Annotated in this window: 49 protein-coding genes (1 of these 49 running past the window's edge); 27 read left to right on the top strand and 22 right to left on the bottom strand. The window is 54.6% G+C overall.

The window, feature by feature from the left end:
* The 8 genes in view from AC2FJF_RS12035 to AC2FJF_RS12000 are tightly spaced (at most 60 nt apart) and all read right to left on the bottom strand, a layout consistent with a single transcriptional unit that may run on beyond the window.
* Positions 1-846: the 5' portion of an aminotransferase gene (locus AC2FJF_RS12035; RefSeq protein WP_496725615.1), read on the bottom strand. It extends 516 nt beyond the left edge of the window; only the first 846 of its 1362 coding nucleotides appear in the window; it begins with the start codon at positions 844-846; its stop codon lies beyond the left edge, outside the window.
* Positions 839-2401, bottom strand: a complete 1563-nt coding sequence (locus AC2FJF_RS12030; protein ID WP_496725614.1) for a trimethylamine methyltransferase family protein — start codon at positions 2399-2401, stop codon at positions 839-841. Before AC2FJF_RS12030 ends, AC2FJF_RS12035 begins: the two co-directional genes overlap by 8 nt.
* On the bottom strand, positions 2394-3626 hold the full coding sequence (locus tag AC2FJF_RS12025) for an aromatic ring-hydroxylating oxygenase subunit alpha (protein ID WP_496725613.1): 1233 nt from the start codon (positions 3624-3626) through the stop codon (positions 2394-2396). The genes AC2FJF_RS12030 and AC2FJF_RS12025 overlap by 8 nt, the downstream gene beginning before the upstream one ends.
* On the bottom strand, positions 3626-5686 hold the full coding sequence (locus tag AC2FJF_RS12020) for an oxidoreductase (protein WP_496725612.1): 2061 nt from the start codon (positions 5684-5686) through the stop codon (positions 3626-3628). Before AC2FJF_RS12020 ends, AC2FJF_RS12025 begins: the two co-directional genes overlap by 1 nt.
* A 60-nt stretch (positions 5687-5746) precedes the next feature.
* Positions 5747-6808, bottom strand: coding sequence for an extracellular solute-binding protein (locus AC2FJF_RS12015; protein WP_109310916.1), 1062 nt, complete (start codon positions 6806-6808; stop codon positions 5747-5749).
* Positions 6809-6825: 17 nt separating this feature from the next.
* Positions 6826-7923, bottom strand: a complete 1098-nt coding sequence (locus AC2FJF_RS12010; protein WP_496725611.1) for an ABC transporter ATP-binding protein — start codon at positions 7921-7923, stop codon at positions 6826-6828.
* Positions 7920-8708 carry an ABC transporter permease gene (locus tag AC2FJF_RS12005; RefSeq protein ID WP_109310914.1) on the bottom strand — a complete coding sequence of 263 codons (789 nt, stop codon included), beginning with the start codon at positions 8706-8708 and terminating at the stop codon, positions 7920-7922. Before AC2FJF_RS12005 ends, AC2FJF_RS12010 begins: the two co-directional genes overlap by 4 nt.
* A complete protein-coding gene (locus AC2FJF_RS12000) occupies positions 8705-9574 on the bottom strand; it encodes an ABC transporter permease (protein WP_496702811.1) in 870 nt (289 codons plus the stop codon). Before AC2FJF_RS12000 ends, AC2FJF_RS12005 begins: the two co-directional genes overlap by 4 nt.
* Before the next feature lie 109 nt (positions 9575-9683).
* Here AC2FJF_RS12000 and AC2FJF_RS11995 point away from each other — a divergent pair, with 109 nt between their 5' ends.
* The gene (locus AC2FJF_RS11995; protein WP_496725610.1) at positions 9684-10337 is read left to right on the top strand and encodes a TetR family transcriptional regulator C-terminal domain-containing protein; all 654 of its coding nucleotides are present in this window, start codon (positions 9684-9686) and stop codon (positions 10335-10337) included.
* 662 nt (positions 10338-10999) lie between these two features.
* On the opposite strand, the gene AC2FJF_RS11990 is transcribed toward AC2FJF_RS11995, so the two are convergent.
* On the bottom strand, positions 11000-11761 hold the full coding sequence (locus AC2FJF_RS11990; RefSeq protein WP_496725609.1) for a helix-turn-helix transcriptional regulator: 762 nt from the start codon (positions 11759-11761) through the stop codon (positions 11000-11002).
* Between the two features lie 129 nt (positions 11762-11890).
* Between AC2FJF_RS11990 and AC2FJF_RS11985 the strand changes: the two genes are divergently transcribed.
* The 17 genes from AC2FJF_RS11985 (at position 11891) to AC2FJF_RS11905 (ending at position 32778) form a co-directional block, all read left to right on the top strand.
* On the top strand, positions 11891-13867 hold the full coding sequence (locus AC2FJF_RS11985) for a CocE/NonD family hydrolase (protein ID WP_496725608.1): 1977 nt from the start codon (positions 11891-11893) through the stop codon (positions 13865-13867).
* 21 nt (positions 13868-13888) lie between these two features.
* Positions 13889-15454, top strand: a complete 1566-nt coding sequence (locus tag AC2FJF_RS11980; protein WP_496725607.1) for an ABC transporter substrate-binding protein — start codon at positions 13889-13891, stop codon at positions 15452-15454.
* 86 nt (positions 15455-15540) lie between these two features.
* Positions 15541-16479: an ABC transporter permease gene (locus AC2FJF_RS11975; RefSeq protein ID WP_108859860.1), complete on the top strand. Its 939-nt coding sequence runs from the start codon at positions 15541-15543 to the stop codon at positions 16477-16479.
* Positions 16480-16491: 12 nt separating this feature from the next.
* Positions 16492-17349 carry an ABC transporter permease gene (locus tag AC2FJF_RS11970; RefSeq protein WP_496725606.1) on the top strand — a complete coding sequence of 286 codons (858 nt, stop codon included), beginning with the start codon at positions 16492-16494 and terminating at the stop codon, positions 17347-17349.
* Complete coding sequence (locus AC2FJF_RS11965; RefSeq protein WP_496725605.1) at positions 17346-18326, top strand: ABC transporter ATP-binding protein; 981 nt, start codon at positions 17346-17348, stop codon at positions 18324-18326. Before AC2FJF_RS11970 ends, AC2FJF_RS11965 begins: the two co-directional genes overlap by 4 nt.
* A complete protein-coding gene (locus AC2FJF_RS11960; protein WP_496725604.1) occupies positions 18323-19246 on the top strand; it encodes an oligopeptide/dipeptide ABC transporter ATP-binding protein in 924 nt (307 codons plus the stop codon). The genes AC2FJF_RS11965 and AC2FJF_RS11960 overlap by 4 nt, the downstream gene beginning before the upstream one ends.
* Before the next feature lie 11 nt (positions 19247-19257).
* Complete coding sequence (locus AC2FJF_RS11955) at positions 19258-20907, top strand: amidohydrolase (RefSeq protein WP_496725603.1); 1650 nt, start codon at positions 19258-19260, stop codon at positions 20905-20907.
* On the top strand, positions 20904-22421 hold the full coding sequence (locus AC2FJF_RS11950; RefSeq protein ID WP_496725602.1) for a M81 family metallopeptidase: 1518 nt from the start codon (positions 20904-20906) through the stop codon (positions 22419-22421). Before AC2FJF_RS11955 ends, AC2FJF_RS11950 begins: the two co-directional genes overlap by 4 nt.
* A 403-nt stretch (positions 22422-22824) precedes the next feature.
* Entirely contained in the window at positions 22825-23472 is a 648-nt protein-coding gene (locus tag AC2FJF_RS11945; RefSeq protein WP_496725601.1) for a glycine-rich domain-containing protein, read from the top strand.
* A 361-nt stretch (positions 23473-23833) separates the two neighbouring features.
* Complete coding sequence (locus AC2FJF_RS11940; protein WP_496725600.1) at positions 23834-24427, top strand: hypothetical protein; 594 nt, start codon at positions 23834-23836, stop codon at positions 24425-24427.
* 5 nt (positions 24428-24432) lie between these two features.
* A complete protein-coding gene (locus tag AC2FJF_RS11935) occupies positions 24433-24810 on the top strand; it encodes a hypothetical protein (protein WP_496725599.1) in 378 nt (125 codons plus the stop codon).
* Positions 24811-25513: 703 nt separating this feature from the next.
* Positions 25514-26608 (top strand): LacI family DNA-binding transcriptional regulator, encoded by a 1095-nt coding sequence (locus AC2FJF_RS11930; protein WP_496725598.1) that lies wholly within the window; start codon positions 25514-25516, stop codon positions 26606-26608.
* The gene (locus AC2FJF_RS11925) at positions 26605-27960 is read left to right on the top strand and encodes an ABC transporter substrate-binding protein (RefSeq protein ID WP_496725597.1); all 1356 of its coding nucleotides are present in this window, start codon (positions 26605-26607) and stop codon (positions 27958-27960) included. The genes AC2FJF_RS11930 and AC2FJF_RS11925 overlap by 4 nt, the downstream gene beginning before the upstream one ends.
* A gap of 66 nt (positions 27961-28026) precedes the next feature.
* Positions 28027-29262: a carbohydrate ABC transporter permease gene (locus tag AC2FJF_RS11920; protein ID WP_496725596.1), complete on the top strand. Its 1236-nt coding sequence runs from the start codon at positions 28027-28029 to the stop codon at positions 29260-29262.
* Positions 29262-30470, top strand: coding sequence for a carbohydrate ABC transporter permease (locus tag AC2FJF_RS11915; protein WP_496725595.1), 1209 nt, complete (start codon positions 29262-29264; stop codon positions 30468-30470). Before AC2FJF_RS11920 ends, AC2FJF_RS11915 begins: the two co-directional genes overlap by 1 nt.
* Before the next feature lie 5 nt (positions 30471-30475).
* Positions 30476-31723: an MGH1-like glycoside hydrolase domain-containing protein gene (locus AC2FJF_RS11910; RefSeq protein ID WP_496725594.1), complete on the top strand. Its 1248-nt coding sequence runs from the start codon at positions 30476-30478 to the stop codon at positions 31721-31723.
* Positions 31723-32778, top strand: a complete 1056-nt coding sequence (locus AC2FJF_RS11905; protein WP_496725593.1) for an ABC transporter ATP-binding protein — start codon at positions 31723-31725, stop codon at positions 32776-32778. Before AC2FJF_RS11910 ends, AC2FJF_RS11905 begins: the two co-directional genes overlap by 1 nt.
* A gap of 288 nt (positions 32779-33066) precedes the next feature.
* Here the strand turns inward: AC2FJF_RS11905 and AC2FJF_RS11900 are convergent, their stop codons facing one another.
* The 11 genes from AC2FJF_RS11900 to AC2FJF_RS11850 form a co-directional block, all read right to left on the bottom strand.
* Complete coding sequence (locus AC2FJF_RS11900; protein WP_496725592.1) at positions 33067-33528, bottom strand: SDR family oxidoreductase; 462 nt, start codon at positions 33526-33528, stop codon at positions 33067-33069.
* Positions 33529-33658: 130 nt separating this feature from the next.
* Complete coding sequence (locus tag AC2FJF_RS11895) at positions 33659-34813, bottom strand: Gfo/Idh/MocA family protein (RefSeq protein WP_496725591.1); 1155 nt, start codon at positions 34811-34813, stop codon at positions 33659-33661.
* On the bottom strand, positions 34813-35868 hold the full coding sequence (locus AC2FJF_RS11890; RefSeq protein WP_496725590.1) for a sugar phosphate isomerase/epimerase family protein: 1056 nt from the start codon (positions 35866-35868) through the stop codon (positions 34813-34815). The genes AC2FJF_RS11895 and AC2FJF_RS11890 overlap by 1 nt, the downstream gene beginning before the upstream one ends.
* 27 nt (positions 35869-35895) lie before the next feature.
* The gene (locus AC2FJF_RS11885; RefSeq protein WP_496725589.1) at positions 35896-36924 is read right to left on the bottom strand and encodes a LacI family DNA-binding transcriptional regulator; all 1029 of its coding nucleotides are present in this window, start codon (positions 36922-36924) and stop codon (positions 35896-35898) included.
* A 37-nt stretch (positions 36925-36961) separates the two neighbouring features.
* A complete protein-coding gene (locus tag AC2FJF_RS11880; RefSeq protein ID WP_496725588.1) occupies positions 36962-38584 on the bottom strand; it encodes a dihydroxyacetone kinase subunit DhaK in 1623 nt (540 codons plus the stop codon).
* An 11-nt stretch (positions 38585-38595) separates the two neighbouring features.
* On the bottom strand, positions 38596-39588 hold the full coding sequence (locus AC2FJF_RS11875) for an ABC transporter ATP-binding protein (protein ID WP_496725587.1): 993 nt from the start codon (positions 39586-39588) through the stop codon (positions 38596-38598).
* On the bottom strand, positions 39581-40678 hold the full coding sequence (locus AC2FJF_RS11870; RefSeq protein WP_496725586.1) for an ABC transporter ATP-binding protein: 1098 nt from the start codon (positions 40676-40678) through the stop codon (positions 39581-39583). Before AC2FJF_RS11870 ends, AC2FJF_RS11875 begins: the two co-directional genes overlap by 8 nt.
* Before the next feature lie 2 nt (positions 40679-40680).
* The gene (locus AC2FJF_RS11865) at positions 40681-40869 is read right to left on the bottom strand and encodes a hypothetical protein (protein WP_058274732.1); all 189 of its coding nucleotides are present in this window, start codon (positions 40867-40869) and stop codon (positions 40681-40683) included.
* On the bottom strand, positions 40866-41804 hold the full coding sequence (locus tag AC2FJF_RS11860) for a carbohydrate ABC transporter permease (protein ID WP_010442361.1): 939 nt from the start codon (positions 41802-41804) through the stop codon (positions 40866-40868). Before AC2FJF_RS11860 ends, AC2FJF_RS11865 begins: the two co-directional genes overlap by 4 nt.
* The gene (locus tag AC2FJF_RS11855) at positions 41801-42748 is read right to left on the bottom strand and encodes a carbohydrate ABC transporter permease (RefSeq protein ID WP_496725585.1); all 948 of its coding nucleotides are present in this window, start codon (positions 42746-42748) and stop codon (positions 41801-41803) included. Before AC2FJF_RS11855 ends, AC2FJF_RS11860 begins: the two co-directional genes overlap by 4 nt.
* Before the next feature lie 79 nt (positions 42749-42827).
* Positions 42828-44147 (bottom strand): ABC transporter substrate-binding protein, encoded by a 1320-nt coding sequence (locus AC2FJF_RS11850; protein WP_058276126.1) that lies wholly within the window; start codon positions 44145-44147, stop codon positions 42828-42830.
* A gap of 397 nt (positions 44148-44544) precedes the next feature.
* Between AC2FJF_RS11850 and AC2FJF_RS11845 the strand changes: the two genes are divergently transcribed.
* From AC2FJF_RS11845 to AC2FJF_RS11830, 4 genes are all read left to right on the top strand, one after another.
* Positions 44545-45324, top strand: coding sequence for an MOSC domain-containing protein (locus tag AC2FJF_RS11845; protein ID WP_496725584.1), 780 nt, complete (start codon positions 44545-44547; stop codon positions 45322-45324).
* A 231-nt stretch (positions 45325-45555) separates the two neighbouring features.
* Entirely contained in the window at positions 45556-47013 is a 1458-nt protein-coding gene (xylB, locus tag AC2FJF_RS11840; protein WP_496725583.1) for a xylulokinase, read from the top strand.
* Entirely contained in the window at positions 47010-47957 is a 948-nt protein-coding gene (locus AC2FJF_RS11835; RefSeq protein WP_496725582.1) for an aldose epimerase family protein, read from the top strand. Before xylB ends, AC2FJF_RS11835 begins: the two co-directional genes overlap by 4 nt.
* 1 nt (position 47958) lies before the next feature.
* The gene (locus tag AC2FJF_RS11830; protein ID WP_496725581.1) at positions 47959-49260 is read left to right on the top strand and encodes a cytochrome-c peroxidase; all 1302 of its coding nucleotides are present in this window, start codon (positions 47959-47961) and stop codon (positions 49258-49260) included.
* Here AC2FJF_RS11830 and AC2FJF_RS11825 read toward each other — a convergent pair whose 3' ends face one another.
* Together AC2FJF_RS11825 and AC2FJF_RS11820 are read right to left on the bottom strand one after the other, a co-directional pair.
* A complete protein-coding gene (locus AC2FJF_RS11825) occupies positions 49261-50772 on the bottom strand; it encodes a CRTAC1 family protein (protein ID WP_496725580.1) in 1512 nt (503 codons plus the stop codon). It abuts the gene before it with no gap.
* Entirely contained in the window at positions 50762-51979 is a 1218-nt protein-coding gene (locus tag AC2FJF_RS11820; protein WP_496725579.1) for an ROK family protein, read from the bottom strand. Before AC2FJF_RS11820 ends, AC2FJF_RS11825 begins: the two co-directional genes overlap by 11 nt.
* Positions 51980-52130: 151 nt before the next feature.
* On the opposite strand from AC2FJF_RS11820, the gene xylF reads away from it, so the two are divergent.
* The 5 genes from xylF to AC2FJF_RS11795 all read left to right on the top strand — a co-directional run bounded on the left by xylF (position 52131) and on the right by AC2FJF_RS11795 (position 57539).
* Positions 52131-53150, top strand: a complete 1020-nt coding sequence (xylF, locus tag AC2FJF_RS11815; protein WP_496725578.1) for a D-xylose ABC transporter substrate-binding protein — start codon at positions 52131-52133, stop codon at positions 53148-53150.
* Between the two features lie 63 nt (positions 53151-53213).
* Positions 53214-54512, top strand: a complete 1299-nt coding sequence (locus AC2FJF_RS11810; RefSeq protein ID WP_496725577.1) for a sugar ABC transporter permease — start codon at positions 53214-53216, stop codon at positions 54510-54512.
* The gene (locus AC2FJF_RS11805; RefSeq protein ID WP_496725765.1) at positions 54512-55315 is read left to right on the top strand and encodes an ATP-binding cassette domain-containing protein; all 804 of its coding nucleotides are present in this window, start codon (positions 54512-54514) and stop codon (positions 55313-55315) included. Before AC2FJF_RS11810 ends, AC2FJF_RS11805 begins: the two co-directional genes overlap by 1 nt.
* A gap of 8 nt (positions 55316-55323) precedes the next feature.
* Entirely contained in the window at positions 55324-56631 is a 1308-nt protein-coding gene (gene xylA, locus AC2FJF_RS11800; RefSeq protein ID WP_496725576.1) for a xylose isomerase, read from the top strand.
* A gap of 593 nt (positions 56632-57224) precedes the next feature.
* Positions 57225-57539, top strand: a complete 315-nt coding sequence (locus AC2FJF_RS11795) for a hypothetical protein (RefSeq protein WP_496725575.1) — start codon at positions 57225-57227, stop codon at positions 57537-57539.
* Positions 57540-57671 lie beyond the last annotated feature (132 nt).

Below are 57671 nucleotides of genomic sequence, written 5' to 3'. Positions count from 1 at the left end.
ACAGGTGATTATGTCTGGCTGAATGCCAAAAACTGCATCAGACGAAAACCAATGACCCAATCGCCCAAAAGCTGTCACCACTTCGTCCGAGATATATAGAACATCATACTTCCTGCAGATGTTTAGGCAGCCTTCGTGATATCCTTTTGGCGGTACGATCACGCCGCCAGATGCCAGAACAGGTTCGGCGATAAAAGCGGCAACATTTTCTGGACCAAGTGCCACAATGGCGTTTTCAAGATCGGAAACCTTCTCTTTCAGAAAGCTCTCTTCGCTTTGACTAGTTGCACGGTAGAGCGGATTCACGTCAGGCAGGAAATGTGCGAGGTCATCCGCCTTGTCTAGCCAAAGCCTGTCACGCTCTTTTCCACTGACGCTGGCCGCCAGATAAGTGCTTCCGTGATAGGCTTTTTGCCTTGAAATGATCTTCTTTTTCTCGGGCAGACCCAAAAGGTTGTTTCGAAAGTGGACAAAGCGGATGGCCGTATCCACCGCAGTGGAACCGCCAGTGGTAAAAAAGACATTGTTCAAGTCGCCCGGCGCCCGTTTGGCGATTTCGCGTGCGAACCGCGCGGCAGTCGAGTTGGAGTTGTTAAAGGGCGAGAAATAGGCAAGGTTCCGAGCCTGCTCAGCCATGGCCTCGGCCATCTCCTCGCGCCCATAACCGATCTGGGTGCACCACATGCCGCCCGGTCCATCGATCAAGCGTTCGCCTTTTTCGTTCACCACATGGATGCCGCTGGCACCTTCGATAAAAGTGCGGTCGTTTTCGCCCAAAGTTGCCATCCCTTCCCACGGGTGCAGGAAATGGTCGTTGTCCCAGTGCTTGGCGATAGAATTATCCACGGCGGGCCATACTTTCTGCGCTCATCACAATTGGGAACTCTTCGCGCACCTGAGCGTCTGAAGCGCCGAAGTAGTTGGGGAAATGGCTGTCGAGAATGGAATTGGCCTTGTCACGGGCGCGGTCCAATAGATCAGTTTTGCCTTCGTTTTCCCATGTATCTGTACGCTCACGATCCATGAGCCGCGGGTAGACAAATTCGGTGTTCATATAGTTCAGCGTGTGTGGGTTGCCGAGGAAATGACCTGGGTCGATGGCGCATTGGTGGATCACATCCACCGCCATGGTTTCATCTGTGACTTCTATCCCGCGTAATGATCGCAGGATCATACCACCCGCTTCGTCATCGATAACCATGCTTTCAAAACTGCATCCCATCAGGCTGCCGATCATACCGCCAAACTCGCAAAGGCGATTGGCACCGGCATGTGCGGCAAGTGTGAAGGTCAGCGCCTTTTCCAACCCGTATTGCGCGTCGGGTATTTTGGCATCGGTCATGCCTGCGCCAACGGATGTGGGCAGGCCATAGAAATTGCCCATCTGAATGGCCGCTGCCCCGATGAGAGCCTGTTCACCGCTGCCGCCGGTAAACGACCCGCTGCGCAAGTCCGTGATGAAGGGCCAGGCGGCAAAACAGACCGGGCAGCCCGGCGTAATGAGGTTTACAATGGCAACGCAGGCCAGTGTTTCGGCCACGGTTTGAACCAGTGTTCCCGCAAGCGTCGCGGGGGCTGTGGCCCCGGCCTGAGGAGGCACGGCCAGATCGACAGTCAGACCAAGCTTGGCGGTATCAATCAGGATTTCCATGTTTTCCTTACCGATCCGCAGGGGCGAAACCATGGGGCAGCCACCAAAAATGACGCTTGGCTTTTTCATGAAAGCGCCTTCACCACCCTGAGCCAAATCAAACATGCGGATGGCGTGCGGGATATGGCTGCGGTCGCGAAAGGTCAGACAGGCAGGCTTTTGGCTACCTGCGAGCATCGCATATATGGTGTTCATGTCGTGAGCGAAATCATCTGTCACGTCGGTGGCCAACACCGTGTCGCCCAGCATATGAATATTGTCCAAACGGTCAACCAGGCGAGTGAAATCATAAACATCGCGCAGGACCGAAGGGCGATAAGTTTTGGTCTCGGAATCGAAGGTGGTGACGGCGGTGCCAGAGTTGGCGAAATAGACACTCTCTGCCTTGCAATGCATGTCGTCTTTGCCTTCACGCTCTCCGCGGGCATGGACGTAAAATTCCCTGGCAGCACCAGCCAGAATGTCTTCCATCAGGGCACGGGGGAAGCACAGTCGATTGAGGTCATTCATCACCGCGCCCTTGGGCAGCACCAGATCAAGCAGTTCCGGGAAATGGTCGGTGACGCCGGTGTTTTCCAGAACGGTCAGGGCCGCTTGGTGGATGTTCTCCATATCTGATTGGGTCAACGGCTTATAGCGCCCGCCGCTTAAGCCTCCACGCACGGCCTCGTTGCCCGTGGTCGCCTGTTGCACCTTTATGCGCGCGGCGCGCCCACCACCACCGCGACGGCGTGATTTTGCCTCAGCCATTACCGGCCATCCTTTGTTCTGGTTCCGGGCTGATCATGGTGAAATAGAAATCGTAAAAATCCTGGATCGAGGTTTCCATTTCGCCCAAGGGGCCCGGTTGGAAGTATTGAGAATTCACGCCGGACTGGTTGTGGCGAATGATGCGCTCGTCATCCAAAGAGGTGACATGCCAAAGCCAGGTCAGGTCTTCCTTGTCGTAATCCTGGCCTTCTTCGGCGTCAGCGCGAACCAGCCAGACCACCTGAATGTCGGTTTCCTGTAGGCCACGTGGAACAAAGCGGTAACCCACCATGTGATCCGAATAGATCAGGAACCAATTCAATGGACCAATATCAAAGTCAGTTGCGCCACCGTCGAAGCCTTTCAGCGCTCCAAGCAATGGCGCAAGCGCCTCGCCCGATTTGCTGCCGGTTTTGTAACCTTGGTAAAGCGGGTAGCGCCGATAGTACCCGCTGGTGAATGGGGTGGGCGCAGCCTCGCCAACAAGCGCCAATTCATCGGGCGTCAGCCCGACTTCTACAGCCCTTGCATTCAGCGGCTCGACCAAGCCAGCCATGTCTTGTGGCGATTTCAGGCTATGAGAGCGAGAGTATTCTTTGTGTGCTGGTCCGCAGTGGTAGCATTCAAGATAGTTCTCAACCGCCAGTTTCCAATTCGCTGGAACCGGAAATGACGCCGTATGCGCAATTTTCAAGTCGTCTAAACCATAGGGTTCGACCAAAGGCGCAAGTTGGCTGAGGACAGGATCAAGCGATGGCGTGTTTGCATCGGCACAGACAAAAATCAGGCCTTTGAAGACACTCACCTGAACGGGAAATAGCCCGAATTTGGATGGGTCAAAGTGTTCTCCCATGTTGTGGCCCGCACGAAGTTTCCCCGATAGCTCATATGTCCAAGCGTGATACGGGCAAACAAGAACACGGGAGTTGCCGGATTGTTCAGTGCAGACGCGAGATCCCCGATGCCGACAGACGTTCAAATGAGCGCGAACTTCTCCTTCGCGGTCGCGAACAATAATGATGCTCTCCGGGCCATAGTCGAACAGAAAATAGTCTCCGGGGTTTGGGATTTGGCTGACATGCCCGGCCCAAAGCCAGTTACGGTTCCAGACCTGGGCAATGTCATAGTTATAGATGTCTTGCGAGGTATAGAATTCACGCGGCAGCGCGTGGCCGTACTGGTGCGAGGCCATCAAAGCATCTAACTCAAACGGTCGGCTGTTCATCACGTATCCTCCAAATCGATTATCTCGCGGCGAAACCAATCCTTGTCTGCTTCTGCCTTTGGGCGTTCAAAATCGCGTGCCGCGCGGTGGCCTGCGAAGACTGCGTCCACGATCAACCCCGGAGACGCGGCATCGCCAATAAGTTCGAGGGTTTTCAAACCGATCCCGTGCAAGCTGTCATAAAGCGCTGTCTCTCGGTGGCGCTCGGTAACCAGAATTGTCGAGGCACACGGAATATCCGTTTCGCGTCCGGTAAAGGCGCACCCGATGCGCGCCACATCACCTTCTATCGTCGTCAGCACCTGATTGCAGCGAATGTCGACGCCAAGTTCGATCAGGCGGGCCTGAATGCGAGGCTGCTCCAAAGTATTTACGGCGTAAGCAGAGACCAAACTCTCCGGCGTGACAAAGACCACCTGGTATCCTGCAGTCGCCAGCTTTTCGGCGATTACCCCTGCCAGATAAATGTGGTCATCATCATAGATCATCACCGGGCCATCCGGGGGCAAAAGGCCGTTCATAATATCATCAGGCGTCAACACTTTGGCGGTTTGCTCGATCTGAGGCATATGGCGCTGCGTGCTACGGCCCATGCCGTCGGTACGCCAGTGGCTGCCGGTGGCCACAAAGACATGTTCGACGCCAAGCTCTGCCACCTGATCGCCATCAAGCCTGCTGTTGGTGAACAATTGGACATTACCGCGCTGCTTCAGATCATTCAGGCGATAATCGACGACGCGGGACCAAGCCGCGAGGCCGGGAAGTTTGCTTTCCATTGCAACACGTCCACCAAATTCAGCTGAGGCTTCGGCCAAGGTCACCTGATATCCTCGCCTTGCCAACTGCGTAGCGCATTCAAGACCAGCAGGGCCACCGCCAATAACCAAAGTATCCGCGTTGCTCTTTTTCGGCGCGATGATCTCGGGGTGCCAACCACGCCGCCATTCCTCGCCCATGGTCGGGTTTTGGGTGCAACGGATCGGGATGCCCAGATTGTCAGATGAGACGCAGATATTACAGCCGATGCATTCGCGGATTTCGTCAATGCGACCCTCTTCAATCTTTTTGGGAATGAATGGGTCCGCGATGGAAGGTCGCGCCGCTCCGATGAGGTCGACAATTCCCTTTTTGACCATCGACAGCATCATGTCGGGGGACGTCAGGCGACCGACACCAACCACAGGTTTCCGTGTGATCTGTTTGACGTGCGACAGAAACGCGTTCTGATATCCGTCTTCTGGCTGAAAACGGGTTGTCGCACTGTCATTGGACCAGTCGGCTACATTCACATCCCATAGGTCAGGAAGATCGGCCAAAAGCTCGACCACGGCACGGCCTTCTTCTGAAGCCTGCATGCCGTCAGCGCCCACCATCTCATCAATGGCAAAACGGAGCGCCACAGCGCAGCTGTCACCTACAGCTTCGTGGGTATCTTCCAGCAGTTCGCGTGTCAGGCGCACGCGATTTTCAAGCGACCCGCCATATTCATCACTACGCTGGTTCATATGCGGCAGCATGAAATGTTGCGCCAAAGTCATGTTGTGTCCGGCATAGACGTAAATGATGTCAAATCCGGCATCTTTCGCGCGCAGGGCGGCCTCGCGGTGCCAGCGGCGGAACTCGCGAATATCAGCTTTGTCCATGGCCTGCGCCTGCTTGGGATGCGTCGTATCGACAGACATCTCGGAAGGTGCAAGAACCGGAGCCCGGGTCAGCAGGTTCTGCGCATGGTTGCCATTGTGCACCAGCTGGATAGCTGCCAGCGCACCATGCGCATGTACCGCATCCGTCATCAGCCGCAATGCGGGAACATCGCGCCCGTCCCATAGCCGCCCCTCGGCGTAAGGAGACAGGTCTGAGGTTGGGTGAATCTCGGTCTCCTGATTGGAAACCACCGCCCACCCACCTTCGGCTTTCATCCCACGAACGGCGGCATCCGCCCGCGGTCGGACATGCCCCAGCCCGGTGCAATGTGGCACCTGATAAAAGCGATTTCTGGCTGTGACTGGTCCAATCTGAACCGGTTCAAAAAGCAGAGCATATGGGTTCGCGTTCGACATGTTCACGCGTTTTCCTGTATCTGGGATCCGGAGCCGTAAGGCCCCGGAAAAGTGGTTGTGTTAGAAGCCGGCTTTGATCCGTTCAAATTCTGCCAGCATTTTCGCCTCAAGCTCGGGATTCACCGCATCAAAGAACAAACTGCCTTCGAAGAAGCTTTTAGGGTCAGCAAAACCATAGGCTTCGATGTTGGCCTGATCGGCAACTTCGAACGCTTTTGCGTTGGAATGTGGGTAGCCCCAGTTGTCGATGATGTACTGACCGCTGGCAGGGTCAGTGAGCGCGTTCAACAGATCGTAGACCTGATCGACCGGAGTCGTGGAAGACTTCAGATGCACGTAACCGCACGCCCAAGTCGCGATGCCCTTATCGACATCACGCATCATCGCGGCAGGCACTTCGTTCCAGATCAGGTTCAGTTCTGACTGGTTCCAGGCCCAACCCAATTCGATCTCACCGCTGGTCATGGCCTGATCAAATTGACCCGCATCGGACCAGTAAAAGCGCATGTTCGGGTGGATCGAGCGCAGGAAATCAGATGCTTCCTTGAACTGCTCGTCGCTCAGATTGGTATAATCGTCGGCGTTTCCAGTGGCCAGCGCAGCCAGGGCGTACGCAGATGACGCGGCATCCGGGACGGCGATCTTGCCTGCATAGGCCGGGTCCGCCAGCATTTGTAGCGAAATATCATCGCCTGAGATTTTGTCGGTGCGGTAGATAAGGCCCGTGTTCCCCCACTCGAACGGCAACATGTAAAGCTTGCCGTCTAGGACGATGGCGTCGACTTCCTTGATCTCGGGCAGAACATCGGCCCAGTTGGTCAGTTTGCTTTCATCCAGCGGCTGGATCAGGTCGGCTGCGACCCATTTCCGGACCGCGTCAGAACAAGGATGCGCCAGATCAGCCGTGAAACCCGAACTTAGTTTCGTAAAGGCTTCTTCCTGACTTCCGAAATAGGAATAGCTTGGTGCCTCATTCCCGTATTTTTCCATGTAGCTGGCAAAGAACCCGGGATCTTCATATCCCGACCAGTCAAAAACCGTCAGATCGGCGCCACCTGCTATGGCACTTCCCGTACTTATCGCCGTCGCACATGCGAAGGCCGCAATTCCCTGAAGTCTCATTTTATCCTCCCACTATTTTACTTTGTGTCTGTACCTAGATCGATCACGCTTGCCCCCTGAAGCCCCAGCCAAACTGCGTCGCCGCGTTTGAAATCGACCGTGTGGAAATAGTTTGGAACTGAGACCGAGATTGGTTTCTCAGCTCCCGCCACCCGAATGTGGTAGTGAATGTTCTCGCCATAAAAAGCGACGTTGCTGACAGTGCCCTGAACCGTTGATGGATAGTCTTCGGGCTTTTCAGCAGCGATTTCCAATTGTTCCGGGCGAATACCGATGTTCATGTCTTTAGAGCTGGTCGCAACGTTGGGATTTCTCTCAATCTCAATCCGCCCGAAGGCGGCTGCATCGATCGACAACATATTGCCGGATTCGCCCAATAACTGGGCAGGTAGAATGTTCATCTCACCGATGAAACTGGCCACTTGCTGATCACAAGGCCGGGCATAAAGCGTGGTTGGTGTGTCCACCTGCTTGAGCCGTCCATTGAACATCACGCCAATACGATCGGACATGGTCATCGCCTCATATTGGTCATGGGTGACCATCACAAAGGTGATGCCAAGCGATTGCTGCAGGTTGCGCATTTCAAACTGCATCTGTTCGCGCAGCTTCTTGTCGAGTGCTGACAAGGGCTCGTCCAGCAACAATACTTTGGGTCGCATGATCAGCGCGCGGGCAAGCGCCACCCTTTGCCGCTGCCCACCCGACAATTCACTAGCGCCGCGATCCTGAAGACCTCCTAGCTCGACCATTTCCAGGGCTTCGGCTACGCGCTGGTCGATCTCTGCCTTGGGGGCCTTGCCCCGTAATCCATAGGCCACGTTGTTCCCGACGTTCAGGTGCGGGAAGATGGCGTAGCTTTGAAAGACCATGTTTGTTGGGCGGTTGTTGGCAGGCACACCTTCCATATCCTGACCGTCGATCAGCACAGTGCCCTCGGTCGGTTCCTGGAAACCCGCGATCATCCGCAATACCGTAGTCTTGCCGCATCCCGAGGGGCCGAGGAGTGAGAAAAACTCGCCCTCTTTGAGATCGAGATCGATCCCGCTGGCCGCCAGGAATGTGCCATAGCGTTTCTCGACGCCCCTGAGTTCTATGATGTTTCTGTCTGTCATCGGACCTCTGATGCGGATGAGCGGCGGCGGAAGTACTCGGCCAGTACCAAAAGCAGAACCGAGGTGAGCAGCAGGATAGAGCCCAAGGCCAAAACGTTTGGAAGCTTGGCGGGGAAACGGATCTGGCTCCAGATATAGACCGGCAGGGTTGGCTGGTTGCCGGACAGGAAAAAGGCCAGGACGAACTCATCGAAGCTAACCGTAAAAGTGACCAGCATACTGGCTATGATACCGGGGGAAACGACCGGCAGTGTCACGCGGCGGAAGGTTTCGAACACGCCGACGCCCAGATCGTAAGATGCCTCTTCCAGCGACGCGTCGAAGTCATCGAACGCGGACTTCAAGATCGAAACGGAAAATGGCAAGGCGAGGAACGTATGGCCCAGAACAACGGTGAGCAGAGATGGTTTGAGACCGAGAAACAGAAACAGAACCAGCATTGACGAAGCCACGATAATGCCCGGAATAACCAAAGGCAGCATCACCAGTCCTTCAGCTGCACGCTGACCCCGAAAACGATAGCGAACAAAGGCACGAGCAGCAAAAAGCCCCATAGCGGTGGATAGAAGTGCGACGACCGTGCCGACACCCAGCGAATTCCAAAGGGCCTGGATCAACGTATCCTGCTCGCCCAGCTTCCGATACCAGTCCAGCGTCCAGCCCTTGATCGGAAAGGCAACGATTGTACCGCTGTTGAACGAGAACAAGGGCAGGAAAAGGACCGGCAGGTACAGAAAAACCAAATACAGGAAAGCGTAAGCTGTCAGGGTCGAAGGACGTTTCATCTGATCCGCCTCCCAAGCCGGGTGGCGGTAATGACAAAGACAATGGCGACGAAGCCAACCGACAGCATTGCGATCAGTGACAGCGTAGCTCCGAGCGGCCAATTGTTTGCGGCACCAAACTGGACCTGAATAAGATTGGCAATCATCTTCCCGTCCGATCCGCCGACCAGTGCGGGCGTTACGTAGTCGCCGACAGTCGGAATGAAGATGATCAGGCAAGCAGCAATGATCCCCGGGATCGTCAGCGGCAGCGTCACCCGCATGAAGCGTTGCAAAGGGCTGTTGCCGAGGTCTGTGGCGGCCTCCAACAGACTTGGATCGATCTTCTGCAACGAGACATAGATCGGCAGGATCGCAAAAGGGGCCCACGCATGAGCAAGCGTCAGCACGACTGCGAATTCATTATAAAGCAAGAAGTCGAGCGGTTCGTCAATCAGACCAAGCATCAGCAGTGCAGAATTCATCACCCCGTTGAACCCAAGGATGAGTTTCCAGGCAAATACGCGCAGCAGATAGCTGGACCAGAACGGAATGGTGATGAGCAGAAGCCAGATGGTCTTTTTCCGGGCCTTCATCGCGATGAAGTACGCAATGGGATAGGCCAATGCGACAGTGACTACCGTAACTGCTCCGGCAATCCAGATCGACCTTAGCATTAAGTGTCGAACCAGCGGATCAGCAAACGCGTCGCTATAGTTTTTCAACGTCGGTGTCTTGTCGAGCGTTACGTAGGTTTGGGTCCAGAACGAATAGGCAATCAGGATCACCAAAGGCGCCGCCACCAGAAATCCCACGTATGCCGTGGCTGGTGCGCTGAGGGTATAACCCCGGGACGCTTCGCTACGAAAAATCACCCTATCTCCCATCTCGGTACTTACGAGTCGCTAATGGACGATCGTCCATTTAATGTTGCGCCAGAAAGGCCTTTCGTGTCAATCTCCCTGTGAGCGGCCCATATGAGAAGACCCTAAGATAATGGAATCATTGAATAGAGTGACAGATCCTAAAGGAAGAAAGCGTAGTTCGAAGCGCGATCCAGAAGCCAACAGGCAGCTTCTGATCAAGGCGACACTGGATACTATTGCTGATATTGGAGTCACCGATACCTCGGTCAGTCGCATCTGCGAGCGCTCAGGTCTGTCGCGCGGAATGATCCATTTGCATTTCGGGGGGAAGGACAATTTGCTGACCGCTGCGGCCCAGCATTTCAGTACTGAGTATTATGCCGAGATGGACAAAATGACCGATCTGGGCTCGGATGCATCGCCCGAAGACCGAGTGATGGCTGTGATCGAGGCGGATCTGTCCGAAGCTTTGCTCAATCCACGAAGTACGAAAATCTGGCATGCATTCCGAGGCATCGCAAGTTCACACCCAGGTATTGCCCGATACAGCAGCACTCAGGACCCCAAACTTGTCGAGACTTTGCGGCGTGCGTTCTTGGAGATAGCCCAACAAAACGAGCAAGATCCGAACTTGGTGGATGATGCCACCAGCGGAACTCTGGCCTTGCTGGAAGGTATGTGGGTAAATTACCTGACCGATATGCAGATGTTTTCGCGACGACGCTCTGCGGAACTTATTCGAAGGTTTTTAGGCGGGCTTTTCCCAGGCAAATTCATGTTATGAGCCTTGGCGACGCTCAGATTGGACGTAGAGACAAAACCCCTTCTTGGAAAGCCGACAACCGGTACTGGTGATACCCCCAGCTACTAAGCGCCATCCAGCCGAACACGCGACCTATCCATTGCCCAGCAGGGCATTGCAACGCAATGTCCCGAGAGGGATTCAGCCAGAGCCGTCCTTTCATCGGTTGTTTTAGGGGCACTTTCAGCCCCTCTCGTAGCCAAAGCCTTTCAATTGCGTATTCCCAGTCGATTGCCGCTTGGATCCCAATAGTGCTGCCGCCCAATCTTGTAGAGAATTAGCGATGGGGCATGGAACCATCAAAGGCAAAAAGCGTGAAGACCTCCGAACATCGTAGCGGTTTCTGCCTTTGGTGAGAACTTTTCAAGGTTGATAGCTATGAAGCAACAACGAGTCCTGATCCTAGGTTAGTGTTGGCTAAAGCAGTGGAGAAGGTTCATGCCATGGCGTCAACAGGGCCTTCTTGCAAAGCTGGCGCTAAATTATCTCAGGCTTCAAATCCTGGAATCAGAGCGGTAGGAAATGAAGTCGCGTTATCAGGCTGATCGACACATCAGATTTCGCGAACCTTGGATCAAAAATTGCCACCGGAATTGGATGCCGCACCAAAGAAAATGTGCCGCCGCTTGTGTCGCTTCGGCGCTTCAAATCTCGTAAAGGTGCTTCCGGACAGTTGGATCGATCCTATTGCTTTGGGCAGGGTAGATACCGCAGGAGGCAATGGCCTCGCGTGCTGATACGCGCTCGTGCAAGCGCTTCCAGATTGTTTTGGCTGCGTAGGGGTGCGGGTATGGGCGCCAGGCGACGCCCATGGTCATGCCGCGCAGATATTTTAGTTGCTGGCGGTGTGCGGAATACAAAATCGTATTGGCGACGCTGCCTTCGCGCGCCAGCTCATGTTCGGTCACGAATATCCTGTTACCCCGCATCGTCACTAGACCAGAGTAACGCGAAATCTGGTGTGTGCTCTTGTCTGGCGAGGTGGCAATTTCCCGGGATCGAATAGTGAACAGTCCGTCACTTTCCTGAATTCGGATCAGGGAACAAAAAATCTTACCTTCCCAGGACGGCGTGCAGAAATAGGAATGATAGAAGCCTACGTAACGTCGCAGGTTTTTTTGCTGGCCCCGAAAAGGGCCCAGAAACGCGTCCGTAGGTGTATTCCCGGCTTGTGGCAGAGCACGCTTGAGCATTCGTTCGAAACTTGCTGTTTCCGCGAATAGGTCGGCTTCTGTCAGGTCGAAATGACGCGCAATACGGCGCATGTTGTGAGCAGACGGCAGGCTGGCGCCGTTCAGGTAGCGATTGAACTGCTGTCTGTTGACGCCGATATCTCGGCAAATCTGCGAAATGTTCCCATGCTCTGCGCATAATGATCGCAGGTTGGCAGAAAAATTCTCTGACATAGGCAAAACCTTTCGCGTTCTGACGCTATATCACGACAATTCGCGTCAGTTCGCGCAAGATCGCACAATTTGTTTTATCTGCAAATCGGTTTCTTCTTCGGCATCACTTTGCAACAGACAAGCGACCAGATGCCAATTGAACCTATCGAAAACACATGGATCACGCTCGCCGACGGGCGACGGTTGGCTGCGCGCATCTGGTTGCCCGAATCCAGTCCCGCCCCTGCAATTCTGGAATACCTGCCTTACCGCAAACGCGACGGCACCGCGCCAAGAGATGAAACGACACACACCGTATTTGCCGACGCAGGTTATGCCTGCGTCCGGGTCGACATCGCGGGCACCGGGGACAGCGAAGGGCAGTTCGACGACGAATACTCCGAGCAGGAACTGCGCGATGGTGAAGAGGTCTTGGCCTGGATCGCCGCGCAGGATTGGTGCGACGGTCATATCGGGATGATCGGAATATCGTGGGGCGGATTCAACGGCCTGCAACTGGCCTTTCGGCAACCACCTGCTTTGAAGGCCGTTGTCAGCGTCGCCTCGACCGTGGATCGCTATGCGGATGACATCCATTTTATCGGCGGGTGCCTGCTGAGTGACAACATGAACTGGGGCAGCCAGATGTTTGCCTATTTGACCCGCCCCGCTGATCCGGACCTTCGTGCAGACTGGCGAGAGGACTGGCTGGCTCGGCTAAAAACCGTTCCATTCTCTGCCGCAGATTGGCTGCACCATCAAACGCGTGACGCGTTTTGGAAACATGGATCGGTTTGCGAGGATTGGTCTGCGATCCAAACCCCCGTTTTGGCAATCACCGGCTGGGCAGATGCTTATGTCAATGCGCCCCCGGCTTTGGCGGCAAGTCTGACGGTGCCAACCAAAGCCATCATCGGGCCGTGGGAACACCGTTATCCTCACATCTCTAAACTTGATCCTGCAGACTTTCATTCCGAAGTGATCGGCTGGTTTGACCGCTGGCTGAAGGGGCAGGAAAATGGGGCCGAGGACCTGCCCGCGTACCGAACGTACATGCAGGAGCATTTTAATCCGACGGCGCACAACTCTGCCCGGCAAGGTCGTTGGATTGCCGAAACCACCTGGCCGTCGCCGTACGTGTCCGAACAGGTCTGGCATTTGACACTCGGCGGGTTTTCGCAGGAACCGGCGGCAAATACGGTTTCAATAGCCTCGCCCAGTCATGTCGGCGGGGAAGGCGGGTATTTCTGCGCTGGCATGCGGATCGACAATGAACTTGCAGGCGACCAGGCAAGGGATGATGCCCTGTCGGTGTGTTTTGACAGCGCACCGCTGCAAGCCCCGCTGGAACTGCTGGGCCGCGCAAAGCTAAAATTCCGGTTCTCGGTGGATCAACCCGTTGCCCAGCTTGTCGCAAGGCTGTGCGATGTCTCGCCCGAAGGAGTATCGCAGCGCATCAGCTATCGTCCGTTGAACCTGTGCCACTACCGCAGCCACGAAGCGCCCGAAACCCTGCAACCGGGTGAAATCTATGAGGCCGAGATTGCCCTAAATGAGTGCGCGCATCATCTGCGCGAGGGTCACGTGTTGCGACTCGCGCTGACGACGTCGTACTGGCCGATCGTTTGGCCATCGCCCCGTTCGGCCGAGGTGACTTTGCACTTACAGGAATGCGCCCTGCATCTGCCGGTGCGCGGCGTCACGCACGAGGTTCAAGCCTCGGAACCTGGCCCGGCGCAGGATTATCCGGTTCTTGCTGCTGAACAATTGCGTCTGCCATCCGCGCAATCCGAACGCATCATGACTGACAATGGTCGGATCGTTCTGGAGACATATGATGACTATGGCAAAGCGCGCGATCCCTACCATGATCTGACTGTCGGTAGCGACGTGCGCATGCACTACGGCATTCACCCCGATGATCCGGCATCCGCATGTTTCGAGACCGCCTGGAATTTCACCTTCGAACGAGCGGATTGGCAGGTCGCCATCTCAACCGAATGCCGGATGACCTGCGACACGCAAAATTTCTATCTCTACCGCAAACTAAGCGCCACTGAAGGTGCAGATGAAATCGAAGTTTTGACGAAGGAATGGTCCGAAACCATTCCGCGCGGGCTTCTGTGACTTAATCCAAGGGAGGATACTATGAAGATCGAATGGACAAAGGCCAATGTAGGTCGGCGGAGGTTCCTGAAAGGTGCAACGGCGCTTGGGGCCGCTACGGCGCTTCCGATGGGATGGGCGAACCGTGCGCTTGCTGCAGATGACGGCGTGCTGCGGGTGCGAGCCTATGGCGATGCGCAGAACATGGACCCAGCCCATTCTGTTGGTGTCGTTGAAGAAGAGGTTCATGCCTCGATCTACAACAAGCTGATCCAGTACAAACCAGGCGAGGAATGGGGCTGGCAGATGGATGCCGCCACGATGATCGAGCAGGTCGATCCGACGCATATCAAATTCGCGTTGCGTGACGATATCGGGTTCACCAATGGATTTGGCGCCATGACAGCCGAGGACGTCAAGTTCAGCATGGAACGGATCGTGGACGACGCGACCGACAGTCCGAACAAGCCCGATCTGGGGCCATTCAGCCATGTGGATGTGACCGGTGAGCGTGAAGGCACGATTGTACTGAACAAACCGTTCGCACCGATCTGGTCGATCGCCCTTCCGTACATTACCGGCAACATCGTGTCGAAATCCGCGGTCGAAGCCGCCGGTGGCCGGATCGGCGCTGATCCGGTTGCGGAATCCGGTCCTTACCTGCGCGACAGCTGGTCGCCCAAGGAAAAGACTGTTCTTAAGCGCAACCCCGACTGGAAAGGGGACGCGCCCACTTGGGACACCGTCGAGATCTATCCGATCGATGATGAAAACACCGCCGAGATCGCTTTTGAGGCCGGTGAACTGGACGTCACCCGCGTGTCGCTGGGTTCGGTCGAACGGTATCGTGCCGGGGTTCCCAATGGTGGATCGCTGGTCGAGAAACCGTCGCTTTATTATGTCTGGATGGGCATGAACGTTGAGCATCCAAAGCTGCAAAATCAAAAACTGCGGCAGGCGATTCAGCACGCGGTGGATGTCCCCAGCATTCTGGAGGCGGCGTATTTTGGTGCTGCTGAGCCATCAACCGGCATCATCGCACCGGGTCTTGCTGGGCATCGGTCCTCTTCGCTTGTGCCACCCGCGGCAGACTTTGAAAAAGCGGCGCAGTTGCTAGCGGAGTCCGGTGAAACCAACGTCACGCTGACCCTAGACACGTTGAACAAGACGACCTTCACAACAACCGCTCAGATCATTCAGGCGACATTGGCGCAGATCGGGATCACGGTTGAGGTGAACGTTTTGGAATCCGGTGCATTCTGGGCGTCCGGCGACAATGAAAACCTGCAGCTCGTTTTGAACCGTTTTTCGATGACCCCAGATCCGTATTATGCGACGTCGTGGTTCACGCCTGAACAGATCGGAAAATGGAACTGGGAACGCTTTAGCAGCCCGGAATTCAACGAAATTCACGAAACTGCGGCTGCGGAAACGGATATCGCAAAGCGGGCGGAAATGTATCAGCGCGCGCAGGATCTAATGGAAGAAAGCGGCGCCTATCGCTTCATCACCCATGAGGCAACGCCGGTTATTCACAGCGCTCGCGTCATTCCCGCATTGCGGCCAGATGGCCTGTCGTTGCTTCGCTATTTCGGCAAGGCGACCTGACCTCCCCAGGTCGACCGGGTACGGCGGGCGCATAACGCTCGCCGTGCCAAATTGAACGCCATCAAGCCACAAGGAGCCAGTTGGCCATGCTAAGTTTTGCAACCCGTCGCTTCGGGCTGTCGCTGCTTATCCTGTTCGTGGCGGTCACCGTCATGTTCCTGATGATCCGCGCCGTGCCTGGCGATCCGGTCCAGATCATGCTGGGCCCGCGTGCCACGCCCGAACTTCAGGCCCAACTCACAGCGGCGCTGGGGCTTGATCAACCGATCTGGAAACAGCTTTTGATCTTTTACGGAAACCTTTTGCAGGGTGACCTTGGAACCGATGTTTTCTCGGGCCGTTCCGTGACCGATATCGTGTTCCAGCAATTGCCGTTCACGCTGGAACTGATTTTTGCATCAATCCTGTGGTCTGCAAGCCTAGGTATTGCACTTGGTGCTTATGCGGCGGCGCATCCCAACACGCTGATCGACCGGATCGCCGCCGCAATATCCGTCAGCTTCGTGGCTGCCCCGGCCTTTGTTGTCGCGCTTTTAGCGCTGCTGGTATTCGCCGTGCATTTGCAATGGTTTCCCGCCATCGGTGCCGGAGAGGGGTTCTGGGACCGCCTCGACCATCTGGTTCTGCCAGCCTTTGCCATCGGCCTCAGCTGGGTCGGCTATATTGCTCGACTTGTACGCGCTTCGATGCTCGAGGTTATGGGCGAAAGCCATGTGCGCACCGCGCGCGCCTTTGGGATCGCCGAGCGTCGCGTGGTCATGGTTTATGCACTGCGGATCGCCATTTTGCCGGTCGTTACCGTGATCGGGGTAGGGATGGGCTTTCTTCTCAGCTCCGCCGTTTTTGCAGAAATTGTCTTTGCCCGACCGGGTCTGGGCAAACTGGTGATCGATAGCATCACCACCCGAAACTACCCGATTGTTATGGGTTCGGTCCTCATATCAACGGCGTTGTTCGTGGTGTCGACCGCGTTGGCAGACCTGATCAATGCGTTGCTCGACCCACGCGCACGCACGGCTCATTGAGGAGGGAGCGTTATGGAAAAATCTCGTTCCGAACTTGGGCAGATTATCATCGGCGTCGCCCGTGACCCGCTTGGACTTATGGGCCTGATCATCGTCGGCGTAATCGTGTTCTGCGCAATCTTCGCCTATTGGATCGTTCCATATGATCCGATTGCGATGGATATCAAATCCCGCTTGCAAGGACCGTCCGCCGCACATCTGCTGGGTACAGACCAATTGGGGCGCGATACGTTTTCGCGGGTCATCGCGGGGGGGCAGGTTGCGCTCAAGGTTGCATTGCCGGCCGTGTTCGGTGCAATGGCGATTGGCCTGACATTGGGCATGATTGCCGGGTATGGGCCGAAATGGCTGGATAACCTTCTGATGTTGTTCTTCGATACCATCCGGTCCTTTCCGACGGTGATGTTCGCCTTGGCCGTTGTGGCTCTTGTCGGACCCAGTCTGCAAACTGTGGTGTTCGTGGTCATGGCAACCTCAATCCCGACCTATGGGCGCGTGGCCCGGACCCAGACGCTGACCCTGCGCAATTCTGAATTCATTCTGGCCGAGCGGTCGATGGGAGCCAGCATGGCGCGCATTCTAGGCGTGCATATGCTGCCCAATATCATCGGCGTTCTAGCTGTGCTGGCGGCGATGGATATCCCGACAGTCATCGCGCTGGAGGCGGGCCTGTCCTTTTTGGGGCTGGGTGTGAAACCCCCGACGCCCAGCTGGGGTGCTTTGCTTAAGGATGGCTATTCTCTGATCCGTCAAACGCCGTGGCTGGTGGTGGGCGGGGGTCTGCCGATCATCTTGGCAACGCTTGGTTTCACATTTCTGGGCGAAAGCCTGCGCGACGTGGTTGACCCGAAACTGAGGAAGCAGCGATGACCGAGACACTTCTGGAAATCGACCACCTCAGCGTCGATTACGAAACAGGCCGTGGTGACCTCAAAGCTCTGAGGGACATTACATTCGACGTCAACAAGGGCGAAATCGTTGGCATCGTCGGGGAATCCGGCTGCGGTAAGTCCACTCTGATCTCGTCTATCCTGCGTTTGACAGCGCCTAATACGCGGTTCCGCGAAGGAGAGATCAGGTTCAAGGGGCAAGATTTGCTGCAGGCCTCCGAACGACATATGCGCGATCTGCGCGGGGCGGACATTTCCATCGTTTTTCAGGACCCGATGCAAACGCACAATCCGGTTTTGACCATTGGGCAGCAGATGCTGGACATTCAGCACCGCTCCAAACAGTCAAAGGCGGACAAGCTGGCCCACGCGGCCAAGATGCTGGGCGCTGTTGGCATTCCTGATCCCGAGGCGCGCCTAAAGCAGTATCCGCATGAATTCTCGGGCGGGATGCGCCAACGGATCGCCATTGCAATGGCATTGATGTCCGAACCTGACCTTTTGATCGCGGATGAGCCGACGACAGCGCTGGACGCAACGTTAGAGGTGCAGATCATCGAACGCCTGCAAGAGCTGCAGCGCGAGTTTCACTGTGCCATCCTGTTTATTTCGCACCATTTGGGCGTGATCGCGGAACTCTGTGACCGGGTGGTGGTGATGTATGCTGGTGCGGTTGTCGAAAGCGGGGACGTACGTGAGATTTTTCACAACCCAAAACACCCCTACACACGCCGCCTGATCGAATGTGACCCCGGTCATATCAAAGAACGAGCGCGTGTTTTGCCGACCATTCCCGGTGAAGTGCCTGATCTGGCCAACCTACCGGGTGGCTGCATCTTCCGCGATCGTTGTGATCAAGCGATGGCACGGTGCGCCACCGAAGTTCCGCCGTTGGATCAATTGAAAGAAGGCCATCACGCCGCATGCTGGCTAAACCACGAGGAGGTCACAACATGAGCTTGCTGAACGTCGTGGACCTTAAAACTAGCTATGGCCCAGTCAATGTTTTGGCTGGTGTCAGCTTTACCGTGCAACCCGGCGAGACTTACGCGCTGGTTGGCGAAAGCGGTTCTGGCAAAACGACTGTTATTCGCGCCATTGCGGGTCTTGCGCCTGCGCAAGACGGCTCAGTCACTTTTGAGGGCCAGGAAATTCGCGGCGCGCCGGAACGTGTCATGCGTCCGCTGCGTAAAGACATGGCAATGATGTTTCAGGATCCGGTGGGAAGCCTGTCGCCGCGTCTGACAATCCGCAGCCTGATCACTGAGCCTTACCGTATTCAGGGTATGAAAGACAAAGATCTGGATGCAGAAGCCAAGCGACTGCTGGAAATGGTCAATCTGCCCACGCATTTTGCAGATCGCTATCCCTACCAGTTGTCGGGTGGGCAAGCGCGGCGAGTAGGCGTGGCCCGAGCGCTGGCGCTGGAGCCGAAATTGATCCTCGCGGATGAACCGACCGCAGGCCTCGACGTGTCGGTACAGGGTGAACTTTTGAATCTACTCAACGATCTGCGCGAACGGCTGGGTCTGGCGATGGTAATCATCACCCATAACCTCAGCGTCGTACGCCACGTGGCCGACAGAATGGGCATCATGTATCTGGGTCGGTTGGTAGAAGAAGGCACAACCGAGACGATTTTCAGCGATCCGCGCCACCCATACACCCGCTGCCTGTTAAGCGCCAACCCTGAACCCGATCCGGATGCGCGGTTGGAACGGATCGCCCTAAAAGGTGAGCCTCCCAGCCTGCTCAAACGCCCCTCTGGATGTGAATTCCGTGAACGCTGTCCTTTTGCAAAGGACATTTGCACTCAGACCCCACAATGGGAAGTGGACGGCGGCCACGGGCTGCGTTGTCTGGCGCCGTTGTCGTAGTAGGAAATCCAATGCCAAGTACACTTTTTTTCAACGGCACAATCCTGACTATGGATGCGCAGAATTCTTCGCCGGAGGCCGTTCTGACCGAAGGAGACAAGATCAAGAACGTTGGAACCGAGGCCGATCTGCGCGCTTGCATGCCTGCAGATACTCAGGAACGCAACCTGCAGGGGCGCACCCTGATGCCCGCGTTTATTGACCCGCACGGGCATTTCCCGGATCCGGGGTTCATTCGGCTGTTCCGAGTTGACTTGTCGTCGCCTCCTTTAGGGGATTGCCGGACCATGGCGCAGGCGTTGGACAGGCTTCGGGAAAAGGCCAACGCAACGCCCGAGGGTGAATGGATCATGGGGGTGTCGATTGACAATACCTCTATTTTCGAAGGTCGCATGCCGACGCGGGCCGAGTTGGACGACGTATCGCAACGTCATCCAATCTGGGTAATCCATGCCTCGGGCCACAATGGTGTGGCCAATTCTCTTGCGCTGGAAAGGCGCGGTGTAACCCGTCACACACCTGACCCAGAGGGCGGCCGCTTTGGCCGTGATCCCGAAACCGGAGCCCTAACGGGATTGATCGAAGGGTTATCGGCCATGGGCGAGATGGGCGATACCGATTTCCTGATCGACCGCGAAAGGTTCTGGCAGGGCTTTGACGCCTGCCGTGACGAATATCTGACCCATGGGGTGACCTATGCCCAAAATGCCTGGACGTCGCAAACTATGCTGGATCACTTCGCTAGCCTGCCCGCAGATCAGGATCCGGGAATTGATATCGAGCTGCTACCCGTCGGAAGTCTGGAGCCAGAGCTAAGTACCCAATGGATCGGCGCGAACTGGCCCGGCAACCCGCATTTCACACTGGGTCCGCGCAAACTGTTCACGGATGGAGCCTTTCAACTGCAGACCGCCTTTCTGTCGACCCCTTATTTCAGGCCGACGGACCCAGATCATCCTTGCGGAATGGTTTACACCTCGCAAGAGCAGCTGGATGCTGATGTCAGCAAACTCCATTGTTCGGGCTTGCAGATTCATTGCCACTGCAATGGTGATGCCGGTGCCGAGATGTTCATTAATGCGGTGGAAAAAGCGCTTCAGGCGCACCCACGCCAAGATCACCGTCATACTATCATCCACGGTCAGGCCCTGCGGGATGATCAGCTTAAGCGCATGGCCCAGCTTGGTCTTACTGTTAGTTTCTTCCCCGCTCATGTGTATTTCTGGGGGGATCGCCATTACGACTCCTTCCTTGGGCCTGAGCGGTCCGAGCGGATATCCCCGGCCGCATCAGCAGAACGGTTTGGCGTGCGATACACGATCCACAATGATGCATCGGTCACGCCAACACGTCCGATCCACCTGGCCCATTGCGCGGTAAATCGGAAAACCTCTTCAGGCCGTGTACTGGGCGAGGATCAGAAGATCAGCGTTCTGTCAGCTTTGCGTTCTCAGACCATCGATGCCGCTTGGCAGGTCTTCAAAGAAGATCAGCGTGGGTCTATCGAACCGGGTAAAGTAGCTGACTTCGTTATCCTTTCGCGTAACCCACTAATCGCTCCTGAGCACCTGACCGATACACAGGTGCTTGAAACGATCCGCAATGGTCAAATTGTCTTTGGTGTGCCGCATGCTGAACAAGTAATCGAGCGTACGAAATGACGACCGGGCGTATTGTGATCGCAGGGTTCCAGCATGAAACGAACTGCTTTGGTGTGACAAAGGCCGGTCTGCACGAGTTTGAGATGGCGGATTCCTGGCCCGGAATGTTGCGCGGCGAAAAGGTCTTGTTGGAAACCGATGGCATGAACTTACCGATCGCAGGATTTGCTGCGACCGCTAAAGCGGCTGGGTTTGAGGTTGTGCCAATTCTGTGGTGCTCAGCCGAGCCGTCCGCGCATGTCACCGATCACGCCTTTGAGACGATTTGCGGGATGCTTTTGGACGGTATTCGCGATGCAGGCCCGATCGACGGCGTCTATCTTGATCTCCATGGGGCAATGGTCACCGAAAGCCATGCTGACGGTGAAGGAGAGATTCTGCGCCGCATCCGAGAGGTTGTCGGTTCCATTGTTCCTGTAGTCGCAAGTTTGGATCTACACGCCAACGTCTCGGCTCGGATGGTGGCGCATGCGGACTACCTGTCAGTTTTTCGCACTTACCCTCATTTGGATATGGCAGAGACAGGTGCCAGGTGCGTTCCGGTATTGCAAAGATTGCTAACTGGCGGAGCCCTATACAAGGCGTTCCGGACCGTGCCTTACCTCATCCCCCTGCATGCGCAATACACTGGTTCTCCTCCTTTCGATGAAATTTATCTAACGCCGACAAGGTTGGAGCAGCAGGGAATTCTGGCGGAGATCGCTCTTGGATTCACGGCGGCGGATTTCCCCGACACCGGCCCATCGTGCATTGCTTATGCAGCCACTGCCGATAGCGCCGCCGCCGCCGCTGAAGAAATCGTCAACTTGTTTGCGGCCCGGGAAGCAGATCTTGATTGCACGATGTTGTCTTTGGAGGAGGCAGTTTCGACATGCGGTCAAAGTCGGGTAGGGCCAGTCGTTCTGGCAGATGTTCAAGATAATGCTGGGGCAGGCGGGACGTCCGACACCACTGGACTGTTGGCGGCACTGATTGAAGGCGGGGTAAAAGGCGTACTGATGGGTCTGTTCCATGATCCGGAAAGTGCAAATCAGGCCCATGTGGCAGGTGAAGGCGCGCTGGTCAATTTAGCTATCGGCGCAAAGTCTGACCTGGCTGGCAACGTTCCGGTCATGGCAGAGTTTGAAGTCCTTGCTGTGGGTGATGGCACGTGCCGCTATACCGGAGAAATGTATGGCGGCGGCGTTGCGACGCTCGGCAAGACGGCAGCACTAAGATTGGTTGGGTATGAGGCCGAGATTGACCTCGTTGTGACGAGTATTCGCAACCAATGCCTTGATCGTGCACATTTTACCCATATAGGGCTGAATCCCACAAACTATTCAGTGATTTGCGTAAAAAGCACGACGCATTTCCGAGCAGACTTCGAATCTACTGCAAGCGATGTTTTTTCGATCTCTTCGCCAGGTGCCTTTCTCTGCGATCTCGAGAAAATCCCCTACACTTGTATCACCAGGAGGTTGCCCAGCACTCGCAGTGCGTCTTCTAGCCAACACAAAATGAAAGTCTATTGAATTCTGAACCACCCAATCTCAGTGTGTTGCTACCCTAGTTTTTGAACATAATCGCTTGGCAATGAAAGAATGAATACCAAATCCGCGCCCTCATTTTGTTGCTAATCACTGCCGCATTTCCGAGGGTTCAAATCTGGCGCTTGATTGCGGGGGTACTGTGTAACAGCGAGTGGTGTCCCAAGCGGCACTTTTTACAAGTGTGCGGGTATTCACGGGCTCTCTGGACGCTTCCTGCAAATTCCCTGATTGGGGGTGGAGGAAGTTTTGATGACGAACGTAGAACGGGACATCAAACGTAATCTGTGAGTGCTTCGACATGCCGAGAAGATCGGCAAGGTGTCACATGCTTGTCATATTTGTGCGCTAGTCAAAAATTGAAAAAGAGAAAACATAGGAGGCTCCGATGACCTCTCTCAATACTCAGCTATGGGAGCTGATTAAGACGCATAAAATGCCTGATGATGCTGCGGGCAAGCCATTCATTGAACAACTTATGGCCGAAAACCGCATCTCTCGCGATACCGCCAATGTGGCTATCGCCGAATATCAAAAGTTCATGTATCTTTGTGCCATGCGACCAGAGCGTAACGTCCCCTCAAGCGCGGTCGATTTTGTTTGGCATTTGCACATGCAACACAGCCGCGACTATTGGGATGTCTTTTGCAAGAAGCTGGGCAAAACAGTACACCACAACCCCGGCAGTCAAGGGCCCCAACATCTGGATGACTATAAAGCCACAGTCAAAGCCTATTCGAACCTGTTTGGAACACCCCCAAAAGGGATTTGGAAGCGGAAAGACAGAGTTGGTACTTTCACAATGCTGATCTTCTTGCTGGTGTTCATTTGCATCGGTGCTAGTTCCATTGTTCAAAGTGGCGATCTTTTGTTTGGAGTGCTTTGGCTAAGCGTACCGCTTGTCTGTTTTGCGATCACCCTCAATTGCCTGACCTCCAGAAGTGAGCTGACGCTGATTTTTGAAAGTGATGACCCTTTTGCCGACAAAGATGCAGGTGACTGTGCTTCGGGCGACGGTGGTGGCTGCGGCGATTGAGCCGCCAGTCGTTCATTCTGGCTACGGTTGCTCTGGGCCGTATCACGGTCGTAGGACGGCAATTTCGTCCTTGATCGGATTGACCCAAAATCGCGACCCCATACCTCCGCTGCCATGCAGCCGCCGCCTATTGCGGCATATCAACGTCAAAACTCGCTAAACTTAGAGTGCAAAGCAATCGGTCGGACGGGCCTCGTTTCATTAAAATAGCGGGCTGTATCGTCTACAAAACAACCGATCTTGACGACTGGCTAAACGCTCATGCGGTAGGTGCATCATGAGCGATTCAGAAAACTGTGACGGCCCGAAATAACCCCAAGGTAATTTCGAAAAAATTCCAGCCGTGCAAAACCGCTAAAAAATGCAAAGCAAGTCAAGCGCCAAGGATGTCTTCGCCCAAGCCGAGCAGGTTCGTGCGGAACGCGCTAAGTCCGGCGACAGACCCTCCATCATCCGGCAACCGTCGCCAATACCGGTTCTCACCAAGACAAAGGTGTGGTTCCGCGTTCACCATGACGGCGTCTTCCCGGGTATCCCGGTTTTCATAGACCCTACCAGCGAGGATATGGAACGGATGCCGTACTACCTGACACTCGATATTGCGGACGAGTTGGAAGGTTCAGGCGGCCTGCAATTCATGACTGGCTATCTAATCTGTACCGCTAACATGAAGCTCCAACTCCTGCTGGTTAAAGAGGCGGACATCGACGGAAACATGCACTCGGCTACAGAAGCCAAGCATGAAGCCTGTGTTGACGGCCAAGGCCAATGGGTCCGCATGACTTGGGGCCGCGATGCAGGCCAGTACGACGTGCATATTGCAGAGTTTCAACGCAAGAAACCACGCTGGCCGGAAGATGTGGAACTAGTATCAATCATGCGGTTGGCGTTCCGAAAGGCCCTGATTGTCGACATTGGCCACCCGGTTCTGAAAGCCTGGCGCTGGGAGAAGTGAAGACGGTGTACCTACCCCTACGCCCGATCTCGGTCGACTTCGAGTTCATCCCGATGGATGACGGCACCATGCGTGTGATCTGTCTTGTGGCAAAGGACCTGTGGACCGGGGAAGTCACGAGTCGGTTCGGAGACGAACTGGGCCAAAAGGCCCCGTTCCCGACCGGTCCAAACAGCCTAGTGGTGGCCTACTTCGCTGCCGCCGAGATCGAGGCGTTCTGGGCATTGGGGTGGGACCTGCCCGTCAACGTCATCGACCTGTATGCCGAGCGCATGCGCCTTACGAACGGCCTGCCAACCACTGAGATGCATGGGGGCAAGGCAATGCTATTCGACAATAGTGGTGCGGCCCGCAGGCTCAGCCGAGGACACGGTGTTGTCTAATAGGGTTGCCCGAGGGGGAAGGCAGCGTCTTACCCCTGACGGCCAGAGGCGTTTGGCTTGTCCAAATCCCGCTGGCCCCAAAACAACTGCGGCGGAGCTGGCTGCGCCGTTACTTTTTGTGCCAGAACACGTTGCTTTTCTAAAGAATGGGCGGAAAGCGGCCATTCGCTACGGGTGCAATCTGATCGATCAGGCTGTCCAATAGCTGACCTTCGGTATTTGCCTTCAGCGCTTACGTCGAGAGATAAAGGAAAAATCCCCGAGCCTTTAACCATCTATTCGTTTATTCGTACGAGTTCTAGGAACAGGCTAACAAGCGCGCTGAAACAGTTACGGATTTAGCGACACATGTGGGAACAGGGTGCGAGTGCAAGTAACGCGCCTAGGATGATTGCCTAAAGCCGGGTGTACGGATGCGGATGGTGAATAACCCTGGTCCAGATTTCCGAGTCGAAGCGACCATAGCGTGCCACTGGAATGCTCGCCGGGGCAGACTGGATTTTGTCAACTCACCGAAGCGCCGGGATGGCGGCGTGAACGTCGGAACACAGTACGTTTAACGTTTCAAACAAGTCACCTGAGAGGTCGTTCGACTTTTTTGTTGCCGAAACCGGTTTCGGAGCGAACAAGTAGTAGGATGACAACGAATCCCAATCTGCAAAATCGCCAATCTCAGTCTAGGAACCCCTCACCGCCACGGCGGGTGAAACTCGACGAATTGGCGGATCATCTCGGGCTTTCAAAGAGCACGGTATCGCGCGCATTGAACGGGTATTCAGACATCTCAGAAGTCACGCGAAAGAGAGTTGAGGTCACGGCAAGAAAGATGGGCTATCGCCCGCTCAGTCACGCGCAGGCTATTCGAACAGGAAAAGTTCGCGCTATTGCGATGGTCATCAACAGCGAAGAACCGGACCAGCACAACCCGTTTCTTCAGGATTTTCTGGCAGGCGCTTGCGAAGCAGCCAGTGCGTCGGACTGGACAATGACAATTTCCACGGCAAAGTCCGGGAAAGATATGCTCAATGTGTTGGGACGTCTTGTCGAAGAACGCAAGGCAGATGGTTTCATTTTGCCCCGGACCGAAGTGGACGACGCGCGGGTAAAGTACCTCAAAGAATTGCAGGTCCCATTTATCCTATACGGGCGGACAGAATACGGCCAATCGGATCCTATGGATGATATGTCATGGTTTGATATATCCGGTGAGACGGCAATCCGGAATGCGGTCGTTCGCTTGGTCAGCTTTGGCCATAGCCGTATCGGTTATGTCGGCAGTGATCCGAAGTTCAACTACAGCCACCTGCGCCGCGACGGGTATCTCGAAGGTCAAAAAGTTGCGGGTTTGCGGGATGATCCCGAATTGATCCGAGAAGGTGCCCGGACACGCGAAGAAGGGGCGATCGAAGCGCGGGCGCTGTTAAATTTGGAACACCCGCCAACCGCGATCGTGTTTGCGACCGACTTAGCTGCTTTAGGGTGTTATCCAGTTTGCGCTGAGCTTGGTCTTGAAATCGGAAAAGACGTTTCAATCCTTGGATATGACGGCATTCCCGAATGCCAATACGTCAATCCAGGACTGACGACCTTTAGTGTGGACTCGCAGCGTGCTGGTGAGCGTCTTGCTACGTTGCTCATACGCCAGACCAGAGGTGAAGAACCAAAAAATCTACGCGAAATCAGAGAAGCAGTTCTTATTGAACGGAAATCTGACGGGCCACCAAGGCTGACGCCTGAAGAGCTGGCGCAAAAAATACGAAATTCCAATGATCATAACCGGGGAGGAGACCGCCTATGAAACATTCACCAAATGCATCTCGATTGCTGCTTGGAACATCACTCGCGATTGTCTTGACGGCGGTATCTGCGCAAGCAGATACAATTCGCTTTTGGACGACCGAGGAACAGCCTGAACGCTTGGCGAAGCAGCAGGAAATGGCGGATCAATTTAAAGCCGAAACTGGCACCACAGTTGAGGTCATCCCGGTAACCGAAACAGACCTGGGCACTCGTGCCACTGCTGCCTTCGCGGCCGGAGATTTGCCGGACGTGGTCTACCATCCGCTGCAATACGCCTTGCCTTGGGCAGAAGCGGGTATTCTGGACACCGAAGCCGCAACCGAAGTGATCGAAGAATTGGGGGCCGATACCTTCGCGCCCGGTGCGCTGACTATGGCAGCCTTCAACGATGAAACCGCATCCGTGCCGGTCGATGGCTGGACTCAAATGGTCGTCTATCGCAAGGACCTGTTCGACGAAGCCGGACTGGATGCCCCGAGTTCGTTTGCCAACGTGTTGGCTGCTTTGGAGAAACTGCACAACCCGCCAGAAATGTACGGATTTGTTGCCGCGACCAAAGTTGATGAGAACTTCATGAGCCAGGTTCTGGAACATGTGTTCCTTGCCAACGGCGTAAGCCCTGTGGGTCCCGACGGCTTCCAACCGCTGGACGAAGTCAAAACCACCGAGGTTTTGGATTTCTACAAGGCGATCTCGAAAGCGTCGCCCCCCGGTGAGCTGTATTGGAAGCAGTCCCGCGAGCTGTACTTCGATGGCAAGGCCGCAATGATCATCTGGTCGCCGTTCATTTTGGACGAGCTGGCCGGTCTGCGTGACAGCGCCCCGCCGACCATTTCCGACGACCCGACGTCGAGCGAGCTGGCGACAAAGACGGGTATCGTCACTAATTTCTCCGGCCCATCCAACCCAGACGGTGCTGCCTGGGGTGACGTGCGGTATTTCGGGATCACCAGTGATGCCGATACCGACGCTGCGATGGACTTTGTGAAGTTCGCGATGGATGACGGTTATACGCAAACTCTGGCCATCGCACCCGAAGGCAAGTTTCCGGTACGTCGCGGAAATGCTGACAATCCAACAGCTTTTGCCGACGCTTGGGCGGAACTGCCGGTAGGTGTGGATCGCAAAGCACCTTTGGGTAAACTGTACGATCAGGCCATGATTGATGAGATCGTCGGAGGTTTGGATGTCGCGCAGCGCTGGGGTGTAACCGACGGGCAGCTCTCTTTGGCGTCGAAGATGATCAACTCTCAGGCCATCAACCGTGTCGTTCGTCAATATATCGACGATGAGATTGACGCTGCTGCCGCAGTCGCAGCCATGAACGAAGAGCTTGCCAAGGTTCAGTAAAACTCTGTCTCAACCGGCAACTGCAGCGGCATTTTCGCCGCTGCACCCAACCCTCTGAGGTCTCTTATGTCTTCGGCCACCCCACCGACCGGAACCGGGGCTCTTGCCAAGCGCGAAGCGCGCCTGGCCTGGGCATTGCTGGCTCCGACCGTGATAAGCGTGTCTCTTGTTGTGATCCTGCCGCTGCTGGCGATCATCTGGATCAGCTTCAAGCCTTTTACCCTGTCCGACCTGCGCCCACCTGCGCCGGTTGTCCGAGAAAGCTTGCGTGGATCGGGCGATGATCTGCGGATCGAGTATCGCCTTCGCAATTCCAGTCAGGAGATTGCTATTGGCGGCGTCACTCTGAGTGATGTGCTGCCTGAGGGCATGACACCCACTGATGAAATCGCGGAACCGTGTGTGCTGGACGGGCAAGACCTGTTCTGCGATTTTGGTATCTTGGATGGCGGCCAACGCGAGAGAATTCGTATTCCGGTAACCGTTGACGGCGACCCTGACGCGTTCGAAGAGTTGGTCGAAGGGTCGGAACCTGGTGTCACAGGCAGCGGCCCCAATGTGCTGACAAACCTCGAATTCAGCCTGGAAAACTACGCCCGTGTCTTCGATGGGTCAGAGTTCTGGGGCGTGCTTTGGGTGACGCTGTTCTACACCGTCTTCGGAACCATCGGGGCATTGGTCATGGGGTTGTTCGCGGCCCTGCTGCTTAACAAAAGTTTCCGCGGCCAAGGGTTCATACGCGGTCTCTACCTGTTCCCGTATGTCGCTCCGGTGATCGCAGTGGCGTTCACTTGGGTTACATTGTTTGATCCGTTCTCAGGCTCAGCCAATGCACTGTTGGTTCAAATGGGGCTGAGCAGTGAACCGATCAACTTTTTCGGCGAACGCCCCTTGGCGCTGATCATGGTGACAGTGTTCGAAATCTGGCGCTACTTCCCGCTGTCTTTCCTGTTCATTCTGGCGCGAATGCAATCCATCGACAGCAGCATGTACGAGGCGGCGGATATGGACGGGGCCTCGCCGTTCCAGAAGTTCTGGCTGCTGAGCATCCCACAACTGTTGGGCATTCTGTCAGTGCTGTTCCTTCTGCGCTTCATTTGGACGTTCAACAAATTCGACGACATCTTCTTGCTGACCGGCGGCAATGCGGGCACCCGCACGCTGACTGTGAATGTCTATGAACAAGCCTTTGCGATCTCGAACATCGGGGCAGGGGCGGCGGTGGCCGTGGTGATCCTGATGTGCCTGATTGCCTTCAGCTTTGTCTTCTTCCGCTTCATCAGCCGAGAGGAGGGTCTGTGATGCGAAAAGGGTATGTTACCGGCCCGGTTCTGGGCGCGCTCTGGATGGTGGTGATCGCAACCACCGCCGCCATCACCATGTCGTTCTCAACAGGCGACGCATTCCGGCCGCAGGTCTTGCTGAGCCTGATATGGGGCGCGTTGGCGGGTCTCGTCTATGTCCGGTTCCCGCTACAGCGCGCGCCCGCGCGTCTGGGCATCTCAGCACTGTTGGGCCTGTCCAGCCTCACCGGACTTGGCCCGGTTCTGATCGGCTCTGACACATCAATGCAGGCCGTGCTGGTGACTGTGATCGGTATTGCCGTCGTGATGCATCTGTCGATGGCGGCGATTCTGAAGGAAACACCGATCGGTGAGCTCACCCGCCATGAATACGAGGACGCGGTGATCCGGTTCTGCACCGGTTTCGGCTATATCTTTTTCACGGCGATCGTGATCATCCCCTTCTACGTGATGGTGATGACCAGCCTGAAATCCCAGCAAGCATTGTTGCAGAACCCGCTGGATTTCTCGGTGGACCTAACCCAGGGAACCGCCCTGTTCCGCAGCTACACTGAATTGTTCCGCGACTTCAATTTCGGCACCTATCTTTGGACGTCTTTCTATGTTTCGGTGCTGACCGTGTTCATCACGCTACTGTTCAGCGTACCCGGTGCCTACGCCGTGGCTCGTTTCCGGTTTCAGGGGCAAAAGGCGTTCTCTCGCTCGATCCTGCTTATTTACATGGTCCCGATGATCGTTCTGGCGCTGCCGATCTATATTGCATTCTCGCTGACTGGTCTGCGCAATTCGATCCTAGGCATCGTTATGATCTACCCGGTCACGACAATCCCCGTCGCGCTTTACATGCTGCAAGGTTACTTCCGTGGCCTGCCGATCGAGGTGGAAGAGGCAGGCCTGATGGACGGCCTGTCCCGTCTGGCAGTGATCTGGAAGATCACCCTGCCGCTGAGCTTGCCAGCGCTGGCGTCGGTCTCGCTCTATGTCTTCATGATTGCCTGGAACGAGTTCCTGCTGGCCTTCATGCTTCTGGACGACCCGTCGAAATTCACCCTGACCCGAGGGGTCACGATGCTGAACTCCTCAGAAATTCCCCGTCAGCACCTGATGGCCGGTGCGGTGATCGCCACCGTTCCGATCATGGCGCTGTTCCTGGGGCTTGAACGTTTCATGACCAAAGGCCTCACAGCGGGGTCCGTCAAAGGATGACCGAGATGAACCAACACACAAACCCAGACCGCGAGGCGCGCAATATCCTGATCGCCAATGATCGCGGCGGTTACACGATCCCAACAGAAGGGCTGTACCCATACCAATGGAACTGGGACAGCGCGATTACTGCGCTTGGATTTGCCCAGTTCGACCTTGACCGCGCCTGGGCCGAGATCGAGACGCTGTTTACCGGACAATGGGACAACGGCATGGTGCCGCACATCCTGTTCCACCAGCAAGACGAGGGGTATTTTCCCGGTCCTGATGTCTGGGGCTGCAACGGTCCAATCCCCTCCTCGGGCATTATCCAACCACCCATTGCGGCCACGATGGCGCGCAAAATCTGGGAACAGGATACTTCGTTTGGAGACGCGCGGATGAAGGCGCTATTCCCCAAGCTGCTGGCTTGGCACCACTGGATCATGAAATGGCGATTGGATGAATTCGGGGCTGTTTGCACAACACACCCTTGGGAAGCGGGTCGCGACAACGCGCCTGACTGGGACAACTCTATGGTGCGCATGGATGCGTCAGATGTGGGAGAATATCAACGCCGCGATACCAGCCATGTAAACAGCGAGGACCGCCCGACAAAGTTCGACTATGACCGATACATCAAGCTGGTACAGATCGGTCGAAATGCTGGGTGGGATCAGCAGGAACTGCTGTCGCTGAACCCGTTCCGTGTCGCCGATCCGACGATGACCTTCACCACATTACGGGCCGCGCGGGACTTGTTGGTGATCAGTGAGCAGCTTGACCTGGCAGCTGAAGGCTTAAGCGCGGATATCGAAATGCTGGAAGTTGGTGCTCGCTCACTTTGGAACGAAGAGGTGGGCAGCTTTGACGCGCGCGACGCACATACCGGCGAGATGGCAGGCAGCGTATCGAATGCGTCTTACCTGTGCTGGTATGCCGGTATTGAATCAGGCAAGATGCTGAAACGTTTGAAAACCACGCTGGAAACCGTGCCCTATCCGGTTCCAAGCTATGATCCAGAAATGCCGAAATTCGACTCGCGCCGCTATTGGCGCGGGCCCACTTGGGCCTTCATGAACATGATGATTGGCTTCGGGTTGCAGGATCTGGGTCACACCGAGCAAGCAGATCAGTTGCGCAAAAAAACCGGAGATCTGATCTCGGGCTTCGGTTTCGCAGAATACTTCGATCCAATAACCGGGAGCCCGGCTGGCGGTAAGGCGTTCTCTTGGACGGCAGCGGTTTGGCTTCACTGGGCAGGGAGGGCCTGATGGGTAGCATCGAACTAAAATCAGTCGAAAAATGGTTCGGCTCGGCCCAGGTCATCAAAGGCGTGGACCTCAAGATCGAGGAGGGCGAGTTCATCGTCTTCGTCGGCCCATCGGGCTGCGGTAAATCCACTTTGTTGCGCATGATCGGCGGGCTCGAGGATATCTCGCGCGGGTCGCTGCAGATCAATGACAGCGATGTCACGGATCACCCGCCCTCAAAGCGCGGCCTGACGATGGTGTTCCAATCCTACGCGCTGTATCCACATCTGACAGTCGCCGAGAACATGGGGTTCTCTTTGAAGGTTGCCGGTGTTCCCAAGGCGGAAATCACCGAACAGGTCAACCGCGCAGCAGAGGTTCTCAAGCTTGGACCGTTCCTGGAACGCAGACCAAAAGACCTTTCTGGTGGTCAGCGGCAACGGGTGGCTATCGGCCGATCCATCGTCCGCGATCCCACCGCTTTCCTGTTTGACGAGCCGCTTTCCAACCTTGACGCCGCCCTGCGAGTCGAGATGAGGTATGAGATCGCCAAGCTGCACCAAAGCCTCAAGCGCACGATGATCTACGTGACGCACGACCAGGTCGAAGCGATGACATTGGCCGACCGCATCGTGGTTTTAGAATACGGCAAGATCGCTCAGGTCGGTACGCCGCGCGAACTCTATGAACGCCCTGCGAACCTGTTCGTGGCCCAGTTTATCGGAAGTCCAAAGATGAATATCCTGCCCTGCACGACCGACGGTGATAGTTTCCAACTTGAGCACGGCCGCAGCGGCCCGTTTTCACGATCTGCAGCCGCCACAAAGCTTGGCATCCGCCCCGAACACATTCAGGTGGCTGCTGCGGGCGAAGGTCAAACTGACGGCGTCATCGAGGTGATCGAATACCTGGGTGCAGATACTTTCCTGATTGTGGATTGTGGAGGCGAAGACAAGGCCACAGTCCGTCTGAACGGCGATACGGACCTTACACCGGGCACCCAGATTGGTCTGCACTTCCCAACCGACAATCTGCATTTTTTTGATAAAGACGGGCAGGCTCTGGGGCTTGGATAGCTGAACGCACCGGTACCTATTACACATTCTTGGCCTTTGACGCTCGAGAACACAGGGAGTGCACAGCCGAACCTGAAGAACTGAAGCCGAAGCCACCCCTTTCAAAGCGGGTTGCTGTTGTCAGCCCAAATCGAGGGACCTACTCGGATGTCGGTGTTGCGGGTTCTTCGAAGATCCGAGCGAGGCCGCGTCAGAAGAAGAGGCCGAAAAGCTGAGCCAAGACCCTGATTGGTCCTGTCACAATATTATTGGCAAGCCCTGTTCTTAACGTTGGAGATGGGTCAATTCTCAATCACGCACAAGGTGGCCGCCATCGACATCCAGAATTGAGCCACTTAAAAACCCGTTTGTCATAGCCATGACCACGGCTTGTGCAATACTCTCTGCCTGGCCGACCCGTCCTACGGGCAGGCGGTCACCTGTCTGTGCATACATGACTTCACGTGCATCTTCCGCCATTGCGGCGTAGGCTTCGGTTGCGACCATGCCGGGGCTGATGCAATTGACCCGCGCCCGACCAGCCAACTCCAGCGCCAGCCCTTTCGCCAGGGCTTCGACCGCCGCGTTAACTGCGCCCAAGCCCGTGGCCCCGGCGGATGGGCGGCGGCTGAGCACGCCCGAAAAGAACGTGATGGAGCCGCCTTTGACCAACATGGGCAACACTTCTCGCGCGGCAACATATCTGGCGCGGTGAAGTGATGGTTCGTTGGTCCGCAGATGCGGGGCCCACTCAACTATAGGTCGCTTCACATATCGCCTATTCAGGGACGTTCGCGGTTTGTTGCTCAGGAGTGTTCATCTATAGGTTGCGTGCGCTTCGATTATTGGCAGATACCCGCGCTGCCTTCCAAGATTTCTGCCTTATGCCCACAACCAGATTTTAAGTTAAATTGACCCAAGCCGCATTCCTTGAAGAACTTTGCACGCATGCAGCCACAAATTTAACACCATTGAGTCCGTCATGAACTGTTGGATAAACAACCGACACGTCAGGTGAAATCCCATTTCGGAAGGCTTGGATCGCCTCTGCTGCCTCTCCATAGATATTCGCGAACCCCTCAAGGTATCCCTCGGGATGTCCCGGAGGAACTCTACTCAACCGATTGGCTGCGTCACCAGCTCCAGCTCCATTTCGGGTGATCAAACGCTTGGGTTCGTTGTATGGCGTGAACCAAAGATAATTGGGATCTTCCTGAGACCACTCAAACCCACCTTTTTCGCCGTAGACGCGCAAACGAAGTGCGTTTTCATTGCCGGGAGCCACCTGAGAAGACCACAGCATACCACGCGCTCCGCCTTCAAAGCGAAGCAAGACGTGCGCGTTATCATCGACTTTGCGCCCCGGCACAAAGGCCTGCAAGTCCGCCGCGAGGCTTTCCGCTTTCAGCCCGGTTACAAAGCAAGCGAGGTTGTAAGCATGGGTTCCGATGTCACCGGTTGAACCACCCGCGCCCGAGCGTTCTGGATCGGTTCGCCACTCAGCCTGTTTGAAATCCTGCTGCTCGGTCAGCCAGTCCTGCGGGTACTCAACCTGAACAACGCGGATCTTGCCAATATCTCCGTTAGCGACCATTTCACGTGCCTGCCGAACCAGCGGATAGCCCGTGTAATTGTGGGTCAAAATGAATAAAGCATTCGCGCTTTCTGCTGCTTTGACCAGTTTCTTTGCGTCGGCAAGGGTCGAGGTGAGTGGCTTGTCACAAATTACATGAATACCGCGTTTCAGGAACTCACGTGCGGCTGCATAGTGAACGTGATTTGGCGTGACGATTGAGACCGCCTCGATCCCAGATTTCAACCGGGCTTCCCTGATCGCCATTTGTTTGAAGTCTTCATAGACCCGTTCGAGCCCTAATGCATGACCACTTTCAAGAGATTTCTCTGGCGTCGAAGACAAAGCACCGGCAACCAAATCAAACTTGTCGTCCAATCGCGCCGCTATTCGATGAACGCCGCCTATGAAGGCGTCGTTCCCGCCGCCAACCATGCCAAGTCGAATGCGGCCCGAAGTTTCTTCATTGCGTCCTGTGACCATCACTCAATCCCCAGCATTTTACGATTGGCTGCTTCGTCTGCGCCACCATCAGCGAAATCATCAAAGGCTTTCTCGGTCACACGGATAATGTGATCTGACACAAACTGAGCGCCTTCACGCGCTCCATCGTCGGGGTGTTTGAGACAGCATTCCCATTCGACCACAGCCCAGCCATCAAAGTCATTCGCGGCCATTTTTGAGAAGACCGCCCCGAAATCTACCTGGCCATCACCAAGCGACCGGAAGCGCCCGGCACGATCGACCCAGCTTTGATACCCGGAATAAACACCCTGGCGGCCGGTCGGGTTAAACTCGGCATCTTTGACATGGAACATCCGGATCCGATCTTTGTAGATGTCGATATTGTCCAGATAGTCGAGGCATTGCAGCACGTAGTGCGACGGGTCGTACAACATGCAAGCGCGTGGGTGATTTCCTGTCCGTTCGAGAAACATCTCGTACGTCACGCCGTCGTGGAGGTCCTCACCTGGGTGAATTTCATAACAGACGTCAACGCCGCATTCCTCGGCGTGATCCAGTATTGGCACCCAACGACGAGCAAGCTCCTCAAATGCCGTTTCGATCAAGCCTGCAGGGCGCTGCGGCCAAGGATAGACATAAGGCCATGCCAATGCGCCTGAGAATGTCGCATGCGCTGAAATACCCAAGTTTTTCGAAGCAGATAGCGCTTTTTTGACTTGGTCTACCGCCCATTCTTGCCGGGCTTTCGGGTTTCCCCTGACGCTTTCGGCTGCAAAACCATCAAACGCGCTGTCATAGGCCGGGTGAACGGCCACAAGTTGGCCCTGAAGGTGGGTTGAAAGTTCAGTGACTTCGATGCCATTTTCCTTGGCTATGCCTTTAAAATCATCGCAATAACTGGCGCTGGACGAGGCTTGTTCCAGATCGAACAACCGGCCGTCCCAACTAGGAACCTGAACGCCCTTGTATCCACAGTCCGCCGCCCATTTAGTGATCGCGTCCCACGAATTGAACGGCGCTTCGTCCCCCGCGAATTGCGCAAGAAACAAAGCTGGACCTTTGATTTTCTTCATAAAATTTCCTCCCCAAAACCTAAGCCTCTATGGCGGTAAATTTTCCTTCAGATAGATGTCGATACGGATACGTTCCTGTGCTTTGTTGAACGGAACTTTGTCCGAAGTTGCGCGCAATAGACGGACGGCAGAGCGAACAATGTGCCCGGTGTCTTGCGAGATTAAGGCGTCAAATGTGCCAAGCCTAAGCGCCTCACGACTGAGCGGAGTAAGCTCATGAGCTATGATCACCAGATCTTTGCTGAGTTTGTTCTCTGAAAGAAATTGAATGAGGCCCGCATTGCCCGCTGCTGACGAGTATATTCCGACCAGATCCGGATAGGTTTCAAAGATTTCGGGCATCATCCTGTAAATCAGATCCGGGTCATCCCGGCCCTCGACAGACGCTACGACTTTGAGGTGCGGAAATTCCTCAGCCACAACAAGGTCAAAGCCTTGACGACGCTCCAGGTGGTCACGCGCCAAACGGGATCCTGTAAGAACCAAGACCTTGCCTTCGCGATGGACAAATCTTCCCATCAGCTGAGCTGCGGTTCGTCCTGCCGAAACGTTATCAATTCCGACAAAGTGGTCTCGCTCAGAACTTGGCAAGTCAGACACCAAGGCAACAACCGGAACGCCTTTTTCCCTGAGCCTTTTTACAGCGTCGCGGACAGAAGGGGTCTCGGGCCCGAAAACGGCGACTCCGTCAACGTCCAAACTGTCGACAGCATCCAAAATATTGACGATATCTTGCGGCTCGAACGGAGCGACGTTCTTTACTGCAATGCGCGTCCGTTGGATAAATTGGTCACGTGTTTGTTCAGCGATCTGACTGCTTATTGCCTCCACAAACTCGTTGTCCGTGTCTGGTAAAACAAAGAGGAAATTATAGACGCGGTTTCGCGCCAGGTTGGCTGCGGCGGTGTCGCGCACATACCCCAGCTCATCAATCGCCTTCTGTACTTTCTGTACAGTCACTGCTCGCACGCCGGGGCGCCTGTTCAAGACCCGATCAACGGTCGCCAGGCTGACACCCGCCACGCGAGCGATGTCATTGACGGTTGGCTTTTTCACCAATTTTAGTTTTTGTTTTTGATCTTCCACGTGTTCCTCAGCCCTCAATCTCCCGTGCTAAGCCTTCAAACAACAATGCAACAGCTTCAGCGCCGGGATCGTTATGTCCAACTAGGTTTTCTTCGGGAACATAGGCCGCGCGGCCCGCCTTCGCACGGCGAATATTTGCGGTGTTGTTCGCGCCTTCGCGGGCAGCCTCGGCTGCATGCGTCAGACTAGATGGTAGTGCGGCAAGTGCTGGTGCCAGTGCGTCAATCATTGTCCTGTCACCGACCTTGGCACCCCCAACCTGGCTGACGCGATTCAGGCCTACGACCAAAGACTTCGGTATCGAAGCCCCGCTCGCACAGGCATCGCCAGCTGCGTTGAAGAAAATTGCGAGTATAACGCCGGAAGAACCACCCATTGTCTGGCTCAACTCATTGCCTAGTGCCGGAAACAGTTGCGTCAGATCAGCAAGCGGCATGCGGTCAAGGCTACCTTGCAATGCTCTTGCGGCAGTGGCGAGTGTGCTTCCCGTATCGCCATCTCCGGATTTCGCGTCCAACTCGTTCAGGTTCTTCTCTGCGTTGATGAGAAGTTCAGACAAACGAGCGATCGTTTCCCTTGTGGCAGGGTTGTTCGAAGGAATTGGATCGATCGGGGTCAGGCCATCAGGCAAGGGCGCTACTTTTATCGGGTCGATGGAATTGACGCCGGGCCAAGCCGCCAGATCAACAGGAGCCTCGAGTGCCGATAAATCGTCCTGATCTACAGGCAGAATGGAAACAGAAAACCCGTGCATATCCAGCGATGTCATCATTGGTGCCGGGCCGATGATATGGTGGGCGATACCTGTTTCAGACAGGGCATGCGTGAGGACAGCCATTTCTAGCGGTGTTGTGGACCCAAGGTTGTTGACCAGCGCCACACGATCCCCGGATCCCATCCTTTGCTTTAGCTTCTCCACCACTGTGGACATGGCCGATACGGCATTCGAGAATTCGACTTGCTGTACACCGGGTTCACCGTGGATGCCCAAGCCAAGCTCTGCTTTGCCGGGCGCAATCCTGTCCTCTTTCGGAGACCCAGGAACGGTACAGGTGTCCAGGCTCATACCGATGCTCACGACCTTGGCTATGATGCGTCTTGCTGCGGCGGTGACGGTGTCGAGATCAGCACCACTTTCGGCAAGCGCTCCGGCTATTTTGTGCACGAACAATGTACCTGCCACGCCACGTGGTTGCGGAAGGTCGGGCAGGGCGATGTCATCATCAACTACGACCATCTCTACTTTGCGGCCCAACGCACGGGCGCGTTCGGCCGCCAGTCCAAAGTTCAATCGATCACCGGTGTAATTTTTGACAATAAGCAGGCACCCAGCCTCGCCCGTAACCGCAAGAATGCCAGCCAAAACCGCCTCGACCGATGGCGAGGCGAACACTTCTCCGCAGATTGCTGCCGTGAGCATACCGGCGCCGACAAACCCTGCGTGGGCAGGTTCGTGACCAGACCCGCCGCCGGAAACCAAGGCGACTTTCGACTTTTCCCAATCCGACCTGTAGACAACCTTGATGTGCGGGTATCCATCCAATCGGGTAAGCCGTCCTCCTGATGACGCGAGAAGACCGTCTATGGCCTCTGTCACCAGTGTTTCTTTTGTGTTGAGGAACTTGGCCATGCTTTTGCTCCTTAATTCACTCGCGCGCCGGACGCGTCAAAATACAATGGGTTGTGTGGGCGGATTTTTATAAGTTTTCCAGATGGATAGTCCTGATGGACATCAATCAAGGTCACAACCGTGTGACCGTTTAAGTCCAGGTGCAGTCGTGTTTGATCCCCCAGGTGTTCGGCACGTATCACACGCGCTTCGCTGCCTTCGCCTTCGATGATGTTTTCTGGGCGAAGACCAATCTGCGGGCCTTTGTGGTCGCCTCTGAACAACTCGGACGGCAGGATGTTGATCCGTGGCAGACCCAACCGGCTGGCGACATATACACTGCCGGGGTCTTCATAAATGTCCCGGGGTGTCCCGTATTGAACCAACTTGCCGTTTTCCAAAACGCCGATATGGGTCGCCATTGTCATCGCTTCGACCTGATCATGGGTCACGTAGAGCAAGGTCGATCCCAGATCTGCCTGAATTCTTTTCAATTCGACCCGCAAATCCGCCCGCAGCTTGGCGTCCAAAGAACTGAGGGGTTCATCCATCAGAAATATCTGGGGGTCACGCACTAGCGCCCGCCCGATTGACACCCGCTGCATTTCGCCGCCGGACAGTTCGGTGGCTTTGTTGTCCAGCTTGTGTGGGATCTGGAGGATTTCGGCGACTTCGTTGACCTTCCTCGCGATCTCATCCTCTGGCGTCTTCAGGATCGGAGAACGCAAAGGGAAAGACAGGTTTTCACGCACTGTCATATGCGGGTACAGCGAGTATTGCTGGAAGACCATCGCCACATCGCGCTGGGCGGGTGTATCTATTCCAACGTCACGCCCGCCAATGCGCACTGTTCCTGAATCCAGTTTCTCAAGTCCGGATATCAATCTCAGTGTTGTTGTTTTTCCCGCGCCGGTCGGGCCCAACAGCACCACAAAGGCACCGTTGGGGATCGTCATTGAGATATCATCCACCGCTTTAAGATTGCCGAATGATTTTGAGATACTCTCCAAAACGATTTCAGCCATTGCTCAGCACCTCGTCGTTCAGAGCGGACCTCAACGCGCGTCCGGTAGATTTTTCAAAAAGGGTTACTGCGGGTGAGCGGAACTCCAATCCCACGGTCTCGCCAGGGCTAACGACTTCGCGTGCATCAATTCGGGCTTTCAGCTCACCGTTCGGGCTTTGCAATGTCACTATCTGGGTGGTTCCCAAATATTCTGCGGCCAGGACCTTGGCCCGGTAGGCGCTTGCATCCGATAGAAAAACATGCTCGGGGCGGACACCAAAAACCAAGTCACCTTCAGCCCCTTCCATCAGTTTGGGAACAGGTTCGTCATGCCCGTTCAGGCCAACCATTTCAGTGCCAGGTTCGACCTTTCCCTGAAATGGCAAGAAGTTCATCGAAGGAGACCCGATAAAGTTAGCTACAAACATCGTAGCGGGTTTGTCGTAAATCTCCTGAGGCGTGCCGAATTGCTCGATCACAGCATTGTTCATCACTACGATTTTGTCGCCCATTTGCATGGCTTCCAACTGGTCATGTGTAACGTAAACAGTGGTCGCACCCATACGGTCATGAAGCGCGCGCAGTTCTTCGGCCATGTGTTCACGAAACTCTGCATCAAGTGCACCAAGAGGTTCGTCCATCATGAATGCCTTGGGGTCACGAACAATCGCGCGCCCGAGCGCAACCCGTTGTCTATCTCCTCCCGAAAGCCCTCCGACGGGGTTGTCAAGAATGTCTGTTATCCCCAGAATTCCGGCGACTTCTTTTATCTTGGCTTTGACCGCGGCACGTGGCATCCCCTGCGAAATCAACGGATAGCTGATATTCTTACGCACGTTCATATGCGGGTACAGCGCGAACATCTGGAACACGAAGGCAATGTCTCGCTCTGAGGGTGGCCGCTGGCTGATTTCTTCACCGTCAAGGTAGATTTCACCCGACGTTGGAAGTTCCAAACCTGCGATCATCCGCAGAGTCGTCGTCTTTCCGCAACCGGATGGCCCCAGCAGCATGAAGAACTCACCATCCTCAATCGTGAACGAGCTTTCGCGTACAGCCGTGAAATCGCCGAACATCTTTTTTACGTTTTTGACTATGATCTGGGCCATTTCTACTCCGGGAAGTGGCTGACGATGATGAACATAACGGTTCCGATCAGCGTTACGATGAAAGAGTAGGTGAAAGCCCAAAGGACAAAGGGCTGCATCAGCATGAAGACACCCAGTGCGATAAGGATGGTTGCGACCATTTCCCATGGGCCGCGGCGAAGCCGCATCAATCCGGTAAGAAACTCGCTCATTTGCGTACGGCTCCGAATGTGATCCCACGCAGCAGGTGTTTGCGCATCAGGATGGTGAAAATCATAACCGGGATCAGGAAGATCGTTGCTCCAGCCGCCACAGCAGGCCAGTCCAGACCGCCGATACCGATAATGGTTGGGATGAAGGGCGGCGCGGTCTGCGCATTTGCTGAGGTAAGCAGTACGGCAAATGCATATTCATTCCATGCAAAGATGAGGCAGAAAATCGCCGTTGAGGCAATCCCGGTGGCGGCTTGCGGCAGCACCACTTTGTAGAAAGCCTGAAACCGTGTGTAGCCGTCGATCAGAGCAGCTTCTTCGTACTCTCTGGGGATTTCATCTATGAATCCTTTCAGCAACCACACTGCCAGAGAGATGTTCACGCCCGTGTACAGCAGGATCATTCCCAAGTGCGTATCGCTGAGCCCAAGATTTCTGAACATCAGGAAGATTGGGATGGCGACAGCAACCGGGGGCATCATTCTTGTACTGAGGATGAAGAACAGAAGGTCGTCTTTAAGCGGGACCTTGAACCTACTGAAGGCATAGGCCGCCAAAGTGCCAAGAAAAATACTCAGGAACGTTGATCCAAACCCGATGATGACTGAGTTCATAAAGCGCTCACCGAACTTGGATGGTCCAACGATCACCATGTCGTATTGGCGTACGATCTCATCGGCCCAATTCTGCGGTGGGTTGGCTTCCAGAAACTCCTGCGTTTGTCGCGTGCGTGTGGTGAAAAGGTTGACATAGCCTTCAAGCGTTGGGTCAAAGACCACTTTGGGCGGGTAGCTGATCGCATCGGCCGGGGACTTGAAGCCAGTCAGCAAAATCCAAACAAGTGGGATCATCGTGATCAGCGCATAAGTGATGACCAAGAAGCCCGCGATCCACTTGGACCGGTTCGAGGGTTCGGTGACGGAAAAGCTGCTCATCTCTGTTTCACCTTGTTCAGGGCTTTTACGTAGATCGACGCAAGGCCGAACACGGTGACGAAAAGGATGATCGCATAGGCCGAGGCATAGCCCGTACGCCACTTCTCAAACGCCTCCCGCTTGAGATTGATTGAGGTGAGTTCCGTTACAGAACCCGGTCCTCCACCAGTGAGCTGAACCACTAAGTCGAACATCTTAAAGTTTTCGATCCCACGAAACAGCACCGCGAGCATCAGAAATGGCAGCACCATCGGGATAGTAATCGTGAAGAACTGCCGCAGCTTGCTGGCCCGGTCGATCTCGGCAGCTTCGTAAATATAGTCGGGAATGCTGCGCAGCCCGGCCAGACAGATCAGCATCACGAAGGGCGTCCACATCCAGGTGTCAACGATAACGATCGCCCACGGGGCTAGGGTCACTGAGCCAAGCATCTCAAAGCTCGAGGGTTCTTTGCCGGTGAACCACGACACGATGTAGTTGAACAGGCCGATTTGAGGCTGATACAGGAACTTCCAGAAGTTTCCGACGACTGCAGGTGACAACATCATCGGCAATACGATAATCGTAGTCCAAAGATCGTTGCCCTTGAATTTCTTGTTGATCAACCAAGCTAGCGTGAACCCGATTAACACCTGAAAAAAGATTGTCCAAAACAGGAAATGCGCCGTCGCTTGCATGTTCAGCCAGGTGTCTGAGTCGGTCAGGATACGCTCGTAATTCCTGAGCCCAACATCTTTGACTTCACGCCCAATCCGGTTGGCCTTGTAGTTGGTAAAGCTCAGCTGAATGGTCCAGATCAACGGGAAGATATTGATCGCCAGCAGTAGAAATATCGTTGGGGAGATGAATATCCAGGCGATCGCGCGGTCGGATAAGCCCCTGATTTTTCGCGCAACTCGCTTGGGCGTTGCCTGCGCAACGCGATCTACGGTCCTGTCAGACATCTCTTTGCCAGTTCTTGTTGGTTTACGACTCACGGGAGAAGGTGGAGCGGGTTCGCGCCCGCTCCTGCCTGCGTCCGGGTTACAGCTTGCCTTCGTCTTCGAAGACTTCCGTCCAATCTTCGATCAAAAGATCAAGCGCTTCTTGAGCTGTGCCTTGGTCGGCAACCACGTAGTCGTGGATGCGTTTCTGCATTGCCAGCAGGAGTTCCGCATAGGCAGGCTCCTGCCAGAAATCCTGAACTCCACCCATTGCTTCTAGGAAATCACCGGCAAACGGTTGGCTGTCCACGAAACCAGGATCTTCAAGCACCGAGTTATGTGCCGAGTAACCGCCAAGTTCCCACCATTTGGCCTGAACTTCCGGCTGCGCGAACCACTTTATGTACTCAAGCGCGGCGTCCTGTTTATCAGAGTAGCTGACAACAGAAATACCTTGTCCGCCCAGTGTCGAGCCTGCCTGATTTTGTGGTGGGTTCACGAAGAAGTCGATCTTGTCACCACCGGTATTGGGATCGGCATAGAGACCCGGGAAGAACGCGAACCAGTTCATAGCCATGGCGACCTGACCGGATTTAAATGCATCCAAGCTCTCACCCATGTAAGAGTTCGTGTATCCCGGAGGCGTCGCCGTTTTGTAGAACTCTTTGTAGAATTCCAGAGCCTCAACCGCTTCCGGTGAGTTTACGGCACCTTCCATATCATATGAGCCAGGAGTGTTTTCGTATTTGAAACCCCACGGATACAGGGCCCCGGTGACACCCATGGTGATCCCTTCCGAGCCGCGCTCGGTAAAGATTGCAGCCCCATACACAGTCTTGCCGTCGATTTCACGACCTTGGAAGAACTGTGCGATCTGCAACAACTCTTTCTGAGACTGAGGCTCGCGTAGGTCCTGACCAGTCGCTTCTTTGTACGCGGCTTGGATTTCAGGGTTTTCGAACCAATCCTTGCGATAGAACCAACCATTCGCATCGCCCATCGCAGGAAGCGCGTAGTAATTTGGTGTACCCTTGGGCCAGGTCGAATAAGCGTAAACTGTTGCAGGTGCGAAATCGTCCATGCTGATGCTTTCAGCATCGAAGAAGTCGTTCAGCTGGACATAGTGGCCATTCTCAGCGCCACCGCCGATCCATTGGCTATCACCAATCAGCAGGTCGCATAGCTTACCGCCGGAGTTCAGTTCGTTCAGCATCCTGTCCGCAAAATTTGGCCAAGGAACAAATTCGAAATTCATTGTGTGGCCGGATTCTGCTTCGAATTCCTTTGATAGTTCGACAAGCGCGTTGGCCGGGTCCCATGCCGCCCAACATAGTGTCAGATCTTCAGCATTTGCCTTGGTAGAAAGAGTAGTAGCGGCAAGGACTATTGCGCTGACCGAAGCCAGTTTTGTGTAAGTCATCCATTCCTCCCTTTTTTCGCCGTCAATCGAGGATGTGCGAATCGCGGCATACCTCCAAGGCTATTTGAGGTACGCACCTCAAGTCTAGATATTTTTGAGGTTCGTACCTCATAAACCCGAAAGAGATCGCCAACTTTGTCTCCTAGTCATTGATTCCTAAAGAAATTATTCTTTGGACTTGATGCGCATGCATTTTCGGCAGCGAGGTATTGTATGGTCATATCGACTTAAATTCGACTTAAATGGGCGCAGCCGTCATGCGGCCAACAGGTTCAGCGAACCCGCTTCTGAAGCGCTCAAAGATAATTTGGTCGATACCTTTGAGCACTCGAGATAGCGTCAAATAGCGTGGACAACTCGGGACCGTGCATAACTCTTTGTGGTCAGGTGCAGACGTATGAACAATCTCTCCATCGTCCGATTGAACCGCTACCCAATAAAAGGCTTGAGTTCCGAGCCTATGCGAACTGTGGCGCTGCGAGCAGGAGGGGGCATTCCGGGCGATCGCCTGTTCGGATTTGCTCGCTACAACTCCGGTTTCGACATGCAGAACCCAATGCCACTGCCGAAAGATCGTTTTGTCGTTTTGTTGAACGAGGCTGCACTGGCAGGCATTCAGACCGGTTTTGAAATTGAGTCCCAGGCACTTGAGATCAATGCGAATGGAAAGAAACGACGCTTTGACATGCGAGAGTCTGAAGATAGGAAGAATGCGGCAGAGTACCTTTCCTCAGAGATCGATTTAAAAGATCCAGAGCTGCCAAAGTTTGTCTCCGCTGCTCCTCATAGGTTTACAGATGTATCTGTCGTATCACCGCAAATGATGAACGCGATATCTGTTTTGAATCTGTCCTCCGTGAAAAAGTTGGGCGAACAACTGAACGCAGAAATCCACCCGGCGCGCTTCCGAGCGAATATTGAGATAGACGGTTTACCTTCGTTTGCTGAGCTGGATGCAGTTGGATCAGTTTTAAGATTTGGCTATGTCGAGTTGAAGATACTCTCACGTACGAAAAGGTGTGCAGCAACTGAAGTGAACCCGAAAACGGCCGAGCGCGACTTGAATATACCCTACCTTATTCGGAAACTGATGGGCCATATGGATATGGGCGTTTATGTCGAAGTGGTTAATGGTGGAACGCTAACGGTCGGTCAAACTGGGGAAATACTCGCTTAAACCTTGCCTCCTGCCAAAGTGGTTTTTCTAAGAGGTTTGAGCCATATTCGGTCAAACGATTAAACTCAACTCTTGCTCTGTCTTTCTTTTGGCTATCCTGGGTATCGAAGGTTGTCGCGTTCGTGCTTTCTGATCCAGATACGATTGGAGGGCACTCCTTTGACGGAGCCTTGACAAGATCCCTGTTTCAAATAATTTTAATCATTAAAATATATAGGCGGGTGGTGCTCAATGTATCTGGGCTTAGATTTGGGAACGTCAGGTCTCCGCGGGATTCTGGTAGATGACACAGGACACGTTGTCGGTGATGCCGAAGTCAGCATTTCCACTTCGACGCCTAAGCCTGGCTGGTCTGAGCAGGATCCTTTGGATTGGACCAACGCTTGCGAAGAGGTTGTTGGGAAGCTTCGCATTGGCAACCAGCAAGCATTCTCAAAACTGCGAGGTGTTGGCCTAAGCGGACACATGCACGGCGCTACACTACTGGATCATGATGGCGAAGTATTGAGGCCCTGTATTCTTTGGAACGATACTCGGTCAGCCGACGAAGCGGGGACACTAGATCAAACACCAGAGATGCGCGCAATATCGGGAAACATCGTATTCCCGGGGTTTACGGCGCCGAAACTCGAATGGTTGCGTGCGAATGAGCCGGATGTGTTCTCAAAGGTGGGCAAGGTATTGCTGCCGAAAGATTATTTGCGGTTTTGGCTGACTGGCGAATATGTTTCAGACATGTCTGACAGCGCAGGAACATCCTGGCTGGACGTTGACAATCGGCAGTGGTCAGAAAAGGCGCTAGCCATAGGTCACATGCGTGTCGAGCAGATGCCGCGCTTGGTCGAAGGCAGTGATCCGGGTGGAGAGTTGAAGACCCGATTGAGGCAGGAGTGGGGGCTTTCGAATCCGGTTGTCGTGGCTGGAGGTGCTGGCGACAATGCTGCCGCTGCCTGCGGGATCGGGAGCATCAACGACGGCACCGGTTTTGTCTCACTCGGAACGTCTGGCGTATTGCTTGTTGCGCGGGAAGCCTATGCTCCTGATCCGGAAACAGCAGTGCACTGTTTTTGTCATGCGGTTCCTGATCGATGGATACAAATGGGTGTTATGCTTTCAGCAACGAACAGCATGAACTGGCTTGCTCGCAATCTGGGCGAACCCGTGGAAAGACTCGCTTCAGCTATGCCTGAAAAACTGAACGGACCTGCAGCGATCACCTTCCTGCCATATCTGTCAGGAGAACGGACGCCGCATAACAATAGCCATATTCGAGGCGCGTTTTTGGGCGTGGACATCTCGTCAGAGCCCACTGAGTTGACCCAGTCTGTAATGGAGGGTGTTTCTTTTGGAATGAGAGATTGCCTAGAAGCACTGAAGAGCACCGGAACCCAGCCAAATAGCCTTATGGCAGTAGGGGGAGGAGCACGATCTCGGTTCTGGCTGGAAACCTTGGCTACTATTTTGCAAGTTCCACTGGATTTGCCAAAAGGCAGCGAGTTCGGTGCCGCTTTGGGCGCTGCGCGCCTCGCGATATGTGCTGCCAACGGCGCTGAGCCGGCGCAAGTCATGACACCGCCGGAAATTCAGGAACGCATTGAACCACGAGGCGATCTAATTGATACCTACGAAAACGAATACCGGAGATATAAGCAATTCTATGAGGCGCTTGCGCCGCTGGCGGTAAGATGAAACCAGAAACGGGTAAGCCCCATCAGATTGAAACTGCTATTCTTACCGATGGAAGTATGCGTGTTTCGGTCCTGAACTATGGGGCAATCACGCAGGGTTGGTGGTACAAGGACGTCCCGCTCATCCTTGGGTTCGAGGGCCCAAATGAGTATCTCACCGATACGCGTTACCTGGGCGCAATTGTAGGGCGTGTTGCCAACCGGATCAGCGGCGCGACGTTTGACTTGGATGGCGCCAGTTTTGAGCTGAACGCCAACGAGGGCAAAAACACACTGCATGGCGGGGACGATGGGCTGTCTAAACAGTTTTGGGAACTCGAACAGATTGCACAGAACGAAGTCTTTCTGAGCTATGTTTCTCGCGACGGTGAGGGCGGCTTTCCGGGTGAGATCAGGTTCGAGGTCAGGATATGCCTGCTGGGTCCACGCTTGGCATATTCAATAGCTGCACAACCTGACCGGCCGACGCCGATAAGCATTGCGCAACATAACTACTACACTTTGGGCGCCTCGGAAGGCGTAGATCGGCACAAGCTTAGACTCGCTTCAAATCGGTATCTGAAAATCGACGATCAGGGTATCCCGTCGGGCAGGGTGCTTGCGACCACCGACAAAGTGTTGGATTTTTCAACGCCCAAAACGATTGGCAGTGCTCCCGAAGGAATCGATCATTATTTTTGCTTTGATCATGATCGCGGCCCAAAGGCTCCGGTGGCGGAACTCACTTCACCTTCTGGCCTTGCGTTGACAGTCTACTCTGACCAGCCGGGAGCACAGGTGTATTCGGGCTATGAGCTGACAAAACTGCGGCGCACTTCGCGTGGTGTGTGTATCGAGCCATCGGGTTACCCCAACGCACCGAATATCTCGTCGTTTCCTTCAATCATCTATACTCCGGAGTATCCGTATCGGCAGGAACTTATTCTAGAAGTTTCTGAGGAATGACATGAGAGCAGTTTCGCTATTCTTGATTATCGGCTCAACAATCTCAGCGGTGGGTGGTGCGCGTGCCCAATCGCTTGGTCCTCTGCCGGAGTTCCTCGAACCCGACTTTGCAAGTGTCGAGCTGGGGCGGTTGCTGTTCTATGACCCAATATTATCCGGCAACAGGAATATCAGCTGCGCGACCTGCCATCATCCCAAACTTGGCACGTCAGACGGTCTTTCCCTTGGAATAGGGGAAGGAGGGATTGGACTGGGTCCAGAGCGAACGCTGGATCCCGAGAACACCCCGGAACAACGTATTCCTCGAAACTCACCAGGGCTTTGGAACCTCGGAGCTACTGAGTTCACGACGTTTTTCCATGATGGGCGACTAGAGGCAGACCCAACGCAACCTGATGGTATCAGAACACCGTTGGGTACTCATATGCGGTCTGGTTTCAATTCAGCGCTGGCCGCACAGGCCATGTTCCCGGTTTTGTCGCCAGACGAAATGGCGGGTCACTATTCTGAGAATGATGTGAGCAAGTCGGTTCGCCTTGGCTTTCTTACACAGCAAGGTGGTGCGTGGGATCTGATTGCAGAACGTGTTGCGGCCATTCCAGAGTACGAGCAGAGGTTTGAGGACTTAGCGCCGGATGATGGAGTTACGTTCACGGCAATTGCCAACGTAATCGCGGACTTTATCGCGTTCGAGTGGCGCGCGGATAACAGCCTCTTCGATCGCGCGATGCGAGGTGAGGCTGAATTGCCAGAAGAGGCCGAAATTGGCATGGGCCTGTTCTACGGAAAAGCTGGGTGCAGCAACTGCCATTCGGGCTGGTTTCAGACCGATCACAAGTTTCATTCGATTGCACTGCCGCAGATCGGTCCGGGAAAGGCGGCGCGATTTGAAAACCATGTCAGGGACGATGGGCGTCTTCGCGTAACCGGCGATTCCGAACACGCGTTTGATTTTCGTACGCCATCTCTGCGCAACGTGACCCTGACTGCGCCATACGGACACAACGGAGCCTATGCTGAACTTGAGGACATAGTACGCCATCATCTGGACTCGGTGGCGTCCTTGCGAAACTACTTGATCGAGATGGCCACCTTGCCGGACTTCCCCGGCTCTGACGACGAAAGGGCAATGTCGGATAATCAGCACCTGGGTGCGATTGCCCAAAGCAACGGCTTGCCGAAAGTAAGCCTGACGGATCAGGAAATCGACGCTCTTCTCAGATTTCTGGTAAGCCTTGAAGACCCGGCAGAGCGGCTAGGTGTGCCCGACCAAGTTCCAAGCGGGCTACCGGTCGACAAGTAATCAGCGGTAAAAACGTATGATTTGGTTGGGCTGATAGTCCAACCACTCGCCTTTCGATCCATCCGGCCAGATCATACGAACCTGCACCTGATCCTCACTCCCAAGCCCAAAATGCTGAAACCCAGCGATACCACCAGCGTGACCGCCGCCGATTGTGAGCTCGCGGGTCTGAACACCCAGCGAGGTTTTGACTTCAATAAATCCACCAATTGCTGATTGATTGGATTGATCCTGAGTGACATCAATCAATAGCCAGTTGCCACCCTGAGAAGAGTTCTGGCTGACTTCAAGCTCAGTGCCTCGGTTGACGACCACCAGATCCAGCTTCCCATCGTTGTTCAGGTCAGCAAGCGCTGCGCCACGAGACTTAGCCATCGAGGCAGCACCGGCATCTGCTGCAGCTTCAATAAACTGACCGTCGGAGTTCTGTAGTAGTAGGTTATTGGGGTCGTTCAGAGCCGCATCGGGCATCTGTTCTACGTTTCCCTTGGCCACGAATATATCGTCCCGGCCGTCGTTATTGACGTCGCCAAATTGTGCGTGCCACCCGGTGGATGGCCTTCCGTCTCCGCCGATATGCGGTATATGAGCGGTCGTACCCTTTTCGTAAGTTGCATCGCGCCAGGTCGGGCCGTTTGTCGCTGGGTCAAAAATCTGGAGTTTCTGATCACCCATTGAGGTCAGATAAACTTCGGGAAATCCATCTCCTGTAAGGTCCCGAGAGGCGATCCCCATTCCCCAGATCGAAAATGGAAGCCAGCCTTCGCCTTCCGAGTATTGGCGCGGCTCAGGCTCCATCGCCCACAATTGCTCGTGACCGCCGCGAACATAGTAGTGACGGTCGTTGCTGACGCGAAGATCTGCGCGGCCAGTTCGGGCCCAGTCCGAAAACAAAATGGAAAGTGAGCAGTAGCCGGGCTCAAGATGCAGCGGCTCACGATACGAGTCGCCTTCTGGACGGTACAAAAGGGTTGGGCCGCAGGATTCAAAGGGACCTTCGGGATCAAACCGATCAACATAAGTGCCAAACGCCAAGGTCGGTAAAGCTTGCCCGCTTTCCCATGTTGCCGAGAACCCTGTGGTCCAGTGATCCTCCGACTGAAACCCGAGTTCAGTGAAAGGGCTGAATTGGCAGTCGGAATGGCCCCGAAGAAGCAGGTCTGGGCCAACACGCAAAATCGCCAGATCCATAACGCCGTCGCTATCAACGTTGAGAGGGTAGGCGCCGATCACACCAGTCAGCGAAAGATCTTCAGGCGTCTTTGCCTGAAATGCTATCTGTTCGTTCGAGGTATTGATGAACAGTTGAGACCGGTTTGAACCGCCAGCCAAAAAGAGTTCTGGCAGCGAGTCCCCATTGCAATCGAAAACGGCCACACCACCACCGACAAAATGCTCCCACTCGCCATCATAGACATGTTTTGGTACATCCACATTTGTAAACTGGGGAATAACAGTGTCCGCATTCGCAACTGTGGCCAAAGTCGCAAATATCGCAAACTCAAGACGCATTCGCCGTCAGCTCCTTGACCTTGAGAATTGAGATTTGTTCAATTCCATAGGCTGCCGCCCCCTTGGCCCACATCATGTCACCCCAGTGATGAACTTTGATCTGGGGTAAAGGTGCATCGACATTCACAACGCCGCTTTGAATGCGGGTCATAACTTCGTTGGAACACAAATGCTCGAAGCTCATTTGTGCCCCCGAGACGATAATGCACTCTGGGTCATACAAATTGATCAGGTTGGAAATCCCGAGGCCAAACATCTGACCTGCGCGGGCAAGCACCGACGAAGCTCTGGCGTCACCCGAGTTGGCGCGGTCATGAATGTCGGAAATGGAGTCCATGTCGTTGGTATGACCAGTTACCGTCATCTCGCGGATCAAAGCATAGTCGCCCACATAGGCTTCTAGACACCCGCGTTGCCCGCATTGGCATAGGGCCCCGTCAAGTTGAACTTTGGTGTGCCCAAACTCAGCGCCGCAACCTCGTTCTCCACGGTATAGATTGCCGTCCAATACGATGCCAAGGCCAACACCGTGTTCGATCGTAACAACGAGGAAGTTCTTTAAACCCTTGCCCAAGCCAAAAAGCTGTTCGGCCTTGGCGACAAGATTGGCGTCGTTGTCGACGAATGCGGGGCAGGGCAGCGCATTTGAAAGCAAGTGGCTAAAATCAATGTTTCTCTCAGTAATCGAAGAAGACCAGTGCACAAAATTCTTGTTTGCATCGACCAGTCCAGCCACCCCGATAGAAACACCTGCCAAATGAGCGACAGAACGATCGATCTGATTGCAGGTTTCTTCAAGAGCTTCGCGGATCGCCGATACAAATTCTTGCGGCGACATCCTGGCGTGATCCAAAGCATATTTATGGGATGCGACTTCGTTTCCTTCAAAGTCGACCAAGATAACCGAGATCACTTGCCGAGCCACCTTGAGACCGGCCACAAGATACATCTGGCCGTCCAATTGCAGCAATACTCTGGGTCTGCCTCTCTTCCCCGACTTGGACTGTGCCTGGCTTTCAGTCTCTTTGACTAGCCCGGCCGAGATGAGATCAGCCGTGGCAGCGGTGACGGTCGCAGGGCTGGTTTGCAAGGCGGATGCAATATCGATCCGCGAGACGGACCCTTTGGCTCTGATGTGCTCCAATACCCGCAGGCGGGTCGTATTTCTTTGTTCCAAAGAAACCGGAGAGGCTTTGCTTTTCAGCATCTTGTCCTCGCGAATCTTGCTGTTGGTCCAATCTATTTGAATTTGCCTGCCTCTTGTAGAGTAAATATTTTACTGGCTGAAATAAATATGGTATTCAAATTTGTGAGAGCCGCGAATCGAAATGCGATGGCTCGGCAAATGGGAGGAAATCATGAAGAGAATTCTCAGCTTTTCGGCTGTGGCCACTTTGTTGGCTTCGACCGCATTCGCAGAGCCAGTAATTGGCGTAAGCTGGTCGAACTTTCAGGAAGAGCGTTGGAAAACGGATGAGGCGGCTATTAAATCGGCGCTTGAAGCAGGGGGTGCCGAGTACATCTCGGCGGACGCGCAATCGTCTTCCGCAAAGCAGCTATCGGACATCGAAAGCCTGATCGCCCAAGGTGTAGACGCGCTTATTATTTTGGCCCAAGACGCGCAAGCAATCGGACCGGCTGTTCAGGCTGCGGCTGACGAAGGTATTCCGGTCATTGCTTATGATCGCCTGATTGAGGATGACCGTGCATTCTATCTGACTTTCGACAATGTGGAAGTCGGCAGAATGCAGGCTCGGGCTGTCTTTGAGGCCATGCCCAAAGGCAACTACGTGATGATCAAGGGCTCTCCTACTGATCCGAACGCAGATTTCTTGCGGGGTGGACAGCAGGAAATTATCGGAGCAGCAGTGGACAGCGGTGACATCGTAATCGTTGGTGAAGCCTATACCGATGGCTGGTTGCCGGCAAACGCGCAGCGAAACATGGAACAGATCCTGACCGCGAATGAGAACAACGTGGATGCGGTTGTTGCATCAAATGACGGTACTGCAGGCGGGGTAGTCGCGGCCCTAACTGCTCAGGGCATGGAAGGCATTCCAGTGTCCGGTCAGGACGGCGACCACGCAGCGTTGAACCGCGTTGCGCTGGGGACTCAGACCGTATCTGTTTGGAAAGACGCGCGTGAGCTTGGCAAGGCGGCGGGCGAAATCGCGGTTGCGCTGAGCGGCGGCACAAGTCCTGCTGATGTCGAAGGCGCAGTTAGCTGGACATCACCAGGTGGCACCGAGATGAACTCGGTTTTCCTAGCGCCTGTTCCAATCACTAAGGGCAACTTGTCCGTGGTTGTTGATGCCGGATGGATCCCGCTGGAAGATCTTTGCCAAGGCGTTGAAAACGGACCTGCCCCTTGTAACTAAATCACTCAGCCCTAGGCCTCTTAGTCTGGGCCTGGGGCAAATGCTGAATATGAAAGATCGGAAATGACCGAAACTTCGTCTCAGCCGATACCTGAAAAAGCGAAACCCAGCCTGTTCCAGCAACTGGAACTGGATATGCGGCTTTTAGGAATGATCGGCGCATTTGTCATCCTGTGTATCGGGTTCAACATCTTCACGGACGGACGGTTCTTGACGCCTCGGAACCTGTTCAACCTCTCCATCCAGACGGTTTCAGTGGCCATTATGGCGTGCGGAATGGTGTTCATTATCGTCACTCGCCACATCGACTTGTCGGTAGGAGCGCTGCTGGCAACAACCTCGGCCGTGATGGCTATGACGCAAACCGAGCTTTTGCCGCAAATACTTGGGATGGGTTTGAACAATCCGGCAACCTGGGCGATCACAATTGTTGTTGGCCTGTTTGTCGGCACACTGATTGGTGCGTTTCATGGCTGGATGGTCGGCTATCTGACGATACCAGCCTTCATCGTCACGCTTGGTGGATTTCTGGTGTGGAGAAACGTGGCGTGGTATCTGACCAGCGGCCAGACGATTGGTCCTCTGGATAGTACATTCCTGATGTTTGGCGGGACCAACGGAACACTGGGCACGTCGACAAGCTGGCTGTTTGGGTTGTTCGCCACCGCGATCGCGATCTGGGCGTTGTGGAGTGGTCGCCGCGCAAAAGCGTCACATGGTTTCCCGGTAAAACCTGTTTGGGCCGAGGCCACTCTGGCCGGGATAATCGCAATTGCTATCCTTGGGTACGTTTACATCGTAAACAGCTACGCCATTCCGACGCGCCGGCTGCAACGTATGTTCGAAGCGCGCGGCGAGACAATGCCAGAGGGGCTGGTTGTAGGATACGGCATACCGATTTCTGTCCTCATTCTGATTATCGTGGCCGTCACGCTGACAATTGTGGCGCGAAAAACCCGGTTTGGACGCTACATCTTTGCCACCGGCGGAAACCCGGATGCGGCAGAGCTTTCTGGCATCAATACTCGGCTGCTGACCGTGAAGATTTTTGCGCTTATGGGCTTCCTGTGCGCCGTTTCTGCTGTGGTCGCCTCGGCGCGTCTGGCAAACCACTCAAACGACATTGGCACGCTGGACGAACTGCGCGTCATCGCCGCTGCAGTGATAGGAGGAACCGCATTGTCCGGCGGCATCGGCACTATCTATGGCGCGATCCTTGGCGCATTGATCATGCAGGCGCTGCAATCGGGCATGGCAATGGTTGGCGTTGACGCGCCGTTTCAGAACATCGTGGTCGGCAGCGTCCTCGTGTTGGCTGTCTATATCGACATCGTTTATCGCAAACGACTGGGGGCAAAATGATGCAAGCACAGGATATGCAGAAAAAACCTTCCGGCACCGGGCGCGGTTCAGGCGCGCCGCCGTTGGTCGAGATGCGCGACATCTCGATTTCCTTTGGTGGGGTCAAGGCCGTCGACCATGTGTCGGTCGATCTCTATCCGGGTGAAGTCGTTGGTCTACTTGGCCATAACGGGGCCGGAAAGTCCACGTTGATCAAGGTATTGTCCGGTGCCTATCAGATGGACCACGGCGAGATCCTGATCGATGGCAAGCCGGTCGAGATTGGCAATCCCCGTGACGCCCGGGCAAACAATATCGAAACGATATATCAGACGCTCGCGTTGGCCGACAATCTGGACGCGACATCAAACCTGTTCCTGGGGCGCGAGATGACGACGCCTTTTGGTTTGGTCAACGACGCAGCCATGGAGGCCGAGTGCCGAAAAATCATGGCGCAGCTCAACCCGAACTTTCAGAAGTTCAATGATCCGGTTTCCGCCTTGTCAGGGGGGCAAAGACAATCAGTGGCGATCGCTCGGGCTGTCTACTTCGACGCACGTATTTTGATCATGGATGAGCCGACAGCAGCGCTTGGGCCGCATGAAACTCAGATGGTGGCGGATTTGATCCACCAGCTAAAGGCGCAAGGCATTGGGATATTCCTGATCGATCATGACGTGCATGCCGTCATGGAACTGTGCGACCGCGCATCGGTCATGAAGAACGGAAAACTGGTTGGCACGGTCGATATCGCAGACGTCACTGATGACGACCTTTTGTCGATGATCATTCTCGGCAAACAGCCAACGCAAAAAGCAGAATAGGGTCAGGTATGACAAGCGGATTTTTCAATGGGATCGAACGGATCCAATATGAGGGCGTGGATAGTCAAAACCCAATGGCCTTCCGGCATTACAACCCCGATGAAGTGATTTTGGGTAAACGCATGGAAGACCATCTGAGGTTTGCAGTGGCCTGGTGGCATTCCTTTGCATGGGAAGGGGGGGATCCCTTTGGAGGACCCACCCTGGAGCGCCCATGGCATCCGCAGGACGACATGGGACGGGCCCGCATGAAGGCCGACATCGCTTTCGAGATGTTTGAACTTTTGGGTCAACCCTATTTTTGCTGGCACGACGCTGACATCCGTCCCGAGCAAGGCAACTTTGCTGAAAACCTCAATGCCTTGGAAGAGATCACCAATTACATCGGTGAAAAGATGCAGGTTTCAGGCACCAAGCTTCTTTGGGGTACGGCCAATATGTTTAGCCATCGTCGCTGGATGTCCGGCGCCAGTACTAATCCAGACCCTGACGTTTTTGCATACGCCGCAGCGACAGTAAAATCCTGTATCGACGCGACCCACAAGCTTGGCGGCGAAAACTATGTTCTTTGGGGCGGACGTGAAGGCTATGAGACCCTGCTGAACACGGATCTGAAAACCGAACTGGACCACATGGGCCGATTTTTAAACATGGTCGTAGAGTACAAGCACAAGATCGGGTTCAAAGGTACAATTCTTGTAGAACCGAAACCTCAGGAGCCTTCCAAGCACCAATACGACTATGACGCAGCTACTTGCATCGGATTTCTCAGGAAGTACGGGTTGGAGAACGAAGTGAAACTGAATCTCGAGCAGGGCCATGCGATTCTTGCTGGGCATAGCTTTGAGCATGAAATTGCGGTCGCGGCCGCAGAAGGGATGCTGGGTTCGATTGATATGAACCGCAACGACTATCAGTCTGGATGGGATACAGACCAATTCCCGAACAATACACCGGAAGTTGCCCTAGCTTACTATTACATCTTGAAGGCCGGTGGTTTTACCACCGGTGGCACTAATTTCGACGCCAAAATTCGCCGACAATCGATTGACGCCGTCGATCTGGTGGCGGCTCATATCGGTGGAATGGACATATGCGCACGCGGTTTGAAAGCAGCGGCTGCAATGATTGAAGATGGAGGTTTGGAAAACGCGCTTTCGCAACGGTATTCCGGTTGGAAATCTCCAAAAGCGGAGTCCATGTTAAGCGGCAGCCTGGATGAAATTTTCGCTCGCGTTTTAAGTGACGGAATAGACCCAGAGCCGCAATCTGGACGCCAGGAAATACTAGAGAATTATTTGAACAGATTTGTTTAACTGCCAAACTTAGGTATTTTCCGCTGTTGTCAAAAGTCACGCCGAGCCGCCCTCGGTTCTGAGGACGCGAGGGGAGGTTTTGTTCATAGCCCGTCCATAAAGACAAATCCTTTCCTTGATCTGGTCAAACGGCCGCAATTCTTTTTGGGTCACAAATGCTTGACGTTTGGGTCAGAAATGAATGACGTGATTGACCGATTTAATGAGGTTTTGGCCGTCGATTGAGTCAAATATCAGTGACGTTCCACATTTACTGTTGAACGTCACACGAACCTGACCCAACCGTCACAGTTGGACCAGAAACGGGGTGAACGTTCGACATCGGAAGGCACCCCCGATGTTGGACATCAATTAATTTTGGCCTCTGCGTCTTAAACTGACCCAAAATTCCCATTTTAATTCTCCCGCAGAGGGTTTCGTTTGATCTGGCTCCCCTTTTGGAAAATCTGGGCTGATTTGCAGATCAGACAGCGAAGCTGCCTGTTTCTGCCGACCTGCCACGTGGCGGACGCGGGAGGGGGCGAGGCAATGCTATTCGATAGCGGTGGTGCGGCCCGCAGGCATAGCCGAGGACACGTTCCTGTCTAATAGCGTTGCCCGAGGGGGAGAGCCGCGCCCTCACCCTGACGGCCAAGGGCGTTTGGCTTGTCCAAATCCCGCTGGCCCACGAAAGGAAGGTGATGGGAAAGAGGGCTTACCGCTATTTGCGATCGAACCCTTCTGTCAAACTTCAAAAAGTAATTGTGGCCACCAAGCAGACCTTCGCTGCTAGTGCAGCACTAGGCCTTAGTGACGGCGGCAATGCACTGGAAGCGGACGTTAAATCAAAGATGCAGTGCTTTGGAGCCTTGGACAGCAGCTATGCAGACAAAGCTGCCGTTGATTGTTCATTACAATTGGAAATCTAACGATCTAGTCGCAGCGTTTTCTGAGAAAGTCTCTACGCATATTCTTCAAATTCTGGGTTGTGCATTTGAACCCAACGAGTGTCTCATCAGGTTGTAATGTGTTCATTGGATCTTAGCAGTGTTCGACGCGTC

This window comes from Ruegeria sp. CDSB013, assembly GCF_059611165.1.
The sequence above is the reverse complement of the archived record's forward strand: the minus strand, read 5'-3'. Positions and strand labels throughout refer to the sequence as shown.

What these genes read in the sequence shown, in the direction of transcription:
- AC2FJF_RS12030 (WP_496725614.1), bottom strand. Translation starts at nt 2,401, where the DNA reads ATGGCTGAGGCAAAATCACGCCGTCGCGGTGGTGGTGGGCGCGCCGCG.
- AC2FJF_RS12025 (WP_496725613.1), bottom strand. Translation starts at nt 3,626, where the DNA reads ATGAACAGCCGACCGTTTGAGTTAGATGCTTTGATGGCCTCGCACCAG.
- AC2FJF_RS12020 (WP_496725612.1), bottom strand. Translation starts at nt 5,686, where the DNA reads ATGTCGAACGCGAACCCATATGCTCTGCTTTTTGAACCGGTTCAGATT.
- AC2FJF_RS12015 (WP_109310916.1), bottom strand. Translation starts at nt 6,808, where the DNA reads ATGAGACTTCAGGGAATTGCGGCCTTCGCATGTGCGACGGCGATAAGT.
- AC2FJF_RS12010 (WP_496725611.1), bottom strand. Translation starts at nt 7,923, where the DNA reads ATGACAGACAGAAACATCATAGAACTCAGGGGCGTCGAGAAACGCTAT.
- AC2FJF_RS12005 (WP_109310914.1), bottom strand. Translation starts at nt 8,708, where the DNA reads ATGAAACGTCCTTCGACCCTGACAGCTTACGCTTTCCTGTATTTGGTT.
- AC2FJF_RS12000 (WP_496702811.1), bottom strand. Translation starts at nt 9,574, where the DNA reads ATGGGAGATAGGGTGATTTTTCGTAGCGAAGCGTCCCGGGGTTATACC.
- AC2FJF_RS11995 (WP_496725610.1), top strand. Translation starts at nt 9,684, where the DNA reads ATGGAATCATTGAATAGAGTGACAGATCCTAAAGGAAGAAAGCGTAGT.
- AC2FJF_RS11990 (WP_496725609.1), bottom strand. Translation starts at nt 11,761, where the DNA reads ATGTCAGAGAATTTTTCTGCCAACCTGCGATCATTATGCGCAGAGCAT.
- AC2FJF_RS11985 (WP_496725608.1), top strand. Translation starts at nt 11,891, where the DNA reads ATGCCAATTGAACCTATCGAAAACACATGGATCACGCTCGCCGACGGG.
- AC2FJF_RS11980 (WP_496725607.1), top strand. Translation starts at nt 13,889, where the DNA reads ATGAAGATCGAATGGACAAAGGCCAATGTAGGTCGGCGGAGGTTCCTG.
- AC2FJF_RS11975 (WP_108859860.1), top strand. Translation starts at nt 15,541, where the DNA reads ATGCTAAGTTTTGCAACCCGTCGCTTCGGGCTGTCGCTGCTTATCCTG.
- AC2FJF_RS11970 (WP_496725606.1), top strand. Translation starts at nt 16,492, where the DNA reads ATGGAAAAATCTCGTTCCGAACTTGGGCAGATTATCATCGGCGTCGCC.
- AC2FJF_RS11965 (WP_496725605.1), top strand. Translation starts at nt 17,346, where the DNA reads ATGACCGAGACACTTCTGGAAATCGACCACCTCAGCGTCGATTACGAA.
- AC2FJF_RS11960 (WP_496725604.1), top strand. Translation starts at nt 18,323, where the DNA reads ATGAGCTTGCTGAACGTCGTGGACCTTAAAACTAGCTATGGCCCAGTC.
- AC2FJF_RS11955 (WP_496725603.1), top strand. Translation starts at nt 19,258, where the DNA reads ATGCCAAGTACACTTTTTTTCAACGGCACAATCCTGACTATGGATGCG.
- AC2FJF_RS11950 (WP_496725602.1), top strand. Translation starts at nt 20,904, where the DNA reads ATGACGACCGGGCGTATTGTGATCGCAGGGTTCCAGCATGAAACGAAC.
- AC2FJF_RS11945 (WP_496725601.1), top strand. Translation starts at nt 22,825, where the DNA reads ATGACCTCTCTCAATACTCAGCTATGGGAGCTGATTAAGACGCATAAA.
- AC2FJF_RS11940 (WP_496725600.1), top strand. Translation starts at nt 23,834, where the DNA reads ATGCAAAGCAAGTCAAGCGCCAAGGATGTCTTCGCCCAAGCCGAGCAG.
- AC2FJF_RS11925 (WP_496725597.1), top strand. Translation starts at nt 26,605, where the DNA reads ATGAAACATTCACCAAATGCATCTCGATTGCTGCTTGGAACATCACTC.
- AC2FJF_RS11920 (WP_496725596.1), top strand. Translation starts at nt 28,027, where the DNA reads ATGTCTTCGGCCACCCCACCGACCGGAACCGGGGCTCTTGCCAAGCGC.
- AC2FJF_RS11915 (WP_496725595.1), top strand. Translation starts at nt 29,262, where the DNA reads ATGCGAAAAGGGTATGTTACCGGCCCGGTTCTGGGCGCGCTCTGGATG.
- AC2FJF_RS11910 (WP_496725594.1), top strand. Translation starts at nt 30,476, where the DNA reads ATGAACCAACACACAAACCCAGACCGCGAGGCGCGCAATATCCTGATC.
- AC2FJF_RS11905 (WP_496725593.1), top strand. Translation starts at nt 31,723, where the DNA reads ATGGGTAGCATCGAACTAAAATCAGTCGAAAAATGGTTCGGCTCGGCC.
- AC2FJF_RS11895 (WP_496725591.1), bottom strand. Translation starts at nt 34,813, where the DNA reads ATGGTCACAGGACGCAATGAAGAAACTTCGGGCCGCATTCGACTTGGC.
- AC2FJF_RS11890 (WP_496725590.1), bottom strand. Translation starts at nt 35,868, where the DNA reads ATGAAGAAAATCAAAGGTCCAGCTTTGTTTCTTGCGCAATTCGCGGGG.
- AC2FJF_RS11880 (WP_496725588.1), bottom strand. Translation starts at nt 38,584, where the DNA reads ATGGCCAAGTTCCTCAACACAAAAGAAACACTGGTGACAGAGGCCATA.
- AC2FJF_RS11875 (WP_496725587.1), bottom strand. Translation starts at nt 39,588, where the DNA reads ATGGCTGAAATCGTTTTGGAGAGTATCTCAAAATCATTCGGCAATCTT.
- AC2FJF_RS11870 (WP_496725586.1), bottom strand. Translation starts at nt 40,678, where the DNA reads ATGGCCCAGATCATAGTCAAAAACGTAAAAAAGATGTTCGGCGATTTC.
- AC2FJF_RS11865 (WP_058274732.1), bottom strand. Translation starts at nt 40,869, where the DNA reads ATGAGCGAGTTTCTTACCGGATTGATGCGGCTTCGCCGCGGCCCATGG.
- AC2FJF_RS11860 (WP_010442361.1), bottom strand. Translation starts at nt 41,804, where the DNA reads ATGAGCAGCTTTTCCGTCACCGAACCCTCGAACCGGTCCAAGTGGATC.
- AC2FJF_RS11855 (WP_496725585.1), bottom strand. Translation starts at nt 42,748, where the DNA reads ATGTCTGACAGGACCGTAGATCGCGTTGCGCAGGCAACGCCCAAGCGA.
- AC2FJF_RS11850 (WP_058276126.1), bottom strand. Translation starts at nt 44,147, where the DNA reads ATGACTTACACAAAACTGGCTTCGGTCAGCGCAATAGTCCTTGCCGCT.
- AC2FJF_RS11845 (WP_496725584.1), top strand. Translation starts at nt 44,545, where the DNA reads ATGAACAATCTCTCCATCGTCCGATTGAACCGCTACCCAATAAAAGGC.
- xylB (WP_496725583.1), top strand. Translation starts at nt 45,556, where the DNA reads ATGTATCTGGGCTTAGATTTGGGAACGTCAGGTCTCCGCGGGATTCTG.
- AC2FJF_RS11835 (WP_496725582.1), top strand. Translation starts at nt 47,010, where the DNA reads ATGAAACCAGAAACGGGTAAGCCCCATCAGATTGAAACTGCTATTCTT.
- AC2FJF_RS11830 (WP_496725581.1), top strand. Translation starts at nt 47,959, where the DNA reads ATGAGAGCAGTTTCGCTATTCTTGATTATCGGCTCAACAATCTCAGCG.
- AC2FJF_RS11825 (WP_496725580.1), bottom strand. Translation starts at nt 50,772, where the DNA reads ATGCGTCTTGAGTTTGCGATATTTGCGACTTTGGCCACAGTTGCGAAT.
- AC2FJF_RS11820 (WP_496725579.1), bottom strand. Translation starts at nt 51,979, where the DNA reads ATGCTGAAAAGCAAAGCCTCTCCGGTTTCTTTGGAACAAAGAAATACG.
- xylF (WP_496725578.1), top strand. Translation starts at nt 52,131, where the DNA reads ATGAAGAGAATTCTCAGCTTTTCGGCTGTGGCCACTTTGTTGGCTTCG.
- AC2FJF_RS11810 (WP_496725577.1), top strand. Translation starts at nt 53,214, where the DNA reads ATGACCGAAACTTCGTCTCAGCCGATACCTGAAAAAGCGAAACCCAGC.
- AC2FJF_RS11805 (WP_496725765.1), top strand. Translation starts at nt 54,512, where the DNA reads ATGCAAGCACAGGATATGCAGAAAAAACCTTCCGGCACCGGGCGCGGT.
- xylA (WP_496725576.1), top strand. Translation starts at nt 55,324, where the DNA reads ATGACAAGCGGATTTTTCAATGGGATCGAACGGATCCAATATGAGGGC.